Here is a 57,671-nt window from a genome sequence, read left to right as displayed (position 1 = left end):
CGTCGTCGTCGGGGCCAAGGGACGCCTCGCCGTTGAGTGCGACGGCGACTACTGGCACGGCCCCGACCAGTACATCCGCGACCTGGCCCGCGAACGCGACCTACGCCGTTGCGGCTGGCAGTTCTTCCGGATCAAGGAATCCGCGTTCTACGTCGACGAGCACGCCGTCCTCTCGAAGCTCTGGGCGACCCTCGACGAACTCGAAATCAAGCCCGCGGGTTGGTCAGACGCGGTCGAGGGCAGCGACGAGGAGGTGGACTCGCACGCCGCGGATGACCACGACGGCGAAGGGGCGCTCGACGAGGACCTGGACATCGTGTCGTGGTCGACCATCGAGGACGGCGTCGCCGAGGTCGTGCCGCTGGCCGCCTTGTCGCCGTCAGCAGCGGCACCCGCCGTGGTTGGCTCGCCGGAGGAGGGGGTGTTGCTTCCCTACGAGAAGTACACCGGGTCGGCGCCACCGGCAGCTGAAGCGGCTCGACGGGATCTCGAGCAGATCCTCATCGATATCGTCGCGGTGGAGGGCCCGGTGATGGGGTTCCGGATCCACTCCGCCTACGTCGCGGCGTCCGGTGGGCAGCGGGTTGGGCCAGCAATAGCGCAGACGTTGAACAGCGCCCTGACCCGGCTGCTGCGCCGAGGGGCGCTGGTCGCCTCCGACCCGCTCGGCCGGGCCGGCATGCGACCCCGGACGTTCCGTCTCCCCGAGCAGCCTCTCGTGGTGCAGCGCGAGCTCGGCCCGCGAGACCTGGCCCACGTGCCGCCCCACGAACTCGCCGCGCTTCTGCGCGACGCCGCGGAGGTCACCGCATGGAGCAGCCCAGAGGCGCTCTATCGTGAAGCGCTGCGTCGACTCGGCCGGGTGCGACTGACTCCAGGCGTCCTGGACACGATGGCCTCGGTGGTCGACCTTGCTCGGACCTTCGACGAGGGTGCCGGCGGTGAGGGCGCCGACGCACGACTTGCATAGATGGTGCGAGCTGATCGAGACCCGCCTGCGGCGAGTCGATCAAGAGGCTAGTCCCAACCGTTCGCCGCCGCCGGGCTATCGAGATTCGACCGCCCACACCATGACCGTCGCGCACTCGTTACCGGAAGGCGACGGTCCGCAGGCGGTCATCGCCCATGATCTGCACGGCGGGACGACGTTGCCTGCGCCAAGTCGGGACACAGCACCGCGGCCTCGGCTGCGAGCTGCCCCGGCTAACACGGATCGAAATTCGTACTGTCGCTTGCCAGCGGAGACTGTGGGCGCAACGGTGTAACCGGCGGTTGGTGTTTTAGAGGCTAGCAGGGGTGGGCATGCGGTCGGCGAAAACGACCGCCAGGACGTTCAGGACGGGTTTCCAGCGGGTGATCCATCGTTTCTGTCCGGTTCCTTTCGGGTCGAGGCTACGGGTGGTCAAGTACAGGGTTTTCATGGCTGCCTGCTCGGTGGGGAAATGACCTTTCGCGTCCACGGACCGCCGATACCGGGCATTCATCGATTCAATCGCGTTCGTCGAGCAGAGCAGTCTGCGGATCTCGATGTCGTAGTCCAAGAATGGGATGAAGTTCTCCCAGGCATTCCGCCACAGGTTACTGATCGCGGGATACTGCTTCCCCATTTCTCCTCCAACGATTCGAACGCCGCCCACGCCGCCGTGGCGTCCACCGCCGTATAGATCGCTTTCACGTCCCGGGCGAGCTCACCCCAATACCTCTTCGAGGAATACCGGAACGTGTTCCGGATCAGATGCACGACACAGGTCTGCACGATCGTGTCGGGATAGATCGTGTTCACTGAATCGGGCATGCCTTTCAAGCCGTCACAGACCAGGTAGAAGATGTCGATCACCCCACGATTCTTCAACTCGGTTAAGATAGAGATCCAATACTTGGACGACTCACCCATCCCGGCGGTGCCGGCCCACAGGCCCAGCACGTCCCTGCGGCCCTGCAGGTCCACGCCGATGGCCGCGTAGAAGGGCCGGTTGGCGACCTGCCCGTCCCGACCTTCACAGCACCGCGTCGACGAACACGGCCACGTAGTGCGAGGCCAACGGCCGGGTCGACCATTCCGTCATTTCCTCGATCACCTGATCGGTGATCGCCGAGACCACATTCTTCGACACACTCGCGCCGTAGACCTCCGCGAAATGTGCGCTGATCTCACCGGTGGTCAACCCGCGCGCATACAGCGACAAGACGATCGCATCGACATCACCCATCCGGCGCTGACGTTTCTTCACAATGACCGGATCGAAACTTCCATCCCGGTCCGCGGGACATCGATCTCGATCGGCCCGACCGAATCAGTCAACACCGTCTTCGACCGGATCCCGTTACGGGAATTCCCGCCGTCGCGGCCTTCCACGGCGTGCTTCTCATAACCGAGGTGACCGGTCATTTCTCATCCAGCGCTGTTTCCAGCACCGTCTTGGTGAGGATCTTCAACAAGCCATCCGGCCCGGTCAAGCAAGACCACGATCCTGGCAGATTTCACCATCTCCCGGATCGCGGCCCGCTCAGCATCACCAGGCTTGAGCTCAGACATCTCGATTCTCTTAGCCAGAGCATTCATGCCCTGCATCTTGTCGGCCATCACTGGACCTTCCTGGCAGACACGCTGGTCTACCCGTCAGGCCGGTTACACCGTTGGCCCTACAGACCCTGCCAGCGTGATGGGACCACTCGTTCTGCCACGAGGATGGGACCGTCGCGGGCGCGATGACGGCTTGGATGCCGAGGTGGCTGACGCTGGCAACGCGTGGTCGTGGATTGTGGCGGTGATATTCGCGCTGTGAAATGACGTGGTCAGGCGACGCGGTCGGTGTCTTTCTGGCGGGCGGCTTCGCCGGTGGTGCCGACCAGGGTGCCGATGGTGGTCCAGGTCATGCCGGCTTCGCGGGCGGCGCGGACGGCGTCCAGTAGGTGTCGTTCGGCTTCGGAGCGTTCGCGGACGGCTTCACGGAGCAGCGTGACGGCGCTGGGGTCGAGTTCGTCGGTGGGGGTGGGTTCGTAGTCCTCGAATCGGGCGCTGAGGTCGTCGGCGTCCTGCAGGATCTCTTCGACGGATCGGGGCATCGTCATGACTCCTCCCTCGCTGATGTGCCTGAGCAGCAGCGGCCGGGATCGGCTGATCCGACCTCCACACGGTACTTGTGTCAGCTCGTGGTGTAGGAGGGCGGTCGCTCGGGTTGATGTTCGAAGGCCTATGGGCCGAGTCAGTTCGCCTCGCTGGTGAATGCCTTCTTGGCGGCCTTGCCGATGACGCCTGTGAGTGCGGCGTCGACGCTTCCGCCGATGAGGCCGCCCGCTACCGGGATGGCGCGAGCGAGGGTGAGGGCTGATCGCTGGGTGCCGTACTTGGCGATCAGGTAGAAGCCTGCGCGGGCGTTGACCTGGCGTATGACTGCGTGGGGGATGGCTTTGATGGACTGCTTGGCGACCTGTTCGCCGATGGTGATGCCCAACCCGGATGTCGCTGCCTGGAGGCTGCTGCCGGCCACGGTGAGCAGGATGACCGTCCGCGTACGTGGATCATCGAGTGGATAGCCACGCAGATGGGCGATGGCGCCGACCATCCGGGCGTTGATCGCCAGGTTGTCTGCCATGTTGGCGGGAAGTGTCACTGGCAATGCCAGAAGGCCGCCGAGGCCGGTGACGAATCCGGTGGTCCCGGCGGCAGCGACGGACTCGCGGATGATCACCCTGATCGCCGAGTCGACCGCGTCGGCCTGCTCAGGTTGCCGGTTCGGTGGGGCAGTCGCCCCGGGTCCATGGACAGATTGTCCAGTCGTACGGCAGGGCCGCGAGTATGTCCTTCAGAAAGGCCTTGTTGGGGTCCCAGTGGGGGGACAGGACCCGTGCGAGGCTGAGGATCGAGACCTGCGCGACGCCGGCCTGCTTCAGCGTGACGGCGAGGGACTGCGAGCTGGCTCCGGAAACCCAGGCGTCGTCGATGACCACGACGTGCTGGGGCAAGGTTGCAGATCCCGCAATCGTCCATGAGTCGGGGTGCAGGGCACGGTCGGGCGCTGGAGGCGTGAAGTCGATGGGGATCTCGGACGCCGGCGAGGTGGTGAGGCCACGCACCAGGTCGACGAGGACGGTGCGGGCCTTGGTTGATGGGACGACGGCCCACCCGTGGTCTTCGGTTCCAGCGAGCGTGGTTGCGCACCGGAAGTGACCACGAAGTCCTACGGCGAGGAGGGCCTGGATGATCGGCTCGAAGGCTGCGCGGGTTCGGGTCTCCTTGTAGCTGCGCATGACCCGATAGGTCTGGGATGCCGGCTGGTCGGCGTACACGAGGAACCCGGCCCGATCGGCCACCGGCAGGCCGCTGTGTCGGTGGCCCTGACACTGAGCGCAGAGGCTGTAGCTCGCATCGATCGGGAGTGCGCACACCGCGCAGGCTGCCCAGTTGCCGCTGGTGACCGAGTGGAGGTAACTGCCAGCGACTCGGGTGAGGTCGCTGCCGACGTTGGAGACACGTTCTCCGAACGTACGGCTCACGCGGAGACCAGTTCGTCCAGGGCGCTCTGCAATCGCGCGGGCGCTTCACGAACGTCGTTCACGGCGGCCGCGAGGTCTCGCAGCGAGCTGACGACGTACACGTGCGGACGCCCGACCAGTGCGGCACCCCAGGACGTGCTGGCAGCCACCCGGTCGGTCAGGATCACGGGCCTGCCGTGCTCGCCGGCAACTCGTGCCTGGATCCGTGTGCCGGAGTGCTCGCCGGCTTCGATGACGATCGTCGCCAGCCCGTACCCCGACATCGTGGCGTTACGCATCGGGAACGTGTGCTTCGCCGGTGGGGCGTCGGGATAGAACTGCGAGAACAGCAATCCGTGATCGGCGATCTCACGCTGGAGTGCGCGGTTGGACGCCGGGTAGGCGTGTGTGATCCCGGTGCCGAGGAATGCCACCGTTCTGCCGCTGGACTCGAGGGCTGCCTGATGGGCTGCTGTGTCGATGCCGGCGGCGAGACCGGCGATGACTGTCAGGCCCTGCGAGACGAGCAGACGCGCGGCCTCGGTGGCCAGCTTCAGCCCCCAGGCGGACGCCGATCGCGATCCGACGACAGACATGCCGTCATCCGGCTCGTGGAGGGTGCCCTCATAGAACAGGAACGGTGGGATCTCTCGGATGCCGAGCAACCGCGAGGGATAGTCAGGATCGAGAACGGTGACCCACCGAAGCCCCGCCCGCGCCCACTGGCGGACGTCAGAGATGGCCCGCTCATGGTCGGGCTCGAGGTCGGGCGAGGCGAAGAGCGCGTCATCGGCTGGCTGACGTAGAAGGTCTGTTGCGCTCCCCGCAGCCACGGCGTCGGCGGCGATCTCGTTCCAGCCGGCGCCACCTGACTTTCGCCGCAGCAGAGTCAGCAACGCTGCGAGCTCCTGTTCGCGCGACTCCATGCAAGGCAGCCTAGCCGGGCACTCCGACAGTCTCCGGAAGACACCGTTGGCGAGTGGGAGGACTGTCGGGGGCGACGTGATCGATCTGCATGCCTACGGGGGCAGTCGCGCCAAGCTATCCGTGTGGGAGCGTGCCAGGGAGAACATGGGTTGATCTCCGGAAAGTGCGTGGGCTGATCTTCAACCCTCGTCGACCCCTTGTCCGACACGGTCTGCCAGTGGCGGATAGAGTGCCGCACAAGGGACGTCCGCGAGGGTGTTCCTGCAGGTCAGGGGCTTGTTCGGCGGGCTTCTGGGGGTCAAGGGGTCGTGGGTTCGAATCCCGCCGTCCCGACCATATAACCGCAGGTCAGAGGCATGATCAAATCATATACCCCCTCGGGGTATGAAGATCATGGGCTGTACGTGGGCTACTTGGAGTCGCGAGGCTGGTGGGGCAGTGCCCTCCCATGGTGCCCGCATTCGCGCAGGTGGATGGCTTGATCAACAGGCGCGCCCACCAAGCGCATGAAGATCACGGCCTGTGCATGGGGCTGTCTTGGGTTAAGGGGTCATGGGTCTAGTCTCGTTGCCCGCCGAATGCCTGGTCATCGTTGCGGGCGCCATGGCGCCGCGTGCAACAGCGCACTGTGGTGATCTCCAAGGCGGCGGCGGGTGCGATGGACCTCAGGTGAGAGCATCGAGTGCTTCGGTCGTCGATTGCCTTACCTCAGCCCGGTTACACCGTTGGCCCTACAGACCCGACCGCCGTGCACCTCGGCAGCAACCGCGTCATCGCTTGGTGGCACATCCCCACCTGGACTTCACCCCCCCGGCGACTGGCAGCCGGGTTGGCAGCCGCGTTGGCAGCCGGGTTGGTGGTCGGGTTGGTGGTCGGGTTGGTTGTCGGGCTGGTGGCCGGGCTGGTGGCCGGGCTGACGGCCGGGCTGATGACCGGGCTGCAGATCGCGTCGGTTGTGGCCGGGATGATCGGGCTGGTGGCCAGGCCGGGAAGCCTGTCTGAGGGCGAGCCGCGTAGCTTGGTCTTACGGCCCGTGCGACGCCGGGACCTTCTCGCGCTGGTGGGTGGGCTGGGGGGCTTGCTGGTGGCCGGGCTGCTGGGCGAGCTGGAGGGCGACCTGGTGGCCGGGCTGCAGGCCGTGCTGATGATCGGGCTGGTGGCCGGGCTGGCGAACTTGATGCGGGCCTGGTCCAGCCCGGCGACCGATGCTGCTGCAGCCGCCCCCACTACCACCTACGCCGCTGACCGCCGCCACGGGCTGGTGTTCGAGCTGATGGTCGGGCTGATGGCCGGGCTCGCGTTTTGGGTGGTGGCCGGGCTGATGGTCGGGCTGGCGTTCGGGCTGGTGGCGATGGTGCTGGCGTTCGGGCAGGTGGCCGGGCCGGCGGGTGGGCTGTGGGTGAGCGAGCTGGTCCTGTGGGCGCAGTCGCGGGAGCGGGTCCGGTTCATGTCTCGGTCACGCCCTCGGCTGCGGTCACGTCACCGGGCTCGGCTGGGGTTGTTGCCGGACGCGGTGACGCGCCAGGTGTTGCGTCAGGTGGGGCCGGTGTACCAGTTCCGGCACGCCGAACTGCAGGACCGCCTGGCCACGCAGGGCGCTACAGCGATCAGGAATTGACCGCTGACAATATCCATTATCGGCGGCTGGTGAACCTGAACCGGAAGTGACTACCACCTGAGTCCCCGATCTCACCCACGATCTGCCCGCCGCCGCAGACCTCAGGCCAGCCGACGTCTGCTGCCCACCCGGCCCCCATCCACGCCGGAGTCGGGGTGGGCGAACGTCCTCCGAGGACTGCCTCGCGTGTGCTCGCTCCCCAAGCGATCGCCGAGGATCCTCAGCGTGGGGACTTACCTTCCTCGATCCGGCGGGCATCCTTCGCCCGGCCCACCTCCCGGTAGCCGTCTGCGAGGTTGCTTCGGGAGGTCAGGGTGTCGGGGTGTTCGGGTCCCAGGACGCGTTCCCTGGTGGTCAGGGTCTGCTCGTGCAGGGTGATCGCGTCCTGGTGGCGGCCCACCGCCTGGTAGCCGTTGGCGAGGTTGTTGCGGGAGTGCAGGGTGTCGGGGTGTTCGGGTCCCAGGACGCGTTCCCTGGTGGTCAGGGTCTGTTCGTGCAGGGTGATCGCGTCCTGGTGGCGGCCCACCGCCTGGTAGCCGTTGGCGAGGTTGTTGCGGGAGTTCAGGGTGGCGGGGTGTTCGGGTCCCAGGACGCGTTCGCGGGTGGCCAGGGTCTGCTCGTGCAGGGTGATCGCGTCCTGGTGGCGGCCTACCGCCTGGTAGCCGTTGGCGAGGTTGTTGCGGGAGGTCAGGGTGTCGGGGTGTTCGGGTCCCAGGACACGTTCGCGGGTGGTCAGGGTCTGCTCGTGCAGGGTGATCGCGTCCTGGTGGCGGCCCACCGCCCGGTAGTCGAGGGCGAGGTTGTTGCGGGAGTGCAGGGTGTCGGGGTGTTCGGGTCCCAGGACGCGTTCGCGGGTGGTCAGGGTCTGCTCGTGCAGGGTGATCGCGTCCTGGTGGCGGCCCACCTCCCGGTAGCCGTTGGCGAGGTTGTTGCGGGAGTTCAGGGTAGCGGGGTGTTCGGGTCCCAGGACGCGTTCCCGGGTGGCCAGGGTCTGCTCGTTCAGGGTGATCGCGTCCTGGTGGCGGCCCACCGCCCAGTAGCCGCCGGCGAGGTTGTTGCGGGAGTTCAGGGTGGCGGGGTGTTCGGGTCCCAGGACACGTTCCCGGGTGGCCAGGGTCTGCTCGTTGATGGTGACCATGGCGGTGTAGGCGCCGACTCGGTACAGCCAGATCCCGACGGTGGTGGCGGCCTGCGTGACGTCTGCGCTGGTGTCGGGATGGGTGGGGTGGCCGAGCAGGGTCAGGGTCTGCGCGGCGATGTCGTCGACCAGGCCGGCCGGTGGGGGTGGCGCGTCAGCTCCGGGGAGGGCGTGCTGCAGGGCCTGGGCGGCGGTGGTGAGGATCTCGTCCGGGTCGGGGTGGGTCTCGCGCAGGGTCCGGCCGATGAGGCGGTGCATCACCACTGCGGTGTTGTCGGCGGTGAAGGTGATCAGTGAGGCCCGCGCGAGGATCCCGATCACCTCGTCGGCGTCGTCCACCGTGAGATGGTCCTCGACCACGGTGTCGAGCAGGTCGGTCAGCAGGGTCCGGGTGATGCCGGTGGGGTCCAGGACGCTGAGCAGGCCCAGGGCAGCGCGGGCGTGGGGATGGGCGAGGGCAGCGGTCTGCACGGACAGCAGCACGGCTTCGGGCAGCCGCCGCGGGTACCCGGGTGTGGGGGGTAGGGCCGCGGTCAGGGTGGTGTCGGTGAGCTTGTCCAGGTATCGGTGGTAGGTCAGGTGCTGCGCGGTGATCACGCCGGCGGCCTGCGCCAGGGCCAACGGCAGATCCCCGAGAGCGTCGGCGACCTGCCGTGCGCCGCCGGGATCGTCCAGCCCGGTCCGTTCGGCCAGGTAGGCCAGGGACTGTTCACGGGTGTAGTCCCCGAGATGCACTGGCTGTCGGTCCTCGACCCGGGCGGCATCAGCCGCGACACCCTGACCCGGCTGCTGCTCCATGACCCCGGCGGCCGCCGCCGCTGGTGGCACCGCAGACGGCCCCGGCAGGCGCTGCGGTCTGCCGCCGAGGTCGAGGACGTGGTCGCTGCCTTGGTGGCGGCCTCGCTGATCACCCGCACGGTCGAGGGGACCGCTGTGGTGATGCACCGCCTCATCGGCCGGGTGGTCCGCGAATCCGGCCCCCCAGGAGTCCTCGACACCGTCCTGACCGGCCTCGCCCCCGCCGTGGTGGGCCTGCTCCCGGCGCCGGGGGCACCACCCCCACCGGAGGTCGTCGCCGAGATCGCTGCCCAGACCGTGGCCCTGCTCGACCACGGCGCCCACCCGATCCGACCCACCCCGACCGTAGTCGCCATCACCGCCACCGCCACCACCATCGGGCTCTGGCTGTACCAGGTGGGCGCCTACACCCCCATGGTCACCATCAGCGAACTGGTCTTGGCCGCCAGTGAACGTGTCCTGGGACCCGAACACCCCGACACCCTGGCCTCCCGCAACAACCTCGCCGCCGGCTACCGGGCGGTGGGCCGCCACCAGGACGCGATCACCCTGGACGAGCAGACCCTGGCCACCCGGGAACGTGTCCTGGGACCCGACCACCCCGACACCCTGCAATCCCGCAGCAACCTCGCCAACGGCTACCAGGCGGTGGGCCGCCATGATGATGCGGATCGGCTCGACGCACCGCCCAGTTGATCGCTGGGGTCGGGATCGGCCGCCCCGTGACGGGTGTCGCCGATGAGAACGGCACGCTGAGGCGCCTTCGACCCACCTGCCGTGGGCCGCGACAACTGGTCGTGCCCGCTGCCGAGCAAGTGAGCGATCTTCCAGGCCCGTCAGCGACTGGGCTCGCAGCCGTTGGTGGATCTGTTCGAGCGTGTGGCCAATCCGCTGGGAGCTGTTGGGATGCCTGGGGTCTGGGTCGCCGGTCGCCGGTTGGTCACGGTCGACGGGACCTGTCTGGATGTGGCGGACACCCCGGCGAACGACGAGCACTTCGGCCGCCCGGGGGTCAACAAGGGCGAGCAGGCGGCGTTCCCGATGGCCCGGGTCCTGGCGGTCGCCGAGTGCTGCGGATGAGGCGATCCCGCTGACGGCGCCAATAGACCCTGAGGCCCGCACCGAGTGACCTAGCCGCTGGCGAGTGACGCACAGCACGGATCGGGACGACCCTGCCTCCTGCAGCGATCAGCGCGAGCACGGGTGGTTCAAGGATGTGGATCCTGGACTTGCGCTGGATGCAGGGACCGAAGGGAACCCGACGGGTAGCTTCGCGTCCTCGAGGCTGGCCCCCGCCACGACGATGTCGTCCACGTGCGCGGCGATCAGGTTCGCCTGGTCCAAGCAGGCGCCTGAGAGATCGGCTCCACTCAGGTCGGCACCCTGCAAGTCCGCTCCTGTGAGATCTGCCCCGCGCAGTGTTGCGCCCCGCAAGGATGCTCCTGTGAGTCTCACGCGCGCGAGCTTGGCGCCATTGAGATTCGCCAAATCGAGGTGCCTGCCAGAAAGATCGGCTGCGGTCGAGACCGGGGCAGTCGCAGACGGTGTGCGGGAAGGCGAAGCCACGGAGGCTGTATTCGTTGCGGTCCCCTGTGCCGCACCGAGCGCCAACGAGCGCCCTGTGACAATCTCATCGACGTCGGGTCGGGCAAGAAGCCAGATCAGCAGGATGGGCAGGATCAGCCCCGTTGCGAGCAGCGCTAGGTGGGCGCGCGTGGCAGATCGGAACAGGGTTGCCGCGTAGATCAGTAGCCCCGCAAGAGCAAGGACGAGTACCCGTAAGACCCAGGTGGGGCCGGCTAGTTCCCCGATCACCGCCGCGATGGAGATCGTGGCGGCCGGCACTACGACAAGTGGGTTGGGGTGATCTCCAGACTTTGGGTGCGCCGGCACGCCCGAGGAATGGGCGGGTGCGGGCTGGGTCACGTGCGAACCTTCTCACCCTTCGGGCCTCAAGTTTGGGTTGCTCGACCCCAGAGGTGGTCGGTGTGTCGACTGGACATGCTGTTCCGGGTAACTTGGATCGGAGGTGATCGAATGTCTCATCAGCGCGTCGCGTGGGTGGTGCTAGGTCTCACTCACTTCTTGTTCACGCAAACCACGACCCCGGGGGGACGCGTGCCGGGGCCTCAGCCGTCCCAGGGCGGGCGAAAGCCATCGAAGCCGGCGTCGACATGTGGAGGCTGCGGTGCGTCTGGCCGTCTCGCTGGTGGCCTGTGCCGTAAGTGTCGCAAGTAGCGAATTGTGTCCCAGTCTCCCCTCGTGGACGCGGTGAAGGGACCCGCCGAGAGCATCGGACGCTACTTCTCAGTTCTCACAGTCGTGCCTTCCGCTGTCACTATCCTATATATTCAGGTGTTGATTGGCGCCCAGCCTTGGTCAGGGCGCCCAGATTGGCGAGCGGGCTATCGGTTTGCAACTGGCGGCGGACTTTCGCAAGCTCTTCAACTCCTCGTGGGAAGCCTATTGCTCGGCTTGGTGCTCCATCCTCTTCAGTATGCTCTTGTTCAGGCGTGCGAAGGGTATTGGGGGACCTCTCAGCTTGCCCAACACTTGATGTCTCAGAGAATCAGATCCCATAGGCGCCGCCGGGCCAAGTTGGTCACGATGGCCGATGAGTCGCTGACGAGGTTGCAGGAATTGCAGCAATCCCCGCTCGACCCAGGGGATCCTCCTGTCGAGGATGACCATGTCAAGTTGCTTGTCCGATACGAAGAAGCTGAGCGTGTTGTCCTCGGCTACCCGGACGGAGTAAACAATGTGAGACCAACGCGACTGGGAAACGTTCTACGCAGATACGAGGCGCGCGCAGGGAGTCAGTATGGGTTGTCACTCGTCACCGTGGCTCCTCACCTAGTCCTTACTGCGAGTGAGCAGCGCGTGGCGTATCTAAATGATCAACGAACTGCTCTGGATCTTGCCATACGCATGGTCGTTCTCAATCTCCTAGGCGCGGCTGCAACTGTGGCTCTTCTCTGGCGCAGCGGAGGATGGCTGGCCGTTGGATTGATACCTTATGCCTTGGCGTACATCTTCTACCGTGGGAGTATTGTCGTCGCGGCAGAGTACGGAACGGCATTGACGACCGTCTTGGAGCTCAGCCGCTTCGACCTGTACAGGAGCTTCAACGTGCCCCGACCTCACGGCCTTGCCGCAGAGGTTGAGCAGAATGAGCGGCTGATGGAACTTCTGGATCGAGACCGACAGTCGGCGGATGATCTCCAGATCGAATTCGATGTAGACGATGCAACTGAGAAGAAGTCCTGAGTGTCGCCTCGAACATGATGGCATTCTCACTCAGTCTCGGCCTCAATTGTCGTTGCCAGTGCGATGGACCACCCGTTCGGACATGCAGCTGTTGCGGGTGAGAAGATCTCCGGACAGATGCTGTATCCGGGTTGTTGCCTTGCTGCATCGCCTGGACATGGTTCCGTTCCGCGTCGACGCGTTGGGGGCAGCAGCAGCCTCGGCTCGAGAGCTTGGGGACCCGGCTCGGGCAATCGGCTACGCCAGCGCCGCACGGCCGCGCTCAGAACCAGCGGACGAGGCCATGCGGTTAGGCGCAGCGGCGGTCTCCGACGCATGGCGTGTCTCGCAGGCCTCACTGGTGCGGACCTGCGCAAAGATGGCCAGCTGTAATAGGGCCTGAGGGTTGATCTTGAACAAGCGCGTGGGTAACCCCCGGCCGCGGGCAGCGACGTGCTCTCACCACCCTTACCCGACATCTTGCCACGCCTGACTGACAACGCCACCTGCCCGTTGAGGGCGGTCAGCTGTCGCTTGCCAGCGTGATGGGACCACTCGTTCTGCCACGAGGATGGGACCGTCGAGGGTCGCGCCGACGGCTTGTATGCCGAGGCGACTGACGTCGGCGGGCGCGGGTTGTGGCTTAGCAGGGCCGGTTGCGTTGCGAGACGTTGTGGTCAGGCGACGCGGTCGGTGTATTTCTGGCGGGCGGCTTCGCCGGTGGTGCCGACCAGGGTGCCGATGGCGGTCCAGGTCATGCCGGCTTCGCGGGCGGCGCGGACGGCGTCCAAGAGGTGTCGTTCGGCTTCGTAGCGTTCGCGGACGGCTTCGCGGAGCAGGGTGACGGCGCCACGGTCGTGTTCGTCGGCGGGGTCGGGTTCGTAGTTCTCGAAGCGGGTGGCGAGGTCGTCGGCGTGCTGCAGGATCTCTTCGACAGATCGGGGCATGGTCATCACCTGAGGTACTTCTCTCGGGCGCGCATGGCGTGGACGATGACGACGGCGGTGTCGCCGTCGATGGAGCCGACCTCGAGGATGATGGCGGCGGCGTTGGGGCCGATCATCATGGTGAAGCCGTCCCGGAGGTCCCACATGCGCAGCGGGTTGCGGTAGGCGTGGAGGATCTCCTCCAGATGCGTGCAGGTGGCGGCGTGTCGCTGGGCGCGTTCGCGGATGGGCTTCGCATAAGAGGGTGACGGCGCCGGGGATGAGTCGCGTAGGGGTTCGCCGGTGCGGTGTGGGTCACGCGGACGTGGAAGTCCTGGGCGAGCAGAATGACGGGTCGGCGACCAGGGCGCTCACGTCGACCCAGAAACAGCTCGAGGCGATCCGTCGTCCGCGGAACCCGGTTTCTCTGGCCGCTTGTCCCCGCGCGCCGGGGCCATCCTCGAGGCCGCGCGCCGCTTCCGGCTCCGGCCGGTGGCCGACCGGGAGACGCGTCCTTCCAGGTCGTTGAGCATGAGGTCGAGGGCCAGCTCGAAGGCGTCATCGTCGACGGTGGCCCGGTCGGTTGCGGCGAGGGCCGACGCGAGGTCGGGGTATCGGGTCCGGTACTCCTCGGGAGCCGCTGCGAAACCGCCGATGAAGGTCTCGACGGTTGAGCCGAGCACGAGATAGTCCAGGATCGCGATCACTGGCATGACGTCGGCGGGTGGGAGTCCCGCTCGACCGAGTGCTGCGGCCGCTGAGTCGTAGAGGTTCAAGGTGGCGTGGTTGAGGATCGGCCTGCGGGCGACAAGGGCGATGGCGTGGGGATGGCGTAGGAAAGCTTGTCGGTATGAGCGCGCGAAGGCGTCGAGTCCCTGTCTCCAATCAGGGTTGGCCAGGGTCGCGGTGTCGATCTCGCGGTCGATGAGGTCGTGGACCAGGTCGATGATCTCGTCCTGGCCGGAAACGTGGTTGTACAGCGAGGGCGCGCGCACCCCTAGCTGTTCAGCGATTCGGCGCATGCCGAGGCCGTCGGGACCCTCGGCGTCGAGCAGCTCTAGGGCGGCCCGGGCGATGGCCTCCCGGGAAAGCAGCGGCTGCGGTGGCCGTCCCAATCTTGACCTCCAGCAGTACCCACGTAGGGCTTGTCCACGGTAACTACCTGCGTTAGTTTAGCGCACTAACGCCGTTAGTTTGAGGAGAGGTGCTGCGTCGCTGAGGGCACCCGCAAGGCACGTGTCGGAGGGAGTGCGGTCGTGGCTTCGAGTTGCCCTATTGGTCGATCTTGGAGGTTGTGATGCGGCTGACACCGCAGGAACGGGACCGCCTGCTGATCTTCACCGCGGCGCAGCTGGCCCGGACGCGCTTTGCCCGAGGGCTTCAGCTGAACGTTCCGGAGACGATCGCTCTGGTCTGCGACGCCGTGCTCGAGGCGGCGCGCGACGGCGCCAGGCTTGCCGCTGCGGTGGAGGCCGGACGCGCTGTCCTTGGCCCGGACGACGTGTTGCCCGGGGTGGCTGACATTGTCAGGGAGGTGCGGGTGGAGGCGGTCTTCGATGACGGGACGCGGTTGGCGGTGGTGCCAGATCCGGTCGGGGGTGGCTCGTTGGGCGCGTCGGCGCCGGGTGCGGTGGTCACCGCTTCGGTGGTGGAGCAGCTGCCCGCAGATCTCGTGACGGTGGTCGTGCACAACACTGCGGACGTCGCAGTGAGTATCACGTCGCACTGGCATTTCTTCGAGTCGAACCCGCGGCTGCGGTTCGACCGGGCGGCGGCCTACGGCCGGCACCTGCATGTGCCGGCTGGGTCGTCGGTGCGCTTCGACCCGGGCGTCGACGTCGAGGTGGGTCTGGTCCCGATCGGCGGCAGGCGCGTCGCCGTCGGGTTCGCCGGGCTCGTGGACGGTCCGCTGGACGCTCCGGGGGGCCTGGATCGGGCGCTGGATCGCGCCCGGTCGATGGGTTACCTGGGTTCTGAGGTGGCGTCGTGAACGAGGACGAGTACGCGGCAGTGCACGGGCCGACGGTGGGCGACCGGGTCGCGCTGGGCGACACCGGGCTCGTGGTCCGGGTGGAGGCTGACTCCCAATTGCGCGGGGAGGAGTTCCTGCTCGGGTTCGGCAAGTCGGCCCGTGACGGGATGCATCTGGCGGCGCTCAGCCTGCGGGAGACGTGCGACCTGGTGGTCTCGAACGTGGTCATCCTCGACCCCCTGCTGGGCGTTCGGAAGGCCTCGATCGGCATCCGGGAAGGACGGATCGTCGCGATCGGCCGCGCCGGCAACCCGGACACCCTGGACGGGGTCGAGGTGGTGGTCGGGACCGGGACGGCCGTGGTCAGCGGTGAGGGCCTGATCGCAACCGCAGGGGCGATCGACACCCATGTGCATCTGATGTCGCCTCGGATCATGGAGGCGGCGCTGTCGTCGGGGGTGACGACGATCCTCGGGCAGGAGTATGCCTCCGTGTGGGGGGTCGGGGTGAACGACCGGTACGGGTTACACCGCGGCTGGGCCGCCTTCGACGCGTGGCCGGTCAATATCGGGTTCCTGGGCCGCGGCTCGTCCTCGCGGCCGGAACCGATGATCGAAGCACTCCGGCACGGCGGGGTCTGCGGCTTCAAGGTGCACGAGGACATCGGTGCCCATCCGCGGGCCCTGGACACCGCGCTGCGGGTCGCCGAGGAGCACGACGTGCAGGTCGCCGTGCACACCGACGGGCTGAACGAGTCCATGTTCGCCCGGGACACCCTGGCGGTGCTCGACGGTCGGACCATCCACGCCTTTCACGTCGAGGGGTGCGGCGGCGGTCACTCGCCGGACGTGCTCACCCTGGCCGGGGTGCCGAATGTGATCGGGTCCTCGACCAATCCGACCATGCCGTACGGGCGGGACGCCGTCGACGAGCACCTCGCGATGATCGTGTCGGTGCACGCGTTGAAGACCGACCTGCCCAGCGACCTGGCGATGGCGCACGAGCGGATCCGGTCCTCGACGATGGCGGCCGAGGATGTTCTTCACGACCTGGGCGTCATCCCGATCATGTCCTCGGATGCGCAGGGGATGGGCCGCGCCGGGGAGACGGTCGCCCGCACGTTCGCCACCGCCGGCCTGATGAAGCAGCGCCGGCGAGGCGATGATGAGGCCGACGAGCTGGTCTCGCCGGTCGGCGACGACAACGCCCGGGTGCTGCGCTACCTCGCCAAGCTGACGGTGAACCCGGCGATCGCCCACGGTCTGTCGCACGAGGTCGGCAGCATCGCCCCCGGCCTGCTGGCGGACATCGTGCTGTGGGACCCGGCGCAGTTCGGGGTCAAGCCGGTGCTGGTGCTCAAGGCCGGCTTCCCCGCCTGGGGTCTGACGGGTGACCCCAACGCCAGCATCGACTCCGCCGAGCCGATGGTCTACGGCCCACAGTTCGGCGGACATGGCGCGGCGCCCGCCGACCTCAGCGTCGCGTTCGTCAGCGGCACATGTGTGGATGCGGGGGAGGACCGGCTGCCGACCCGGCGTCGTCGTGTCCCGGTCCGCGGCTGCCGCGGGATCGGCCTGGCCGACATGGTCCACAACAACCGGACCGGCAGCGTCGCGGTCGACCACCGAACCGCCGCAGTCACCCTGGACGGGCGACTCCTCGACGTGGAGGCCGCCGCGAGGTCACCGCTGACCCGGCTCTACCTGCTGTGATGGGGGATCGGCGCGCGTGCGGCTTCACCGGCCGGGACCGGTCAGGTCTGCCGGCGTGAATGGTGCTCCGTGCCCGGGCACGACCAGTGAGGCAATCTCGAGCACGCGCTCACGGCCGGCGTGAAGGGCGTCGAGGTCCTCGGCGAGGGGATCGGACAGCGAGGTCGCATCCCACCACAGGTGGGTCAGGGCCACCGTGCCGAGGTCCGTGTCGACCAGTGTGGTGAGGTCCTGGGCGGTGTGCCCTGGGGTGGCGAGCAGCCGGACGGCGGGTGAGAGGTGAGCGCCGTCCGCCGGTCGCTCGATCCAGGTGTCGCGCTGGTAGATCGCCCAGATGTCGTGGACACGAGCGTTCTCGAACAGCGCGACGTTCATGGTGTGGTCGGGGTGGTGGTGGCTGAGGATGACGTCGGTGACCTGTTCGGGCTCCAGACCCAGCGCCTGAAGGGGATCCAGGATCGCCGACCGATGCGGAACCATCCCCGGGTCCACGATCGCAACCATGTCCCCGTCACGGACGCAGCTGACGGTGCCGGCCACTCGGTCTGAGGCGTAGCCGACGAACAGGACGTTCACGGTTGCCACGGGCGCTTCCTCCCTGTTGCGCAAATCTTGGTTGCCAGCCAAGATACGTGCGCGTGGACAACGAGTGCAAGAGGAGGCAAGGTCGTGATGGACGACGAGATCACGCCTACCGCGGCAGGGTTCTCGATGCCGGCCGAGTGGTCCGAGCACGCCGGGTGCCTGATGGCCTGGCCGACCCGACGCGAGTTGTGGCGGGACAGGTTCGATGCGGCCAAACGCGATTACGCGGCCGTCGCACGAGCGATCGGGGACTTCGAGCCGGTGCTGATGGTCTGCACGCCGGGCTCGGCGGCCGAGGTCAAAGACGTATGTGGCGCCGCGGTCGAGGCGATCGAGCTGCCGATCGACGATTCCTGGGCGCGAGACAGTGGCCCGGTCTTCGTCACGGACGCCGCGGGTCAGGTCGCTGCCGTACGGTTCGGGTTCAACGCCTGGGGCGGTCGGTGGCACCCACACGGGGACGACGCGCTGCTGCCGGTGCGGATCGCCGCCCATCTCGGGATGCGGCTGTTCTCCGCACCGTTCGTCCTGGAGGGCGGCGCGTTCCTCGTCGACGGCGAGGGGACGCTGGCCACGACCGAACAGTGCCTGCTCAACCCGAACCGGAACCCGGGCCTGACTCGCGAGCAGGTCGAGCAGGGGCTTCGTGACTATCTGGGGGTCACGACCATCGTGTGGCTCCCGGTCGGGCACAGCCTCGACGTGGGCCCGGCGGGCACCGACGGGCACATCGACGGAGTGGCCCAGTACGTTGCCCCGGGGCAGCTCTTGCTCGAAGCGCCGACCGACCCAGCGTCGCCGGACTACGCCGGAGGGCAGCGCAACCTCGCCGTCCTGGGCAAGGCCCTCGACGCTCAGGGGCGAGCCATCACGGTCCGCCACCTCGACCCAGGCCCCGAGGCGGCCGTCTCCTATGCCAACCACTACCTGGCCAACGGTGCAGTTGTCGTCCCCATCGGTGGGGCGGCCACCGACGAGCCCGTCCTGGAGTTCCTGCGCGGCGTCTACCCTGGCCGGCAGGTGGTCGGGGTGCCGGGGAACACGTTGGCCTATGGAGGCGGAGGGCCGCATTGCGTCACCCAGCAGATCCCCGCGGGCGCGATCGTTCCCGCCTGACGGACGGCACTGACGTCTCGACGTCGAGGTGGCACAGACGTCGAGACGGCTGGCGTCCCCGGCTATGGTGAGCGAACCGGTGATCGTGAAAGGGGTCGGTGCAGTGACCAGGCGCCGCGCCAAGGGCCAGTCCCGTGAGGACCTGGTTGTCGGGGCCGCGGCACAGGCCATCGCCGAGCTCGGCCTGAGCAAGGTGCGGCTCTCCGATGTCGCCGCACGGGCGGGGATGACCCCCGGACATGTGACCTACTACTTCCCGTCCAAGAACGACCTGTTGATGCGGGCCATCCGGTTGAGCGAGGAGAGCCTGACCGCGCAGGTGATCCAGGAGATCGGCACCATCCGTGACCCGTGGAAGCGGCTCGACCGACTGATCAGTCTGTCGGCGGCCAACGGCCCGAGGGACCCCGGCTGGATCCTGTGGTTCCAGGTCTGGTTGACCGCCGCCAATGACCCCGACATCGCCCGGGTGCACGACGAACTGGACGCCGTCTGGCGCGCCATCCTGGCCGATGTCATCCGCTACGGCTGCGACAGCGGGGCCTTCGAGGCCGATGACCCCGAAGCCGTCGCCCTCACGCTGTCGGCCGTCATCGACGGTCTCTCGATCCAGCTCACCCTCGGATCGCCGAGCCTGACCCGGACCCAGCTGCTGCGGACCTGCCGCGCCGCGGCTCGGCTCCATCTGCAGCCGAGCGTTGACGCCGGTGATCGGTCCTGACCGCCCGAGGACCTCGAGGGATCGGGCGGCGGAGTGTGCTCCTCGGCCTTCCCGCCACGGCATTGGGCGTGTCGGCCTGCGTCCCATCGCCGGAGAGAGAAGGGCAGGGCACCGGGCAGGCGACACCGGGGCCGACCGCAACCTCTGGCCGCAAGCCGACGACGGATGGCTCGCCAACAGGGGGGTGGTGGATGCCGGCTGAGGAGACCGAACACGAACGCACGTGGATGTGCTGGCCGTCCAACCGCCGGATCTGGGGGCCAGACCTGGTCGACGTGCAGGACGCCATCGTCTCGATCGCACGGGTCATCGGGGACTTCGAGCCGGTGACGATGCTGGCCCGGCCCGAGGAGACCGACCGGCTGCGCGGTCTCCTCGAGGGCGTCACGCTCGTGCCGGCGCCGGTCGACGACCTCTGGGCGCGAGACACTCTGCCCAACTTCTTGATCCGCACGTCCGCCGACGGTTCATGGCGCCTGGGCGCCGGTCGGGTCAGGTTCAACGGATGGGGCAAGAAACAGATTCACAACGGTGATGTTGCCCTCGCCGGCATCGTTGCCGACCACCTGGGCGTCGAGCTGATCGAATCGGGACTCGTCGGGGAAGGCGGAGGTCTGGAGGTCGACGGGCATGGGACGGTGATGGCGGCGGAGTCCTCGTGGGTCAACCCCAACCGAAACCCCGGGCGCAGCCGGGAGGACATCGAAGCAGCGTTGCTCTCGCTGCTGGGTGCGGACCGGATGATCTGGGTCGAGGGTCTGGCGGGCCAGGACATCACCGATGGACATATCGACACCCTCGCCCGGTTCGCGGCGGAGTCGACCATTGTGATCGATGCGCCGGCGTCCGCCGTCGACCCGGGGGACCCGTGGGCCGCGGTCGCCGCGCGGACCCGGGAGCAGGTCGGACGCGCCCGCACGAGCGCCGGGCAGCCTTACACCTTGGTGGAGATGACACCGCCGACGGCCGGGCGCCGCCACGACGAGGACTTCCTTGCCACGTACATGAACTACTACGTGTGCAACGGCGCCGTGATCGCCCCCCAGTTCGGGGACCGGGCAGCCGATGCACGGGCCCGCGACGTGCTCGAACGGCTCTTCCGTGGGCGCGAGGTCGTGCAACTCGACATCGACCCGATCGCTGCCGGTGGTGGCGGCATCCACTGCGCTACCCAACAACAGCCGGTCACTGGGAACCAGTAGCAGGACGAGCAGCCCGGAACGCGGAAGGGTGGTCGGGGTTCCCCGACCACCCCTTCCGGCCGCGCGAGGACCGCCCCGGACGACGGCCGACACACACGCGCCTCAGTGCGCGGCAGGCAGGATCCCCTCCTCGTCAACCAGCCGCTGCTCGGTCGCCAGGTCGAGGCTGCGGCAGAAGTACAGGTAGGCGAAGCCGGCCACGGGTAGCCCGACGAACATCGTGATGTCGATCTCGTTCAGGAAGTGAGCGGCGAAGCCGGTGTAGGGCGCGGAGACCATGAACGGCAACATCGACAACAGCGCGAGCCCGTAGGCGGCCTGGCCGCGCCAACCCCAACGGCCGTAGATCCCCTGGGGATTGAAGATCTCCCTGATCACGTAGCCGCCCTTGCGAACGAAGAAGTAGTCGACCAGGTTGATCGACGTCCACGGTGTCAGCAGATAGGCCAGCAGGATCAATCCGTTGTTGAAGAAGGCGTTGAACCGCTCCACCCCGACGAACTGGGCGGTCGCCCACACGATCACGAACATGATCCCGATCCCGATCGCCCGGATCCGCCGGCCAGGCGTCACCGGCTTGAACGAGTCACGGATCGAGATCATCGTCATCATCCCGCCGTACTGGTTGATCGCCATCACCGACAGCAACCCCAGCAGCAGAGCAAGGACCGCGACCGAGCCGAAGCTTCCGAACAGCCGCTCCCCGGCCCCCTTGAACGCCTGCACGGGGGTGGCGTCCGGCCCGCCGGCCGTCGACATCACCGAACCCAGCGAGAACACCCAGAACGCCGACACGCCGCTGGGCAGGTAGGTCCACCAGAAAGTCGACTTGACGCCGACGTTTGCGGGCAAGTACCGGGAGTAGTCCGAGACGTAGGGCGCCCAGCCGATCTGGAATCCGGCCACGATCACGAACACCGTCATGAACGCTGCTGTCGGGAACGCACCCAGCGAGAATGCTCCCGGCGGCAGCTGCGGATCGCGCACCGCGGCGACCGTGAGCACCACCATGACCGCGAGTAGCGGCCACGTCAGCCAGCGGTTGATCTTGTGGATCCAGTGGTAGCCGTACAGCGCGACCAGCGCCGCCAGGCCGGCGGAGAGGAAGTAGCCCACCTCGGTCTTGATGCCGAACAGAGTGTTGGCCGCGTCGCCGGACAGGATCGCATCGGAGGTGTTCACCATGACGTAGCTGATCAACGCGAAGATCCACACCGTCACGGCCGAGCCGACGTAGCCGAACTGCGGACGGGACTGCACGAGTTGAGGAAGCCCCAACTGCGGGCCCTGCGCCGAGTGGAAGGCCATGAAGAAGGTCCCGAACAGCGAGCCGATCAGGGTGGCGATCACCGTCCACATCAGCCCGGCGCCGACGCTGAGCGCAGCAACCCCCAGGGCCATCGCCGTGAGATTGATGTTCCCGACGAACCAGATCGCCCCCAGGTGGGACACCTTGCCGTGCCGCTCACCGCTCGGCACCCAGTCGATCGAGTGCAGCTCGATCCCCGGCGGCTGCCGCGGCTCGGCATGCGGGGCTTCATCCACTCTGTGCTCGGACAATACGCTCACCTCTCCCCTAAAACGAACGACGTTAGGCATGAAACTAACGTCAGTAGTTAAGGATGGCAATGCTCCCGGCAGAAATCTTTGACGAGAACCAAAAAAGTTGGGAGACGGTGGGTGTGCGAGTGGACCGAAGGGCGCAGGCTTCGATGGCGTGACCGGTGCCGCGTACTCCCGGCGCCGGGTATGGCGGGGTGGTCGAGCAATGATCGAGATCTGCTGGATCACGGTTCGGGCACCCGCTGATCCCGTCGGCAGGCGCGTGTGGACGTGGGCTACGTGGGGGCCTGGGAGCCGTGGGGCAAAGGTCCTGTCATCGCGGCCATGTCCGTGCAGGTGGAAACCATGATCAACAGGGTGACCTGCGAAGCGTGAGAAGGTCATGCGATGTGCCTGGCCTGTCTTGGCTAAGGGCTCGTGGGTCTAAGCCGCTCGCTGACCGTAGGATCTGGGGATCAGAGAGTCCTGCCTGCGCAACGGCTGCCCGTGAGGGTTGTCGTCCACGACCTGCTCGTCGCCGGAGGGTGCGTCATGGCCGTCATCAGCGACCGTTCGGCCGTGATCGTGGCGGGTGCTCGGACAGCGGTGGGTCGCGTGACGGGGGCACTGAAGGAGCTGTCGGGGGCCGATCTTGGCGGGGTGGCGATCGCCGGGGCGCTGGCCAGGGCCGGGGTGGCGCCGGCCGACGTCCAATATGTGATCATGGGACAGGTGCTGACCGCCGGGGCAGGGCAGAACCCAGCGCGTCAGGCGGCGTTGGGCGCGGGTGTCCCGCTCGACGTCCCGGCGCTGACGATCAACAAGGTGTGCCTGTCCGGCATCGATGCGATTGTTCTGGCCGACCAGCTGATCCGGGCCGGGGCGTTCGACGTCATGGTGGCCGGCGGCCAGGAGTCGATGAGCCGAGCGCCGCGCCTGCTCGTGACGTCGCGCGACGGGGCCAAGCCAGGGGCGGTCACGATGCGGGACCACCTGGTTCGTGACGGGCTCTGGGACTTCCTCACGGACCAGGGCATGGGCAGCCTCACCGAGGCGTCCAATACGGGCGATCGCTTCTTCAGCCGCGCCGAGCAGGACGCCTTCTCGGCGCGATCCCACGTGTTGGCGACGCAGGCCTCGAAGAACGGGCTCTTCGATGCGGAGATCGTCCCAGTGAGCCTTCGCGACGGTTCAGGCGAGCCGGTGGTGATCTCGGCAGACGAGGGCCCTCGCGGCGACATCACCGTGGAGTCGCTGGCGCTGCTACACCCGGCGTACCGCAAGGACGGCACGATCACGTCGGGTTCGGCTTCCCAGAGCGGCGACGGGGCCTGTGCGGTCGTCGTCATGGAGCGGGACGAGGCACGGCGGCGCGGGCTGACCTGGATCGCTGAGATCGGAGCGCACGGTGTGGTCGCCGGACCGGATTCCTCGCTGCAGCACCAACCGGCCAACGCCATCGCGGCCGCCTGCGCCAAGGAAGGGATCACCCCGACCGACCTCGACCTGGTCGAGATCAACGAGGCATTCGCAGTCGTCGCGCTGGCGTCCACCCGCAAGCTCGGTCTCGATCCGGACAAGGTCAACGTCAATGGTGGTGCGATCGCGATCGGGCATCCGATCGGGGTCTCCGGTGCCCGGATCAGCCTCCATCTGGCGCTCGAGCTCGCCCGGCGCGGCGGTGGCGTGGGCGCGGCGGCACTCTGCGGCGGCGGTGGGCAGGGCGAGGCACTGATCATCCGGGTCCCCGTGCGCTGACACGTCTCCGCCGGGGCTCGCGCTCGCGCCGGCTGGCCGGGTGGCGTCAGCCGATGTCGTGGAGGACGTCGACCTTGACGGCTGTGACGGCCAGGTCGACGTGCCAGGGACCCGTGGTGCTTCCGCAGACGCATTGCACGGTCGTCGTGACGCTCAGTTCCGCGTGAGCCGTGGCAGCCAACCGGATGCAGCGAGACTGGACGAGCCGGGTACGCGACGGTGGCGTCGAAACCTCGGACGACGTGCGAATCTGCCCGCTCTGTGGCGGCGGAAAAGAAGCACTACCAGACTGTTCGGAACTTGGCGCTGCTCGCGGTGAGGTCTGGTCTTGTCCAGTGGCCCGCTCTAGCATTGCGCAAGCCGATCTTCGGGGGTGCCATGGCGCTGACGCGACCGTTTGACGAATGGCCCCTGCTGATCTGCGGCCCGATTCTTCGGCGAGTCACCTCGACTGAGGTGGCTGTCTTCGCCGTGACGAAGGAGCCGTGCGATGTCCAGCTCGTGGTGCGGTTGCGGACGCCGCCCGGCCGCGACCTCACGTCTACCCCGGTGCGGACCAGGAGCCTGGGCAAGGCCTTGCACGTGGTCCTGTGTCATCTGACGACCTCGGCCGCGCCCCTCAGCGCTGACACCCTCTACGAGTACGACCTACGGATGACCCGGGTGGCCACCGGGATCACCGAGACCCTGGCCGGACAGGCCGACCTGCTCACCGGCAGCACGCCACTCGGGTTCGAGACCGACCGACTGCCCGCTTTCATGCTTCCGCCGCCTGTCGCAGCACTGAATCTGGTGCACAGCTCGTGCCGTAAGCCGCACGGCGGTGGCCCGGATGCGCTGACGATGATCGACCGTCTCCTGGTGCTCGCTCACAATGGCCCGACGGAGGCCGACCGACGGCGAGCGAGGCCGCACCAGCTCCTGTTGACCGGTGACCAGATCTACGCTGACGATGTCGCGCTCACCATGCTCGCCACCCTGCAGGAGGCCGGCGGTGCGTTCTGCGCGGCCGCCTCGCAGGAGCAGTTCCCCCGTGGATCCGGTGCCTCCACCGTGGTCATGACCGCGGCCGAGGTAGCCCCGGGGACACGGCGAAAGGGGTTTCTGGACACCGAGTCCAAACTCTCCAGCGACGAAGGCATGAATCACCTGATGTTCTTCGCCGAGTTCGCCGCCATGTACATCATGTGCTGGTCGGACGAGGTGTGGCCCCGGGCAGCGAATGGCAGCGCCACCGTCGGGACCGCACCGGTCGAGTTCTGGTTGGCACACGAGGAGCGCAAGCAGCGCAAGGAGCTGCTCTCGTTCGTGGGAACACTGCGACGAGTGCGCCGCGTGCTCGCCAACGTCCCCACGATGATGATGTTCGACGATCATGAGATCAGCGACGACTGGAACCTCGACGGGCTCTGGGCAGAGGACTCCCGCTCCAACCCTCCGCTCAAGCGGATCGTGCGCAATGGGTTGCTGGCCTTCGCCGTGTTCCAGGCCTGGGGCAACGATCCCGCTCGCTTCCAGTCCGGCACTCCGCTGGCGCTGCTGGACGCCGTGACCCTCCCGGTGCCCGCGGGCGACCCACCCATTCACAGAGACCCGACCGTGGTCGACGTGGAACTCGGGCTGTCCGCGGACCATGGGCTGCCCGCCAACGTCGCGAGGCGAATGAAGTGGGACTGGACGCTCCCGGCCGTGGGGCACCTGGTGATCGCGTTGGACAGCCGCACCTGGCGGGACTATGCCTCGGTGGGCCCCCTGTCGGCAGGTCTGATCACCGAGGCCGAGCTCGATCGGCAGTTGTCCGCGTACCGGCCCAACGTGCCCACGGACACCATTCTGCGCATCGTGGTCGCTCCGGCCCCGGTCCTGGGTCATCCGTTCGTCGAGAGGGAACTCCAGCCGCGGCTGCAGATGTACAAGTCGGTCAAGGCGGTCGACCCGATCCGTGGCGGCCGGGCGGCGGACAACGAATCCTGGGGCGTCAACCGCTTCACCTACCAATCGATCCTGCGGCGGCTGGCGGAGTTCGGTCGGGTCGTGGTGCTCTCCGGCGATGTGCACTACGGCTACACCAACCAGACGGAGTACTTCGGGGCGAGCGGACTGGCGCCGGCCCGGATCGTGCAACTGTGTTCCAGCGCAGCGAAGAACGCCGAGATGAAGACCAGGGCCATCCAGGGGCGGGTCTGGTTCGTCGCCGTGGCGAGAGTTGGCTCGGGATCGGCACCCCGTTGCCGACTGATACCCGTAGGGAGCTTCTGAGTGCCTTGGGAGCGGCGGTCAGGACACCGCTCAACCCGATCGAGCGCAATCTGCTGGATCGGGCGGTGCTCTTCGAACTGCTGGAGACACCCGCGATCATCCCGCTGCACACCTGGCGGCTGCCCACGGCGAGCCGGCGGGTCGTCGCCCTGGCCGACCGCAACGACACCCGAGACTGGCGCTATCGCACCACCTTCGCCTTCGACGAACGCTCGCCGGAGAAGCGCCTGACCGACGCAATCGCCCTCGATCCTCGAGCCCGCCCGATCGGTCTCTTGCACGTGACGAAGCAGGCGCACAAGGTGGTCGTCGGTGAACCCAACGTCGGGCTGGTGACGATTCGGACGTCGGCGGCGGGGGTCACCGAAGTGATTCACCGACTCCACTACGTGACCGATGTCGGCCCTGACGGGGCGTTGGCCTACACGGAGCACAAGGTCCGCCTGGATCCGCCGACGCTCGCCGACCGCCCGGAGCCGGTGCGATGACCGAGTCCAACGCCCTCGAGCGAGTTGTCGACGTCGCCGTGGACGTGCTGTCGCCGCTGTCGGGCGCCACCCGGGACCATCGCACACTCGTGGCGTTGCTGAACCAGATGGGCTGGTCGGCGCCCGGGATCGATCTCGAGGAGCTGGCCACCGCGGTTCAGGCTTTGACGGCCGCCGTCGAGGCGTTGCGGGATGAGATCTCCTTCGAGTCCCTGGAGTCCCTCGTCGCCACTGTCGGTGCGCTCGCGGCCGGCGCCGACGCCCTGTTCGACTTCGCGGAGCAGTTCTCGGCCGCCGCCGGAGCAGCGGACCCGCAGGCGATCGCGGACGTCGTCGAGACACTGTCGGTGGACCTGCTCCAGCATCTCAGCCTGCTGTACCTCGGCCGCTGGCCTGTGGTGTACGAGATTCTCAGCCTTCTCGGCCTGATCGACGATCGCCCGCTCGAGGTCGTGACCACCGGCGGAGACCTTCCTCTGCTCGCCCGGGCACCGGTTCTGCAGCCCCGCTTGGCGTTCGAGGCGATCGGCGACCTGCTCGCCGACCCGGTGGCCCACCTGCGCACCCGTCTGGGCGCCCAACGCCTCGTCGATCAGGCCACCGCGGAGCAGGTCACCCGAGACGTGTTCGACCCGTTGCTCCGCCTGGTGACGATGGCCGGCGGAAGCGGGGTGGTCGGCACCGGCGCCGTCGAGCCAGTGGCCCCGACCGCGGACGACATCGAGGCCCGGCGCCGGGCGACGCTGCTGTTGTCCCTGCCGTCCTTCCCGGCCGGTGGGGAGCCGGTCACCAGCCTGCTGGCCCTCGTCGTCGACCTGGTGCACCAGGGCGGCACCAGCCGTACCGGCGACGCCGGGCCCGGGTTCCTGCTCTCTCCGGAGGGCAGCCTGAGCGCGACCGCCGAACTGCCCGGGTCACGCTTCGAGTTCGCGCTGTCCGGTGGCGCCTTCAGCGCGTTCTTCCCGGCGACCGGCCCGCCGGTGGTTCACGGTCCGGCGGGCGGCGTCACCCTCGAACTCACCTACCGCAAGCTGCCACCGCAGGCCGGTGCGCCGGCGATCTCCTTCGGCGCCGACACGGCCAAGCTCACGGTCGAGGGCCTGACCGCCACCATCCGGGGACGGTTCGGGCGCAGCGACGCACCCGAGCTGCATCTGGAGATCGAGGGGGCGGTCGAGAAGGCGCGGTTCGTGCTCGCCCCGGGGGAGGGGGACGGCTTCCTCGCCGCCGTGCTGCCGCCCGACGGGATCCGGTTCGAGTTCGATCTCGGGCTCGGCTGGTCGAACCGGCGCGGTGTCTACTTCTCCGGCGCCGCCTCCCTCGAGGCGGACTTCCCGCTGCACGTCAGTCTGTTGGGCCTGCTCACGATCGACGTGGTCAGCCTCGCTCTCTCCGCTGGCCCCGACGGACTCCTGCTGGACGCCGGCGCGACGCTCACCCTCACGCTCGGCCCGCTGACCGCCACCGTCGAGCGGCTCGGCCTCACCGCGCGGACCACCTTCCCCGAGGCAGGCGGCAACCTGGGCCCGCTGGACGTCGTCCCAGGCTTCCTGCCGCCACGTGGCGTCGGCCTGGTGATCGACGCGGGTCCGGTCACCGGCGGTGGGTTCGTGCGAAACGACCCTGCTCGCGGCCGCTACGCCGGCATCCTCGAACTCGACATCGCCGGGGTCGTCCGGGTCACTGCCATCGGCCTGATCGACACCCGGATGCCCGACGGCTCAGAGGGTTTCAGTCTGGTGGTGATCCTCACCGCCGAGTTCCCGCCGATCCAGCTCGGGTTCGGCTTCACCCTGTCCGGGCTGGGCGGTGTGCTGGGCCTCAACCGCACCATGAACCTGCCGGCGCTGCGTGACGGTGCCCGCACCGGGGTGCTCGACTCGATCCTTTTCCCGGTCGACCCGGTCGCCCGCGCGGACAAGGTGATCAGCGACGTCCAGAGCGTCTTCCCGGTGGCGCCGGGCCGATTCACGGTCGGGCTGATGGCCCGGATCGGCTGGGGCAGCCCGCAGATCGTGGTGGTCGATCTCGGCATCATCGTGGAGCTGCCCGCACCGGTGCGCATCGTGCTGCTCGGGCGGCTCGGGGTCGTGCTGCCGACGCCGGAGGCGGCGGTCGTCGAACTCCACCTCGACGTCGTCGGCATTCTCGACCTGGGCCGCGGTGAGCTGTCCATCGACGCCACCTTGCACGACTCGAGGATCGCGGTCTTCGAGGTCTACGGCGACATGGCGATCCGGATCGGATGGGGCGCCACCCCGGCCTTCGCCATCTCGGTGGGTGGATTCAACCCCCGCTTCACGCCGCCACCCGACTTCCCCGCGCTACGCCGCATGACGATCGCTCTCGCCGCCGGGGACAACCCACGGATCCGGTTGGAGAGCTACCTCGCCACCACGGCGAACAGCATCCAGACCGGTGCCCGGTTGGACGCCCACGCCGAGCTCGACGCCGGCCTGCTCGGGCTGTTCAGCGCCGACGCCTACCTGGGGTTCGATGCGCTGATCGTGCTGCACCCCTTCCGATTCATCGTCGACCTCGGCGGCGGCATCGTCATCAAGCGCAACGGCACCCCGTTCATCGGGGCACAGCTGCTGCTCACCTTGTACGGCCCGCAGCCCTTGCGCGCCAGCGGATACGCCGAGATCGAGTTCTTCGGCAAGCACCGGATCCCGATCGACATCACCTTGGGCGAGGACCCGGTCGAGGCCGCGCTCGCGGTGCTCGATCCGCTGGGCGCGCTGCTGCGCGCCCTGCTCGAGCCCGAGGCGTGGACGGCGCTGCCGCCCGACCGCGACCCGTTGGTCAGCATCGCCGACCAGCCGCCGGCCGCGGTCCCACCCGGCGCCGCCACCCCTCCACCCGTGCTCGCCCACCCGCGCGGGCGGCTTGCAACCCGCCAGCGGGTGCTCCCACTGGGCCTGGCGATCGAGCGCTTCGGCGGCACCGAGCTGGCGGGTGGCCCGCGCAGCTACACGGCTACCTACCGAATGGGCGGCGTCCCGGTGACCGGCACCCCGGTCCGGGACTCCTGGGCGCCGGGGGACCTGTTCCGGCTGACCGACGACGAGAAGCTGTCCCGGCCGGCGTTCGAGCAGCTGGTCAGCGGGTCCGACGGGCTCGGCACGCCGATGCCTTCCCACGGCACGGCGGTGCCCGGCGCGTCGGCGGTGTACGAAACCAGCATCATCGACGCGACCGACCCAGTGCCGCGCACGGCGGTCACGCACACCGTTCCGGCGCGGATCGGGGTCATCCTGCGGGCGGGCTCGGCGGCAGCCGCAGCGCAGCGGGCCTCGGGGTACCAGGCGCCGGCCGCTCCGGTCACCGTCAACCCCGCCGCGTATGTGGTCGCCTCCACCACCACCCTGCAGGCATCCGACGGGGTGCACGGCAGCTGGGTCGAGGCGCATGCCGCGGCCGGGACGCCCGGCGTCCAGGTCCTCGAACAGCACCAGGCGGTCCCGGCATGAGTCTCTATCTGCCCTGGGTGCGTACCGGCCTGGCCGGCGCGGTCACCGGCGCCGACCCGTTGTCCGGCCCGCTGCCCTCCCGGGCGAGCCTTCCCGTGGGCGTCACCGTGGGTACGGCGCCCGAAGACTCCGGATCAGTGACCGTCGACGTCCATGGCCCGGGCGACGTCACCGCGCTGGACGCCCGAGCCATCGTGCGCACCGAGCCCGCCGACGGTGCGCAGGAGGCCGAGCCGCACCTGTTCTGCAGCATCGAGTTCGCCGTCCCCGATCTGCCCTGGCTGTTCACGCCGGCGGCGCCCAACGGCGATCGGTTGCGCCCCTGGATCGTGCTCGTGGTGGTGGCGGAGGACGCAGCCGACCTCGAGCCCGGCGACGGCACCCGCCCCGCCGTCCTGCAGGTCAGCGACGCCCGGGCCGAGCTGCCCGATCTGGCCCAATCCCACGCCTGGGCGCATGCGCAGGTCGAGGCGCTGAGCGACCTGACCACGCCGGCTGAACGACCGATCTCACGGCTGGTCTGCCCGCGTCTGCTGCGCTCGCACACCCGCTACATCGCGGCGGTGGTGCCGGCCTTCGAGGCCGGACGCCGGGCCGGCCTCGGGCTGGCGGTCCCCGCATCTGCCACCACAGCGGCCGCCTGGGACAGCGCACTGGCCGAACCCGCGACCCTGCCCGCGTTCCACGCGTGGCGGTTTCGCACCGGCGCGGACGGCGACTTCGAATCGTTGGCCACCCGATTGCATCGGGCGCCGCTCGGCCCGGACGCCGCCTCCGGCCGGGCCGTGACGGTCGCGGGGTTGCCCGGTGGCCTGCCGAACCTGCCCGGCTGGCGATTCCCCGGAGCCCTGGGCAGCTGCCCGGACCCCTTGCCGGACAGCACGTTCCGTACGCGGATGACCGAGATCGTGGACGGGGTGCGCACCCTGCTGGGGGTGCCGGTCCCGCCCCCGTTCTACGGCCGCTGGCACGCTCTCGAACGCCGGCTGGACGCGACCACCCGGCCCTGGCTGTCGCGGCTGAACCTGGATCCTCGCTACCGGGCAGCGGCGGCAGTCGGGGCCAGGCTCGTGCGCGAGCACCAGGAGCCGTTGATGGCGGCGGCGTGGCAGCAGATCGGTGAGGTGGAGGCGGCGAACGCGCTGCTGCGCCAGGGCCAGGTGGCGAGGCGAGCGGGCACCGTACTGCACGAGACGCTGGCACGGCTCGACGACGAGACCTACCTGCAGGCCACCGGCCCGCTGCACGCGCGAGTGCTCGACCCGGATACCGGGCGCACCGTCGCCGCAGACGTCGGCGGCACCCGGGTGCCTGCTGCGCTGCTGTCGCCGGCGCTGCGCCGCGCCATCCGCCCCCGCGGCCCCCTCGGCCGGCGCAGCGGCACCTCCGCCGCCGAGCTGCTGCGCCAGGTGAACGACGGCCTGCCCGTGGTGGCACCTCGGCCCGCGCCCGACGGCATGGTGACCATCGACGCCGAAGCGGAGCCTGGCGACCCCACGTGGTGCGCCCTCACCCCACCCGTCGTGGCCCAGCTCGCCCGCGCCCGACCCCCGGGGATGCCGGCCAAGGAATGGGACGCCGTCCTCACCGCCGCTCTCGCTCAGCAGAAGGGCATGCCGCCCTGCCCGCCCCGCGAGGCGCCCCGGCCCCGGCCGAGACTCCCCGTGGCGCACCTGCGTGAGGTGCTGAGCGCGGCCACCCGGCCCGAGGTGACAGTGACCGCCCGGATGGCTGCCCGGATCGGCGCACCACCCGGCTGGGCGCCGGCGGACCCGCTCACCCCGATCCTGGCGGCGCCCCGGATCGACACCCCGTTGAGCCGCGACCTGCTGGCGCTCGCACCGGATCTGGTCCTGCCCGGCCTGGACGGGCTGCCCGCCGAGGGGGTGGCTGCGGTGCCGGCCAACCAGCGCTTCGTGGAGAGCCTGATGATCGGCGCGAACCACGAGTTCGGCCGGGAGCTGCTCTGGCGCGGCTATCCGACCGACCAGAGGGGCACCAGCTTGCGCCGGTTCTGGGACCGTGCGGCGACCCTGTCCGGGGCGCGGGACGACCTGCCGGCCATCGACCAGACGTGGACGGGGGAGTTGGGCACCCACCTGCTCGGCGGCCGGGGGCCCGTCGTCCTGGTGATCCGCGGCGAGCTCTTGCGCCGTTACCCTCGCGTCGTCGTCTACGCCACCCGGGCCACCTGGTCCGGCACGGCCAGGGTGCCGGTCGATCCGCTCGCCGGGGCCGACCCGACCGCCACCGCCTACCCGCAGCGCCACCCCGCCTTCAGCGGGCTGATCCCGCCCGACCTCCGGTACGTGGGCTTCGACCTGCCCGACGACGTCCTGGGTGACCCCGACCCGGCGGCCGGGCGTGCGGGCTGGTTCTTCGTGCTCCAGCAGCCGTGGGCCGAGGTACGCCTCGGGCTGGACGCGACCGCCGCCGACCCGCCCGTCGGGGGCGCGGCAGACCTGTCCTGGCCCGCGGTCGGACGCACTCCGTCCGGGCACGTCGACCTCGGCCTTCCCCTGACCGGGGTCACGCTGCCCGGATGGGGGCGCGGCGCCAGCAGCGCCCAGCTCGCAGCCTGGTGCGAGCAGCGCCCCTTCCGGGTCTGCATCCACGCCAGCGACCTGATGCACCCGGAGGACCTGGCATGACCGCGGCACGACCCAGCTACGACGGACTGCTCGCCCTGCGCACCCGGGCGATCCGCGCCCGCGCGCTGGCCGACCGGACCGGGATCCCGGCGCTGATCGCCGCCGCCGAGCTGGCCGAGGCCGCCTTCGACGCCGCGGTCGACGGGGCCGTCGGCACGCTCGACGCCCGCGTGCCGCTGGTGCTGCTGCCCGTGCGGATCGAAACCCGCTACCGCCGGTCCGGCGGCGGCCCGGAACTGCTGGTGCGGGTCTACCCCGAGGTGGACGTCGAGGAGCACGAGGCGCCGCTGACCCCGACCGAGATCGACGCCGGCCGAACCTACTGGGCCGCGACGTGGACGGCCGCCGACGGCGCCACGGGGGACGGCGACCGGCTCGCCGCGTGGACGGCGCTGACCACCCGAGTGGGGCGGCTGCGCGCCACCTGGGTACGCCGCGTGCTGACCCCGACGAATCCCCGGACGCCCGGTGCCACCCCGACGTTCCCCGCCGTGCTCACCCAGCCCGCGCGCTGGTCGCGACCACGCCGAGCCGTGCTCCAGCCCGATCGCTGGGTGGTGCACGCTCTCCGCGGCGGCAGCGTGCTCGCCCGGGCGAACGGACCCCTCGTCGTCCGACCATTGCCCGCCGGACCGGACCCTGCCGCACAGCCCCGGCCCGGGGAGCCCACCGACGACGGCATGCTCTGGATGGTCGACTTCGACGCCGCCGTGCGTGCCGGCACCGGCATCGTGCTGGCTCTGCCCGACGAGGACCCGATCGACCTGCTGGTGGTCACCGGCGTCCGGGCCACCGAGGACCCTGCCGCCTCGGCCGCCGCCCTCGAGGCCGTGCTCACCGGCCACCGTCACCACGCCGGGCTCGACCTGGTAGCCCCCGGCACCCCGACGAACAACACCGACGAGAACCGCTCGGGGCACGGCAGCACCGACCCGCTCGACGTCGCCGAGCTGCGCCTGGCCGAGGCCGGCCCCCGGGTGGTCGCCGGTGACGGGTCGGACGCCGACGTGCTCGCCGCGGCGCTCGGAATCCCGCTCACACCCCTGTCCGACCTGGGCGGCTCGCCCCGGCGCGGAGTGGCCGGACAGGCAGACCTCGCCGCGGCGCTGTGGCCAGGCAGTTGGGGGTACTACCTGACCCGGATGCTGCGGTTCAACGAGGTCGACGACCAGCTCGAGCCGTGGCGGCGATGGACGGTGGACACCGTGCGCCCAGGCGGCCCGCTGCCGGCGTTGCGGGTGGGGGACCAGCCATACGGCGTGCTGCCGGTCACCGCGATGACCCGCTGGCGCCCCCACCAGGATCGCGGCAACGTCGTCGTCGCCACCCTGGTGGGAACCCGACGTCGCCGGACCGACCTGACCGTGCTCGGCCAGCTGGACTCCCGGGGGGCCTATTCGTTCAGCGCGTCGCTCGGCGCCGTGGACACCCCGGCGAATGCGACGGCGGTGTCGCTGGCCTACCGGGACCGGGACGGCGATCGCCACGTGCAGCTGATCGTGGCCCACGCGGGTACCGCGGTGCTGGACGGCAATCGGACGCCGGTCCTCGACTGCCCGCTGTTCGATGTGGTCGACGACGGGAGGAAGGGTCCGTCCCTGGTGAAGGCCGGCGCCGTGGCCGTGCCGATGCCCGACGCGTCCAAGGCGGTGGGCGCACCGCTGTCGGTGGGGATCGCCTGCGGCACCCTCACCGGTGCGCGCGTGCACGGGCCCGACGGGCCCGGGGGCACCGATGTCGTCGTCGTCGCCGCCCTGCCGGGACGAGGGGGGCCGCAACAGGTCAGCCTCTACCTCGGCCGGGGAGTGGGCCGCGACGGTCACGTGAGCGGGGGCTGGGCGCCGCCCGTGGACGTCACCGCCTCCTTCGATCCGGCGGAGCGGATCCTCGGGGCCGAGCTGATCACCAATCCGCGCAGCGGAGGGGTCGACCTGATCGTGGTCAGCACGACCGTGCCCGCCGACCAGCCCGCAGCGGCCGGGTCGACACCGCTGGTCTACCGGGTGGCTCGAGGACTGACCCCCGACGGCGGCCTGGTCGAGGGGTTCTCCGCCCCGGAGCCGTTCGGCCCCAAGGCCGATGACGCCATCCTGTTCGGCGCCGGGGTGGGCGTGAGCCAGGAGGCGAGTGACGATGTCCAGCTGATCCTGGGCTCCTACTCAGGTCTCGCGGGCGGCGGGTGGCTGGGGACTTACCAGAGCGGCGTCTTCACCGACGCCGGCACCCTGGACCGATGGCGAGAGGCGGCCATCCACTCCGGAGACTCGGCGCCGCAGGTCCTGCGCGGCGTGGCGATGGCCTTCGCCCGGTGGTTGCCGGTGTCGTCCCCTCAGCTGGGCCTGCACGGTGCGGCAGCGCGCATCAACCTCCTCCGGGCACTGATGGAGACCTGGCGGTCGGCGCTGCCAAGGGTCGCCTTCGTGCACCCCGCAGACGGAACCCCGGGCCGTACCCTGCTCGACATCCTGACCGCCGGAGACGTGTCGATCGCCTACCAAGCCCGCCCGTTCGTCGGCCCGCTGGTGCGTGACGCGTTGCGCACCCTCACGGGGGGGCATACCGGTGGAGCCCCCGCCTGGGCGGCGATCCAGCCACTCCTGCAGAGATGGGGCCTGAACGCCCCCCGGCTGCCGATGCTCGGGGCCGGCGGCTTCGCCACCGCCGCGGTCGACCTGCCGATCCCGCTGGTGGCTTCGGAAACACACCAGCCGGATCACACGGTGCCCTGGATGGCCGAGCTTGCCGAGGCCACACCCGCAGACCTGCACCGTGGCTGGGGCGAGCCGGACACCCCGATCCTGGCTCGCCTGGTGCGGCACAGCCTGTTGCAGGCCTACGCGGACGCCGCCCTGGCCCTGGTGCCGGTGCCGGCAGACCCGCCGCCGCTGCCGGAACCGGAACTGGTCGATCTGGCGGATCTCACCCAACGCGATCCGGTGACCCCGCACACCCTCACCTCGTGGCGGCACCTGATGGAGGCCAGCCTGCGGGGAGTACCGCTGGCCGACGTCGTCTACAAGGCCTCTCGCACGCTGCCTGCGCCTCCCGAGGTTCGTGCTGCGGCTGAGGCGGTGGCCGCTGTCCGGCGGCTGGCGGCTCTGACGGCGGCCGAGCTCACCCGGTTGACGGCGGTGACCCTCGACGCGGCCGGGCACCGGCTCGACGCCTGGGTGACCGCGGTGGCCACCGATCGGCTGCGCGCACTTCGAGCGCAGGCGCCGTCGGGGGTGCACGTGGGGGGGTACGGTTACGTCCGCGACCTGAGGCCCGCAGCGGCGGCCTCGCCGACCACCGGATACGTCCACGCGCCGTCCGCTGCACATGCCGTCACCGCCGGGGTCCTACGGTCGGGATACCTCACGCATGACGGGCAAGCCCTCGGCATCGACCTGTCGTCCGGCCGGGTCCGGTTGGGGCTCGAGGTGTTGGACGCCGTGCGTGAGGGCCAGAGTCTGGCGGCCGTGCTCGGCTACCGTTTCGAGAGCGAGCTGCAGCGGGCCGGCCTGGCTCAGTACCTGCCGGCGTTCCGCCACCTGGTGCCCGAGGCCGTCGGGGTCCTCACGCCCCACCCCGCCGGCACTCCCGCCAGCGCCGCCGCGGGCCTGTTGACGGTGGATGGCCTGGAGCTGCTGAAACTGGCCGATGCTGACCAGATCACCTGGGGTGCAACACCGTCCGGGCAGTCACAGGCCCTGCCTCAACGCGGTACCCGCGAACACGCTGCGACCGTGGCGGTGCTCGCCCGGCTTCGTGACGGAGCCGACGCGGTCGCCGATCTCGGCCTGGCCGAGGCCGTGCACCAGACCGTGCAGCGCAACCACCTGCGCGCCGGCGGCAGCCTGGACGCGCTGGCCCGAGGCGAGCTGCCGCCACCGGAACCAGAGGTGGTCCGATCGCCTCGGACCGGGACCGGGGTGACCCATCGGGTGCTGATGGTGGCCCCCGACCCGGGCGAGCCTCTCGCCGCGGCGGCACTGGGCGTCTGGATCGCCACCGCAGCACAGCGGGCCCGGCACGTCAGGGCGGTCGCCGAACCCCGGCTGAACGCCTGGGCCGCGCTCGCGCTGGGCGACCCGAGCCGGGTGCACTGGCGCGTCGGCTACCGGGATCCGTCCACTGGCGCGTCCACCGGCTACCAGGAGGAGTTCACGCTGGCTGCCCTCGGCCTGTGCCCGCTCGACGTCCTGGCCACGTCCCCGGCCAACGTCGCCGACCTCGCCCAGACGGACCTGGGTGCGCGGCTGCGCCGTCACGTCGCTCTCCTGCCGCCCAAGGCCGGCCGGACGGCGGTGCCCGAGTTTCTTCTCGACCGTGACCCGACCTGGCCCGCATCGGTGCTGACGCTCCCCGACCTGCTGACCCTTGCCGAGGCGCTGCGGGCCGTGGTCGCCGCCGGCCGCGAGGGCACGGCGGCTGACCTGGGCCCTTCCGGCACCCGTGCCGATCCCGCTGTGGACACCGGTGAACTCGACGGCCGGGCAGCCGCGGCCACAGCGAGCCTGACTGCTGCGCTGGCCGCACTCCGGGACACCGTGTCCCTCGACGACGCCGGACGCGCAGCGGTCGCGGCGCTGTTCCCCACCACCTACGCCGCCGTGCCGGAGAAGGAGGAGTTGCCGTCACTGGCCGATCTGCCGGCCACGTGCGACCTGTCCGTTGCCGTTGCCGCGTTGGGCCTGCCCGAGGCAGCCGAGCTCGAGACGGTGCGCGATGCACTCGAACTGTTGGCCGCTCACGGCCTGCCCGGGGTTTGCCCGGCAGATGTGGCCGGCTCGAGCATCGAATCCGCGACGGTGTTGGCGGGGCAGGCTCGAGAGGCCGTCACGCTGGGCCGAGCACGGCTTGCTCAGGCCGCCGCGGCCACGGACCCGATTGCAGCGCTGGCGGCGATCTTCGGCGCGGGCTTCCGGGCGCTGCCCCTGTTCACCGTCGACCCGAGCGGGAGTGCCGCGCCCGCGGTGGCCGACGGCACGGACGACGACGTCGTCAGCGATTGGTTCGAGGACGTGGCGCGAGCGCGCGAGCCGAGCGGGCGACTGTCGGATGCGCTGTTGCTGGCGGAGGCGGCCGGCGGGGCAGGCGGTCACTGGACCGTCGTCCAACACCCGGACGATGGCTGGGGCTGGTTGGGCCTACCCGCGTCGGCGATCGGGCCGGCGGGGATTCGTGCGGGGGGCGTGGCGATCGAGATCGCCGGGCTGGGGGCGCCACCACGACACACCGTGCCACCCGACAAGCCCATGCGGCTGACGCCTGGGCCGTGGGCGATGCTCGCGGTCGATACCTGGGTCGAGGTGGTGCCGGACGACGCGGAGGACACAGCGATCGCGCTGCACCTCGACGTCCCCTCGAACGAGGCGCCGCAGGCGCTGCTGCTGGCGGTGCATCCTGACCCGGACGTGCCGTGGGACGACCCGACGGTACTCGACGTGGTCCTCGAGACGGCCGACCTGGCGCGGATACGGATGGTCGATCCGGATCTGGTGCCGGTCGTCGGCCATCTTCTGCCGGCTCTGCTGCTGGCTCACAACGTCGGCGGCGATCCGGCCGGCGACACCGTCTCGACGGACCTGGGGAGCTGATCCGATGGGATCACTGACCACATGGAACCGGCTCGAGCCGCGCACGCGCAGCGAGTCGCTGCCGGGTCTGGCCGCGCGGGTCGGTGATCCGCTCTGGCTGTTGGGTCGCCAGGACCAGGTCGGTGAGCTGACCGGATCGGACACCGCCTCGATCGTGTCGGCCACCATCGCCTACGAGGTCGCGCCGATCACCCGATGGGCAGCCGGAACACCGGCCGCCGGTGACAACGGGACGCCTCTGCCGCACGGAGTGCCGTTGGAGTCGCTGGTGGACGCAGTGACCGATCCTGTCGGTCGACGCGAGCGCGCGGCCGCCGGGTCACGGTTCCTGCGGTTCCTCGGTGACGATCTGGTCCGCGAACACGGGGAGGCGTTGCGGCGCGAGTTCGCCGTGTCGGTGCTGTCGGGCGACGAGAGCTCCCGGTCGGATGATCTGGGCGTCCGGAGGGCGGCGTTGCTGGGTGGGCGCGCCATCGACGGGCTGGCCCTGCGGCTGGCACCTGCCTTCCCCGACCCTTCCTCGGTGCGTGAGCGGATCGGTGTCCGCCCCATCACCGCCGATGCCTTCGACCGTGCTCTCGATGCCTTCGGTGACTGGTGGGATGCCCGCCACCCGCTACCGACCGGGGCGTGGCAGGCGGACAGGCTCGCTGCGCCGTTCGCCCTGGGCGCCCGCACGGCGTCCGGGGCCGTCACGCTGCACGCGCCCGATCACCGGGGTGGCCGCGTCGACTGGCACACCTTTGACGTCGGCTCCGGGACGCTCGGGGCCGGAGACCCGGCTCCGGTCCCCACCGGGCCGCTCACGGTGCTGCCGGGGCGGCTTGCCTTCCCCGGAATGCCGTCCTCGCGCTGGTGGGAGTTCGAGAACCGCGCGGTCGATCTCGGCCGTCTCGAGGCCGCGCCCGACGACCTCGGCCGGCTGCTGCTCGCCGAGTTCGCCCTGGTGTACGGCAACGACTTCTTCGTGGTGCCGCTCACGGTGCCTGCCGGCAGCCTCACCCGGATCACTCGGCTGGAGGTGCTCACCACGTATGGCGAGCGGGTGACGATCCCTCGCGCGGGCACGCTGCCTGGGCGCAGACCGTGGCGCATGTTCGAGATCGACGGCGACACCGAGGGTCGGCTGCTGATCGCGCCGTGCGCGGTGGACGTCCTCGACGGTCCGGTCGCCGAGGAGGTGCTGTTCACCCGGGACGAGGCGGCGAACCTGGCCTGGGGCATCGAGATGCGCGTTCCCGGCCCGGCCGGCGGGGCGGTCGAACGCCGTCAGGTCGAGGCAGAGCAGGCGCCCGCTCCCGTGCGGACGTCCACCCTGCGATATCGACTGGCCAGCACGGTCCCGGACTCCTGGCTGCCTCTCGTGCCCGTCGAGGGTGGGGAGTCCCTCGAGCAGAAGGGCGGCGGCCCGGTGGGGACGCTGCTGACACAGGGCTCGCCGTTCCGGCTGGTCACCAGTGAGCTGCCGCGGGTGGGGCGTCGGGTGACCCGGCGCAGTCACCTCGCTCGGGCGACGGATGGGACGAGACGGGTATGGAGTAGTTGGGCGGCGCGCAGTGGCCGTGCCGAGAGCAGTAGCGGCCTGAGCTACGACGAACTCACCGATGTGGCGGAGTAGGCACCCCGTCGTGCTCCCTGATCGTTCCACTCGTTTCGGACTGCCCGCTGGGCGGGTCCTACTGGTGATCGTCGTCATGCTCTTGGCAAGGGTAATCCGTAGCATTCACCACCATCCCGGGAGGCACCGATGACGACGCCCAAGCCCTCCTCGGCGCCTGACAGCTTCCTGGCTGCCGAGCTGGAGAGGGAATACAAGAACTGGCGAACAGCGACGAGGGCCTATGGGTTCACGTACTACTTCTCGCGTGTGTCGCTCATCATCCTGACAGCCGTTGTGGCAGCGAAGGAGTCCCTCGCGGACAGTTTCGCGGGGGGACTCACGTCATCGGTGCCGGTGCTCGCAGTCGCCGCCGCGATCCTCACTGCTTTCGACACCTGGCTCAAGCCGCAACAGAAATGGCGTGGATTCATGCAATCCAGGGACCGGATTGCCGACCTGAGAATGAAGTTCGAAGGTGGCTTGGATCGAGACCAGGTGAGGCGACAGTTCGACTCGATTCGGAGGGCTCACAAGGAGAGCAACGTCTTCTGACATCCGGTCGCTCGTCGGCCGTCTCCGCGGCGATCGGCGTTGTTCAGCCGTGATGCTTGCTCTGATCGCCTCACCGACGGGATCGTCGCGAACGAGCCCAGCGAGGCGCCTTCGGTCCTTCGTCCAACAGTGCTCGCCTGACGGCGGGCTGTACGAGTTCGAACCGTGGCCACACGACGATTCCCAGGATGCGAATCGAGGCGTCCCTGATCACGCCGGAGGAGACCGCGCGGGCACGGATCCGGGGTGGTGCCACGTCCTTCCACATGTTGATCCACGTCGTGATCTGTGCCTTCTTGCGCGCGACGGCGGCCTGGAGAGCGTCGTGGGGGCGCTCCGCCAGTGGAGCGGAATCGAGGACCACCACGACGTCCGGACGGGGCGGGGGACCTCATGGATTGTCGGGGCCGTCGGGGCGGTCGGGGTGGGCTGCGAGCTGGGTGATCCTGCCTGCCACGTCCTCCCGGCCGGTGCCGCGCGCCTCCTCGATCGCGCGCTGGGTGACGGCGTCCGGGACGGCGACACCCACCGGCCCCCGCAAGGTGGCGATCACGGCGTCCCAGTCGTGCTGCAACGCGAGCGTCAGCATCAGCATCGCCGCAACGTTGCCGTCCCCGGGCCGCCGGGCGATCTCCTGGGCGAGCAGGGCATGGCCCTGCTCCGGGTCGCCGGTCAGGGCGAGGACGGCGCCGTGCACCGCAGGGTCGACGACCACATCGGAGGGTCGTGAGGCGAGCACCTCCCGCGCGCGCTGCGGCTCATTGACCCACAGCAGCCCGACGACCGCCTGTTCCGGCGTCTGCGCGTCTGCGGCGGACGGCGTCGCCGAGCGGCGCAACGTGAGCCCGTTGGTCACCGCGAAGAACACCATGAAGAGGGCCAGGAACGCCTGCCGCAGAACGACATAGGCGAGGACTGCAGCCAGCCCGGCGACCACGACGGAGACGCCGGCTGCGCGGCGTGCGCGGACGGCGGGCGCCCCCGGAAGCAGTTCGCGCATCGCCTGCCCGCCGTCGAGGGGCAGCACGGGCAGCAGGTTGAGCACACTCCAGCCGATGCAGGTCCAGATCCCGGTCCGCAGCGCCGAGTTCTGCCACCCGGCCGGGTCCAACCCGGCGCCGAACGACCGGTCCACCAGCACCAGGACGGCGCCGATGGCCAATCCGACGAAGGGCCCGGCCAACGAGATCCCGAGCGAGCGTGCCCGCGACAACGGACCGGGCGTCGCGAACGTGGTGACGCCGCCGAATCCGGCGAGCGCGATCTGGGGCTGGGCACCTGCCGCGCGCGCCGTCACCGCGTGACCGAGCTCGTGCACCAGGACGGCGACGGGCGTGATCAGCAACCACAGTGCCATGTCGGTCAGCGTGACGCCCGGGTAGTACCCGAGCACGGCCATGATCAGGACAAAGGACAGGTCCAGATGCACCGGGAAGCCGAGCACCCGCCCTCGAAGGAGCGGGCGACCACCCTCCATGGACGTGCTCACGGTGCTGCCTCCCGGCGATCGCCCTGACGAGGCCGGCTCGGCCTCGTGACCATGTTCCACCGCCAAGCTGCAGATCCGCTGAGCGGGGCGCCGTCACAGGAACAACTGTCCTTCCGCCACGAGCACCCCTGATCCCGACAGCTCAACCCGCTCTCCGTCGACCAGCACGTCGAGCACACTCGGCCGACCGATGGCTCGCCCCTGCTCGATCCGCACCGTCACACCGTCGTCAGTGACACCGTGGCGGACGAGGAACGCGGCCAGCGGTCCGGCCGCGGTTCCCGTCGCCGGGTCCTCCGCGAGGAACATCCTCAGGTCCGCGGAGACCGGTGAGGCGCTGTCGACACCGGCAGGACGTCGTCCCCGATCTGCTGCGTGAACTGCGTCCGGTCCTCGGGCAGTCGCCCGGCGGCGGCCAGCCAGATCCAGGCACCCATGGCGTTGTGACCCGCCCCCAGTACCTCTACGCCACCGGGGGTGAAGGAGCGCAACCGGTGGTCGGCGTCCTGACGAGTCGGCGAGACGAGGAACGTCGTCTCCGACTGGTTGAACTCCTTGGCGATCGCTGTCATCTGCGAGTCCGTCAAGCCGTCGGCATCCGGAACCAGGGCCAGCGGATTCCCGGTCAACGGCTCCTCGGCGAAGACGTCCACCCACACGAACGGAACACGGGGCACGGTGCTCTCCCTCAATTGGCGAAGAAGGCCGCGAGATCGGCCGCGACGAGTTCGGGCACCTCGAGGACCGCGAAGTGCCCACCGCGGGGGTGGCGGGTCCAGGTGGTGATGTGGTCGTTGTCGCGTTCGGCGAAGACCTTGATCGTCTGGAAGTCGTCGGCGAACACGCTGACCCCGGTACGGGCGTGGTTGACCTGCGGCTCCGCCTCGCTGCGGGCGTCGGCGTAGTAGGTGCGGGCCATGCCGGCGGCGGCGTTTGCGAACCAGGCGACGCTGACCTCGAGCAGGATCGTCTCCAGCGGAACCAAGGAGGTGCCGTTGCCGAAGTTCTCGAACAGTTCGCTGTAGGCCAGCAGGCCCACCGGGGAGTCGCTCAGCGCGGCGCCGATCGTCTGCGGGCGGGCGGCGTTCATCGCGTTGTAGCCACCGACCGACTGGAACCACGCCATGTGTTCCAGGCCGGCGTAGTCGCCCGGTTCGAGGCGCTCGAACTCGCTCGGGTCCCCGGAGGGGAACGAGAACAGCTGCAGCACGTGCAGGCCGAGGAAGCCCTCGGGCTCGATCAGGCCGAGTTCGCGGGCGACGAGCGCGCCGTGGTCCGAGCCGTGCACCCCGTAGCTCGGGTAGCCGAGGGCGCGCATCAGCACGTCGTACGCGCGAGCGACCCGTGCGGTCGTCCAGCCGGGATCGGGCACCGGGTTGGACCAGCCGAACCCCGGGGCGTCGGGCACGACGACGTCGAACGCGTCCTCGGCCCGTCCGCCGTGGGCCACCGGGTCGACCAGCCGGTCGATGACGTCCAGGTAGTCGACGCTCGAGCCGGGGTAGGTGTGCGCCAGCAGGAGCGGGGTCGCGCCGGGGTGCGGGGACTTCACGTGGATGAAGTGGAACTGCTGACCGTCGATCTCGGTGATGAAGTGCGGGACGGTGTTGATCCGGCGTTCGGCGGCCCGCCAGTCCAACTGCCGCCAGGCTCGGACGGCGTTGCGCAAGTATGCGACGGGGGTGCCGTACCGCCAGTCGTCGTCCGGGGCGGGCGGTGCGTAACGGGTGCGGTCCAGCCGGGCGTGCAGGTCGGCGAGCTCGGCGTCACTCACGGCCACCGTGAACGGCCGGACGACGAGCCCCGGGGTGGCGGGCTGTTGGGTGGGCGAGGTGGCGGCGAAGGCCTTCGGGTCTGTGGTCATGAAGGAAACGCTAGGAGGGCAATAGGAACGGATGGTTCCTGTTGAACCCGGGATCCGTGACAGGATCGCCGGATGGCGGAGGCGGCTGAGCGACTCCTGGAGTTGCTGACCCTGCTGGGAACCCGACCGTCGTGGTCGGCCCCCGAACTGGCCGACCGGTCGGGCGTGACGACACGGACCGTCCGCGCCGATGTCGCCCGGCTGCGCCGACTCGGCTATCCGATCGAGGGCCAACGCGGCGGCCACGGTGGCTACCGGCTGGGTCAGGGAGGGAAGCTGCCGCCGTTGCTCCTGGACGACGACGAAGCGGTCGCGGTCGCGGTGGGGCTGCGGACCGGAACCGGCATCGTCGGTCTGGCCGAGAGCAGCAGCAGCGCGCTGACCAAGCTCGAGCAGGTGCTGCCGTCCAGGCTGCGGGGCAGCGTCGATGCGCTCGGCTCGACGATCGACCGCGCGCCGGAGAACACGAATACTGACGCACCGGACCCCGAGGTGCCCGCGGACCGCCTGCGCGCGATCGCGGCGGCCATCGCCGATCACGAACTCCTCCGCTTCGACTATCACCTTCCCGAGCCCGTCGATGTCGAGCCCGCAGGCCTCGCCGCGCCGCCGGTGTTGGTCGAACCGTGCCGCCTCGTCCACTGGCATCGTCGCTGGTACCTCGTCGCCCGCGACGTCGACCACGATCACTGGGACGCCTACCGGGTCGACCACCTCGACCTGCGGATGCGCACCGGCTCTCGGGTGGCTTCCCCCTCGCGCGTGCCTGGCGGTGACGTCGTCGCCTTCCTGATGCGGAGGGTCGCGATCACCGGGTGGACCGTCCGGGCACGCCTGCTCGTCCACGCACCGGCCGCCCAGGTCCTGGCGCGCATCCATCACGCCGTCGGCGTCGTCGAGCCCCTCGACCGTGACACCTGCGTGCTCTTCACCGGGGCCGACAGCCTCGACACCGTCGCGGCGTACATCGGCATGCTGAGGTACGACTTCACCGTCGAGTCGCCACCCGAGCTCGTGCCCCTGCTCCAGGCCGTCGCCGACCGGTATCAGCGCGCGGTGACCGCGTCCGGCGCTGTCGCCGCAGGGCCGCGCTCTCCCAGGGTCCGCTGAGCTCGTCCGTGGGGTTGGGTTCGTCGTTCTCGAACCGAGCGACGAGGTCGTCGGCGTGCTGCAGGATCTCTTCGACGGCTCGGGGCATGGTCATCACCTGTGTATCACGCCGGTGCTGTTTGCTCTCGATCAGTGCATGGGCACCCGGTCGATGACCTTCGCGTTTCTCGTGCCGTTGTTCGCGACCGTCCTGACTGCGCCCTCGGCGCCTGCTCTGCTTCGGGTCTTTCGGTCCCGGGTCTCGCACTCGATGGCGCGAGCCGCTCGCGGGCGGAACCTCACCGGGGCGCTGCCCGCGCCCAACCCATCGCTGATCGCGCGTCCCGATCTCGTCCTGCCTCATGGTGTTCCGCCGATCCCGAGGGTTTCGCCGGGCATCTCTCTGACCAGCGGGTCTGGATTGGCCGATCCGCTGGAACGCTCGCGACAGGTGCGGCGCCGGATCGCGGCCGCCTACGGCGCGGGAGCCGCCGTCCAAGCTGTCTGGACCACCTCGGTCGTGGTCCTCTCGGGCGGGTACTCGGCAGTCTCGATCTGGCTGATCGTGCTGGGGGTCATGGCGTTGCCCATGGTTCCCACCCTCGCCATCGTGCTGTCCGCTCGTCCTGGGACGAGGTTCGGCTGGACGATCGGTGCAGTCCTCGCCGTGTGGGCTCTGGCGTCCTGGTTCTCGGTCGCCGAGGTGGTCGGTGTGCTGATCGCGCTCTACGCCGCTCCGCCGATCGGCATCTACCTGCTGATGAACGCTCGGTTCTGGCGAGCTGCGGCGCCGCTGGTCATGGTGGTCGCGCTGGCCATGGCCACGGGGTGGTTGGCGGGGTTGGAGGTGGCGCGCCATCTTGCTGCCACCGGCAGCGCGGTGTGGGCATGGCGACTGATCGGCGCAGCCGTGGGCGCTTCTTCCGGGCTGGTGGCTCTCGGGGCGGCGGTGCGGGGCTACCGACGTGGGCTCCTCAGCGACCAGATGGTCTTCATCGGCGTGTGGTGGCTGTTGGTGACCGTCGTCCAGGTCGCGGTGCTGAGTACCGTCGAAGGGGCGGCCGCTCTGCTCCTGGCCTCAGGACTCGCCCTCGGTCTGCTGGTGAGCCGGCTGTTGCTCAACGGGACGGGGTCGGGTCAGCCTCCCGTGCCGGTTCGCCTGCTGCTCCTGCGCGTCTTCGGTCACGACCGCCGCAGCGAACGGCTGATGGACGAGCTGGCTCAACGATGGCAGCCGATCGGCACCATCGACCTGATCGCGGGCACCGATCTGGCCGTACGCAGTGTCGAGCCAGACGAGTTCTATGCCTTCCTCACGGGCAGGCTGTCGCGCGAGTTCGTAGCCGGGGACGACGAGATCCCTTGGCGTCTTGCGCAGCGCAGCGAACGCCGCGGGCCAGACGGGCGGTTCCGGATGAACCAGTTCTTCTGCCACCAGGACGTCTGGCAGGCGATGCTCGGGGCGCTCGTACACACCTGCGACGCCGTCCTGATGGACCTGCGCGACTTCGACTCCTCGCGACAAGGCTGTCTCTATGAGGTCCAGCGACTCGGCTCCTTCATCGGGCGAAAGCCCATCGTCCTGTTGACGAATGATCGGACGGATCTGGGTGTGGTCGAGTGGGTTTTCGCGGGGGCGCAGGCACAACTCCCACCGCAGGCGCGGGCGATGGGTGCGACCTTGTGGGCATTGGATGCCCGAGGGCACGAGTCCGCCATCGTGGACTCTGCGGTGGCACTCCTCCACGGCGCGCGACCGGCGTGAGAACTCGGTTCGGTGGGTCGCAGAGGGCCACGTCTCAGTAGAGCTTCGCCGACGTCGTCTGCTTCACCCCGGGCTTCAGGTCGATCGACGTCAGCGTGACGACGTGCCCGGCGACGTCGGTGAGGCGGACCCGGAACGGCCCCGAGCCGGGGTTGTCGTCCAGTACCCAGAACGCGTTCTGGCTGCGGGTCATCGACCGGAACGCACCGCTGGGGCCGGCTACGGCCACCGACTGCAGGGCGTTGCCGATGTTGTCGAGCTGCAACGCCAGCCAGTACGGGTTCGAGCCGTCCTTGACCTGCACGACGATGTTCCCGGACACCGCGGGGTTCCGCACGGTGCGATAGCTGATCGGGACGACGCCCTTGACGGGGTCGTCGAGCGCGGCGAACGCCTCGGTGCTCAGATCGATGTGCCCCGTGGCGCATTCGGGGCAGAGGTTGTCGACCTTGACCAGGATCGTGCCGCGGGCTCCGGTGACGGACAGGTAGCTGCCGCAGGCCTTCGAGCCGGCGAACTCGGCGGGTCCGACAGCGGCCGTATAGCGGGAAGCGGGGATGGACAACGTCATACAGGCGCCACCGGGTGCGGCGGGAGCGTAGTAGGTCGCCTGACCGCGGGTGCCCGACGTGGCGCTCCTGGACGTCGTCGGGGGCTTGGGTTTCGCGCTGGTGGTCGTGGCTGCTCTGGACGGCGCGGCGCGAGACGTCGCCGGCCTCGTCGCCGGCGTGGGTGATCCCGTCCGCCTGACGTTCGGCGTCGGGGTGGCGGTGAGTCGCGGTGTCGCCCCGGTGGTCGGCGGCTGTTCCTCGATCGCGGTGCGCGATGCCGCGCTGTCCGGAGACACCACCTGCGTGGGGACGGACGTGGCGCTGGTCGCTGTCGTCTCGGACGGCCTGAACAGGCCCGCGACGGCGATCGCGAGAACCAGCGCGATGCCGCCGATGATCACCACGCCCAGCGCGAGGACGTGGGTCGGGAATCGCCGCCTGCTCATGGGCGCCGACGGTAGGCGCCCGGAGATCGTGGAGGGATCAAAGCACTGCTAAACGTCACCGTTGGGTGCCGGCCTCAGGCCGGCAGGACCATCGAGCGCCGACGACCATCTACTCGCCGACCACCTACTGCTCACGGACCCCGATGGCGCCGAGGTCCACGTACATGCTGGTGGCCGGGCCTTCGAGGTAGCCCGTGATCTTCGAGCCGTGGAGGCGATGGAACATCGGGATGTCGAGCGGAATGTAAGCGAATTCCCGGCCCAGGTGCTCATCGAGCTCGGCGTAGGCCTCGGCCCGCTGCCGTGGGTCGCCGAGCGCCATGGCCTCGTCGATCATCGTGTCGACGACCGTGCTGGTGTAGTGGCGGTAGCTCGGCCCGTACTTCGTCGCGTCGTCGTCGACGATGCGGGAGTCGAACGCCGGCGGGATCACCGCCGAGACCGTCGGCCACCACACCATCTGACCGGTCACCACGACGTCCGACTCGGGGTCGACCCCGAACGAGGCCATGGTGCCGAGCGGATCGATGGTGGTGAGGAATCCCGCCGCGTCCCAACCCTTCTTCAACGCCACCAGGGCGTTGTCCATTTCCGGAGTGCCACCGCACGGGCAGAACACCGTGATCGGGTAGGGCAACCGGAGGCCGGCCCGCTGCAGCAACGTCTTGGCGCGTTGGGGGTCACCGGCGTCGGGAGCGGTGAATCGTGGATTGGCCCGATAGCCCGGCACGAGCGGGTTGATGATCGACCGGGCGGGGGTGGACACCCGGTCGCCGCCCAGGGCCGCGCTGTACGCCGCCTTGTTGGTGGCCATCGCGAAAGCCTGACGGACTGTACGGCTCCTCATCCGCGTGACGTTGGGCATCAAGAAGGACGTGAACGATGACCGGACGAGAGTCGACCGTTCGGCCACCGATCCGGTGACCTGCCCGAAGAAGGCCGGCGGGATCGTGCGGTCGGTCACCGCCGTTTGGTCGTCGCCGCTGTCCTCGATGAGGCGCCGGGCAATGTCCTCGGCGGGCAGAGCGAGCTGGAACACGATCGTGTCCGGCAGGGCCTTGCGAACCCCGTCGGTCCTCGGGTCGTAGTTCGGGTTGCGCACGAAGGTGGCCGACATCGACATCGGCCCCCAGGCCCCCTCCAGCCGGTAGGGACCGTTGGAGAAGATCTCGAGGTTCGAGCGGACACCGCGGTCTCGATCCGCGCGGTAGGGGTCGAAGATCCGCAGTGCGGCGATCGCCAGCGGGAAGTCCGGCCACGGCCGGTTGAACCGATAGGTGATGGTCCTGCCACGGCAACTGACCGCCCGATCGACATCGGCCTGGCCCTGCGTCGTGCCCGGACCCTGGTAGGTCGCAACCCCCTGACGACGAGGCACGTCGAGGTAGCCGAGCGCGTACGCCGGTGCACCGGTGAGCTCCTTGGCCGCGAACGCGCGCGACAGACCGTACTTCACGTCCTGGCACGTGATGGCCTTGCCGTCCTGCCAGGCGACGCCGTCCTTCAGCGTGAACGACCACTGCCTGCCGCCGTGCTCGGAGGTGCCGGTGTCGGTGGCCAGGTCGGGCACGGGAGTGGTGGCCCGGTCGGGGTCATCGGTCACCGGGAATTGCACCAGGCTGCGGTAGACGAGGCGACCGAGGTTGGCCAGGTCGCGGGCGGTGGAGGTCCGTTGCGGATCCAGATGCTCAGGCGGCCTCTTCGTCAGGTAGTAGAGCGTCCCACCGGGGCGCGCGCTCTCCCCGCCCGACCTGATCGCTGTTCCTGCCGAAGGGGTTCCAGCCGCCGCGGACCCCGATCGTGGGGCGTTCGGCTCGTTCCCGGACGTCAGGGCGCAGGCGCCGAGCAGGATCACACTGCCGAGTGAGATCCACGTGGCGGCAAGGAATGTGACAGGAGACCTGCCGGTCATGCGGCCCACGACCACCTTCCCCCCCGATCGATGCGTCTGATCTCGCGACTCACCCGACCCTCGGCGAGATCTGGATCAACGACAGGGGAATGCTAGTCCGCGATTCAGCGGGTACCCGCTCCGACGAGCATCTCGCACGGGCCGACGAACCCGGCGTCGGTCTCGAAGCGCTGCAGGGCCGTCGCGATCTCGTCCCAGACGGCCGGACGACGCGCGGCGGGCACACCGGCGAGCATCTGGTGCAGGGCGCCGAAGGACTCCCGTTCGAAGCGCGCGCACTCGGCGGCCGATGCCAGCCGCAGCGGCGCGGGCACGGTCTCGACCCTCACGTCGTGGAACCCGGCGTCGATCAGGGCCTTCTCCATCGCTCCGGGCGCACCCAGGCTGAACGGCCCCGGCTGACCCGGTTGTGGCGGGGGGAGCTCGGCCCGTGCCCGGATGATCGAGACCGGCAGCGAGAAGAACTCGTTGCGCTCGGGGGTCGAGTACACCACCGCGGCGAGCCGGCCGCCGTCCCGCAACGCTCGTCGCATCCCGGCAAGGGCTCTCTGCTGGTCCGGGAAGTAGATCAACCCAACTCGTGAGATGACGGCGTCGAACGACTCCGCGGGCACGGAGTCGAGCGCCTCGCCGTCCGCTTCGAGTGTGTCCACGGTGGTGAGCCCGGCCGCGGCGGCCGACTTCGCCGCGTGGGTGAGGATCGTGGGCGAGATGTCGGTGGCCAACACCCGGCCGGCTGCTCCGACGCGTCGGGCTGCCGCCAGGCTCTGCCCGCCGGCGCCCGCAGCCACGTCGAGCACCCGGCTGCCGAGGTGCACTCCGGCGGCGTCGAGCATGGTCTCGGTGGCCTGGCCCAACCACTGCTCCAGAACCGGACCCCAGCGGTGCCAGGCGTCTGCGGCGTCCTCCCACTGCTGCCGAGTGGTGACCTTGTACTGGATCGGGTCGAATCCCATGAGCTGCTCCGTTCGTCAGGGCACGCGTGATGCGCCGAAGTGGGCCGCGATCGGCCGTCAGCGGCAGCGTGTCCGGCTGCCAGGTGGCCCGGCAGGTGAGGCTTGGGCAGTCGGCGCTGGACGGCGCACACGGATTCGCACACGCTGGACAGGTCGAGTTGTCCTGAAACGAGTGCAGGTCCGGCTCGCAAGCCCGTCGTGAGGTGCGCGATCGTGTCCGGGATGGTCCACCTGAAGCTCATCGGCAAGCCGAGGATCGAGGACTCGGCCGGCCGGATCCGACCGCTGGGCGGGCAGAAGTCGTGGGCCGTGTTGGCCCGGGTGCTGCTGTCCGAGGTGCCGGTCAGCCGACACGAGCTGAGCGCCGAGCTCTTCCCCCAGGCCGCGGACCCGCTGGGGGCGCTGCGCTGGTGCCTGGCCCGGATTCGCCAGGCGATCGGTTCGTCCGAGGTCTTCCTCGGCGACCCGGTCACGACGGATCTGCCGATGGGGGTCACGGTCGATGTGCAGGCTCTGCGGGACGGCCGTCTCGACACCGGCTCGGTCGGTGAGCTCGTGGAGGGTATCGATCCGCGGTGTACGCCGGAGTTCTCGACGTGGCTGTTGGTGGCGCGTCAGCAGGTGTCGGCCCGGATCGCCGCCCTTCTGCGCGAAGAGACCATCACGGCGATCTCGCGCGGGCAGCTCGATCGAGCCATCGAGCTGGCCGGGATCGCGGCTCGCCGCGCCCCCTACGACGAAGGGGCGCAGGTGCTCCTCGTCCGCAGCCTGGTCGCCGCCGGCCACGCTGACGCGGCTCTCCGGCACGTAGCCGACGTGGAATCGCTGTTCCGCGCCGAGCTCGGTTGTGACCCCTCGGCGGCCCTGCGCAGCGCCGCCCGATCCAGTGTCTCGGCTGATCCGCCCGGAGTGTCGACCGGGGCGATCGCCAGGGGTCTGGTGGATGCCGGCCGGGCTGCCATCACGGCGGGCGCCGTCGAGGCGGGACTGGAATGCCTGCGGCGGGCAGGCGCCCAGGCCGAGGCGATGGGCGACGACCGACTGCTCGGTGAATGCCTGCTCGAGTTGGGTACCGCGCTCGTGCACACGGTCAGGGGGTTCGACGACGAAGGCAGTGTGCTGCTCGAGCAGGCCGTTCAGCGCGCGCGTGCCTCGGGTGATCGACGCACTGCGGTCGCAGCCCTGCGCGAACGGGGCTACGTCAACTCGTTGGCCGGACGGCGGCCGGAGGCCCAGCACCAACTCGACCTCGCCCTCGAGCTGGCCGATGGTCTCCCGGAACTGCTCGTCGGCGTCCACGCCATCTCGGCTGTGAACCTGTCCGACTGGGGCCGGTACGACCCGAGCATCGAGCGGTTCGAGCTGGCCATCGACCTCGCCCGATCCGTCGGGGACCGACGCTGGCAGGCGTGGGCACTCGGGCTCGGCGGGTGGACAGCCTTACTGTCCCAACGGATCCCGACCGCGGTCGCGTGGCTCACGGAGAGCCTCGAGGTCGTTCGTGGCCAGCAGTGGGTCTCGTTCGAGCCGTTCCCCATGGTCGTCCTGGCGGAGGCTGGCCTGGCCCGAGGCGCTGCTCCGGCGATCTCCGAGGTGGAGCGCTGCTTCGCCATGAGCTGCCATCTCGCCGACCCCTGCTGGGAAGGTGCCAGCAGTCGCATGCTCGCTCTGCATCGCGCCCGCGACGGCGATACCGACGGGGCACTGCGCTGGCTGGCCGTGGCCAGAACCCGAGCCATGAGCAAGTCCGACACCTGGGCCGCCATGATCGGGGCGATTCTGCTCTCGGAGGCAGAGATTCGCCTCGAGGCGGGTGATGCCGCCGGAGCGGAAACGGCCTCGAGAGAACTGGTCGCGCACGCTGCCCGGACCAACCTGGACGAACACCTACGGCGAGGGCTCGAATTCCTACCGCGCGTCGGCTGAACGGTCGTCACCCCCAGCCGCGGCTGCACTCCGGACCACCGACAGCCCTGCCGGGGAACGGCCCCGAGCTGCGAGGTCCCTGTCCACGCCTCGGCCGTCAGGCCCGGTCGGCCAGACTGTTCAGCTGTGACATGAGTCTCTGGGTGCTCTCGGCGTCCAGAATCTGGGCAACCTCCGCGGTGAATGCCTCGGTGCCCATGATCTGCAACAGCCCCACCAACGCGTCACCATCGATGGCCGCCTGGGGTACCTCGATCGCGATCCGCACCGCGAGCGCCCGAACATGCAGCTGAACCGCATCAGCGTGCAGTCCCTGCTCGGTGCGCAGGATGCCCAGTTGGCTCCACGTCGTGGCCAGGTTGGTCGGATCGTCGAGCTGTTCCAGGATCGTCAGGGCTCGCAGGTAGCCGGTTTCGGCCGCTTGGAGGTCGCCGCGGGCTTGCGCCAGCATCGCGAGTTGGTGATGGGCGGCGGCGATGCCGGCGCGATGGCCGAGCCGCTCTTCGAGGGCCAGCGCCCGTCGGAGTACCTCTTCGGCGGTCCGGTGGTCACCTCGGTCTTGCGCCAGGATCCCGAGCAGACCGAGGCAGTTCGCCAGGCGGGCCTCGTCGCCGAGCCGTTCGAAGATCGTCACGGCACGCCGGAAGGACGTTTCGGCGGTTTCGATGCGGCCCTGGTCCTGCGCCACGACCCCGAGCTTGGCGTGAATGCCGGCAACACCGGCTTGATCGTCGTCCCGCTCGAAGAGGCTCAGGGCGTGTCGGAGGGAGTCTTCGGCCGTCCGGTAGTCGCCGTGCGACAGCGCGAGCAACCCGCGCTGCTCGTGGTCGGCGGCAGTGGCGCTCGGCTCGGGTCGGCGAAACCCCGGAACACGCATGTCGCACCCCCGTTTCGCGGCCCGCGCACACCCTGGCAGATCACAGGCCTGCTCGGGTAGGGCGGATCGGCCCGATCCAGAGTCGGCTCAGCGACCGGCGAACAGATTGAGCTGGTGGGCGTGCCGCACCGCCGCCCGGCGGTTGGCCACACCGAGCTTGGTGAAGATGTGCTGGGTGTGGGTGCGCACGGTACTCAGCGACACCCCGAGCTCGCGGGCGATGGCGGGTCCGTCGAGATCGGAGCGCAGATAGCGCAGGACGTCGAGCTCGCGCGAGCTGAGCGGCTCGACCAGGGACTGCCCGCTCGGCGTCTCGCCCCCGGACCCCCGGGGAGCGCCCGCTGCTCGTGCCGGAGCAGCGGTGATGAGCGTTCGGAGGAACAGCCAGCTGCGGTGTCGGCTCTGCAGCGATCGCAGCAACTTCGCCATCGGCGCGCCCTCGCCGGTGAACACCCGAACCCAGCCCTCGGGCTCTGCCAGCCGGACGGCGCGTTCGAGCGATTCCAGCGCCGCCGCCTGATGTCCGGCCGCGGCCCGGGCGAGCGACTGCAGCGCCAGCACCTCCAGCACGACTCGGGTGCGACCTCCACCCTCGGCCGCCTCCAGCAGCCGGTCGAGCAGGCCGGTCGCCTCGAGCAGCGCTGCCTCGTGACCCGAGGTGGCGTGGTCGGCGAGCAGGATCCGCGCCAGGGTGACGTGCTCGTACTCGCGCAGGTAGGTCAGCGGGTCGGTGGCGGAGACACCTCGGCGGCGAGCCCAGGCCAGCGCTGGGGCGACCTCACCACCGCCGGCGAGCATGCGCGCGCGGACGGCGGCGATCGGCCGCACCTCCGGCGAGAAGTCGCCGACGTAGGCCCGCTCGGCCTCCTCGAGGAGGCCGACCCCGGTCGCCGCGTCACCCTGCGCTTCGCGTAGCCACGCCAGGGCGACGCGCCACCGGTAGGGGTTCTGGGGCAGGCCGCCGGCCTCACCCAGTACATCGGCCCTGCTCAGGTGTTCGGCCGCGCAGCCGACGTCGCCGGATTCCAGGGCGATGACGCTCAGCGCGACGTGCATGTCGGCGGTGCCACGCGGTGGTGAGGCCTCCCGTTCGGCCAAAGCCATTGCGCGCTCACAGGTTCGGCGTGCGTCCAGCAGCCGTCCCTGGGCCACCTCGAGGTCCGCGATCGTGATCGTGCAGCCGAGCACGTCGGCGACATGTCCGGTCTGCTCCAGGCCGTCCGCCGCCGCTCGGTAGGCCTGGTGCGCGCCGTCCAGGTCACCCTCGGTCCAGCAGGCGAGCCCGACGAGCGCAGCGGCCGAGGCGGGAGTGAGCAGGTCGTCGTCACCGGCCAGGTCCAGGGCGATCCGGGCATGCCGCACCGTCTCGGCCGGGTCGCCGCCGACCAGGGCCAGCGCGGCCCGGTAGGTCGCCAGCAGGGCCGGCAGGCGAGTCCATTCGGCCTGGTCGACGATGACGGGCTGCTGGTCGGGAGCACCCAGGAGCTGCTCGACGTCCCGAAGTCGTTGCGCCAGACCGTCGAACCGGTTGCTGGCCGCGAGGGCACCGAGGAGGCCGACGGCGAGCACCGGCCGATTTCTCACGACCGCTGCCGGCAGCTGGTCGACCCAGCGGCGAATGACGTCCTCCCGCCGCGCGCGGCGCAGCGTGGGGATCGCCAGCTCGACCCGGTCGGCGGCCGAGTCGAGGTCACCCGCGGCCAGCGCATGCCGGACGGCGGCCTCCGGCTGGCCGGCCTCGTCGAACCAGGCGCCGGCGCGACGGTGCAGCCGCGCCACGTCGTCCGGCCGTTCGTCGAGCAGCCGGGCCTGCAGGACGTCGCGGAACAGGTGGTGGTAGCGGTACCAGCCACGGTGGTCGTCGAGCGGGACGAGGAACAGGTTCGACCGTTCGAGGCCCTCCAGCATCGCCGCACCGTCGCAGCGTCCCGTGACCGCCCCGCACACGGGGGCCGACAGCCGCTCGAGCACCGAGGTGTCCAGCAGGAAGCAGCGAACCTCCGGTGGCTGCCGGTCGAGCACCTCGTCGGCGAGATAGTCCACGACGAAGCGATCGTCCCCCGCGAACCCGGCGATGAACCTCGACCGGTCGCGGCGACCCTGCAGCGACAGCGCCGCGAGCTGCAACGCCGCGGCCCAGCCCTCGGTGCGGCCCTCCAGTGCGGCGACGTCCTCCGCCGCCAGGTCGAGGGCGTTGACCTCGTTGAGGTAGGTGGCGGTTTCGTCGAGGGTGAAGCGCAGGTCGCTCGCCCGAATCTCGAGTAGTTGCCCGCGGGCGCGCAGCCGCGACAGCGGCAGTGCAGGGTCGGCACGAGAGCTGATGACCACGTGCACCTGTGGCGGCAGGTGGTCCAGCAGGAAGACCATGCCCGGCTGCAGGTCCGGTCCCTCGGCGAGGTGGTAGTCGTCCAGGACCAGCGTGAGCTCGGTCGGCAACACGCTCAGCTCGTTGAGCAGCATCGTGAGCATCGCGTCGAGGGGTGCACGGCCGGACTGCAGGTGCGCCAGCGCCTCCGCCGCCGTCCCGGGTGCGGCCCGGTCGACCGCGAGCAGGACGTAGGACCAGAACGTCGTCGGGTCCCGGTCTCGCTCGTCGAGCGAGACCCAGGCCGTCGGACCGCCTCGGCCCGCGACCAGCCAGCTGCCGAGCAGGGTCGTCTTGCCGAACCCGGCCGGCGCCGAGATCAGGGTGAGGGCTGTGGTCGAGCCGAGCAGGAGCCGATCGTCGAGCCTGGGCCGGGACACCGTCCGCCCACGCGGACGCGGCCGAATCAGCTTGGTCCTCACCAGCGTGTCGGGCATCGGTCACTCCAGAGGGAAGATCGCCGCGGCACCAGTTCACCGTGATTCCTGCGCCTGGCAACTCGCGTTGCCCGTCGGCCGGACCGTTGCGACTCTCCCTCCATGAACGATGACGATGTCGTGATCATCGGTGGGGGCGCTGCGGGTCTCTCGGCGGCTCTGGTTCTCGCCCGAGCCCGCAGACGGGTGACCGTGGTCGACGCCGGCCGGCCGCGCAACGCTCCGGCAGCCCACATGCAGGGCTTCCTGGGCTCCGACGGCATGCCGCCGTCGCAGCTGCTGGCCGCCGCACGAGCGGAGGTCGCCGGGTACGGCGGCCGGTTCGTCGCCGGCACCGTGGGCGGCGTCGCGGCCCGTGATCCATCGTGCACGACCTTCGAGATCGTGCTGGACGACGGGTCGACCCTGCGCGCCCGCCGCATCCTGGTGGCCACCGGCCTGCGCGACGAGATCCCGCCGGTCCCCGGAACGCGCGAGCGCTGGGGCCGCGACCTGCTGCACTGCCCCTACTGCCACGGGTACGAGGTTCGTGACCAGCCCCTCGGCGTGCTCGGTGCCACTGCCGAGGCGGTCGCCCACGCCCAGCTGGTACGTCAGTGGTCCGACGACGTGGTGCTCTTCACCGACGGCGACCTGGACGACGAGGGCCAGCGCCGGCGGCTGGCTGCTCGGGGCATCGGCGTCCGGGACGGCCGGGTGGCCCGCCTGGTCGTCGAGGACGACCGGCTGACGGGCGTGGAGTTGGCAACGGGGGAGAGGGTCGCCCGGTCGGCGGTCTTCGTGCGGCCCCGCTTCGTACCCCACGACAGCCTGCTGACTCACCTCGGGTGTGCCACCGCCGACAGCGGCTGGGTGGTGGTCGATCCCAGGGGTCGGACCAGCGTGGCCGGGGTCTGGGCCGCCGGGAACGTGGTCAACCCCCGAGCCCAGGTGATCACCGCTGCAGGTGAGGGGTCGGCCGCGGCCATCGACATCAACAACGACCTCGTCGAGGACGACATCTCGACCGCCGTTACCGCCACCGCCGCCACCGCAGCCACGACCGTCGCCCGGTAGCCCCGCGGAACCGCGCATGACCACGTCCCAGGTGCCGCTCGTCCCGCTGCGCGTGAACCGGACCTTCGTGACGCTCTACACGCTGTCGTACACCGGCGGATCGCTGCTGTTCCTCGCGCCCCTGCTGGTGTCGCTGGCGCTGAAGGTCAACCAGCTGGTCGGCATCGACGACGCGCCCCGGAGTCTGGCTCTCGTGACCGGGGTGGGATCGCTGCTCGCCATCGTGAGCAACCCGCTGTTCGGGCGGCTGAGCGACCGCACCACCTCACCGCTGGGCATGCGGCGTCCGTGGATGCTCGTGGGCCTGGCCGGCGGCACCGTCGGCGTCCTGACCGTCGCGGTCGCGCAGAGCATCATGGTGGTGCTCATCGGCTGGTGCGTGGCCCAGGTGTTCCTCAACGCCCTGCTCGCCGCGCTGGCCTCGGTGCTGCCCGACCAGGTACCCGCCGTCCAGCGTGGCGTCGTCTCGGGACTGCTCGGAATCTGCGTGCCGGCCGCCTCCGTGGCCGGCACGTACCTGGTGCAGGCGTTCGACGGCAGCGCACTGACGATGTTCCTGGCGCCCTGTGTCGTGGGTGGCGCGCTCGTCCTCGTCT

General features: G+C 69.7%; 40 protein-coding genes and 3 pseudogenes (2 of these 43 only partly in view). 23 read left to right on the top strand and 20 right to left on the bottom strand.

What is annotated here, in order from left to right:
* Positions 1 to 970 carry the final stretch of an AAA family ATPase gene (locus IPK24_15520; protein MBK8076935.1) on the top strand. 4,271 nt of this gene lie to the left of the window's left edge, so only the last 970 of its 5,241 coding nucleotides appear in the window; its start codon lies off the left edge, out of view; its stop codon occupies positions 968 to 970.
* Positions 971 to 1,280: 310 nt separating this feature from the next.
* Here IPK24_15520 and IPK24_15515 read toward each other — a convergent pair.
* The 5 genes and pseudogenes from IPK24_15515 to IPK24_15495 form a co-directional block, all read right to left on the bottom strand.
* A pseudogene (locus IPK24_15515) lies at positions 1,281 to 2,536 on the bottom strand (IS256 family transposase).
* Between the two features lie 260 nt (positions 2,537 to 2,796).
* Positions 2,797 to 3,072, bottom strand: a complete 276-nt coding sequence (locus tag IPK24_15510) for a hypothetical protein (GenBank protein MBK8076934.1) — start codon at positions 3,070 to 3,072, stop codon at positions 2,797 to 2,799.
* Positions 3,073 to 3,206: 134 nt separating this feature from the next.
* Positions 3,207 to 3,692 (bottom strand): EcsC family protein, encoded by a 486-nt coding sequence (locus IPK24_15505; GenBank protein ID MBK8076933.1) that lies wholly within the window; start codon positions 3,690 to 3,692, stop codon positions 3,207 to 3,209.
* Positions 3,693 to 3,723: 31 nt separating this feature from the next.
* Positions 3,724 to 4,497, bottom strand: coding sequence for a hypothetical protein (locus IPK24_15500; GenBank protein MBK8076932.1), 774 nt, complete (start codon positions 4,495 to 4,497; stop codon positions 3,724 to 3,726).
* Complete coding sequence (locus tag IPK24_15495) at positions 4,494 to 5,402, bottom strand: DNA-protecting protein DprA (protein ID MBK8076931.1); 909 nt, start codon at positions 5,400 to 5,402, stop codon at positions 4,494 to 4,496. Before IPK24_15495 ends, IPK24_15500 begins: the two co-directional genes overlap by 4 nt.
* A gap of 749 nt (positions 5,403 to 6,151) precedes the next feature.
* On the opposite strand from IPK24_15495, the gene IPK24_15490 reads away from it, so the two are divergent.
* The gene (locus IPK24_15490) at positions 6,152 to 7,021 is read left to right on the top strand and encodes a hypothetical protein (GenBank protein MBK8076930.1); all 870 of its coding nucleotides are present in this window, start codon (positions 6,152 to 6,154) and stop codon (positions 7,019 to 7,021) included.
* A gap of 220 nt (positions 7,022 to 7,241) precedes the next feature.
* On the opposite strand, the gene IPK24_15485 is transcribed toward IPK24_15490, so the two are convergent.
* Positions 7,242 to 8,894: a tetratricopeptide repeat protein gene (locus IPK24_15485; GenBank protein MBK8076929.1), complete on the bottom strand. Its 1,653-nt coding sequence runs from the start codon at positions 8,892 to 8,894 to the stop codon at positions 7,242 to 7,244.
* On the opposite strand from IPK24_15485, the gene IPK24_15480 reads away from it, so the two are divergent.
* Together IPK24_15480 and IPK24_15475 are read left to right on the top strand one after the other, a co-directional pair.
* Positions 8,889 to 9,653: a tetratricopeptide repeat protein gene (locus tag IPK24_15480; GenBank protein MBK8076928.1), complete on the top strand. Its 765-nt coding sequence runs from the start codon at positions 8,889 to 8,891 to the stop codon at positions 9,651 to 9,653. The genes IPK24_15485 and IPK24_15480 overlap by 6 nt on opposite strands.
* A gap of 108 nt (positions 9,654 to 9,761) precedes the next feature.
* A pseudogene (locus IPK24_15475) lies at positions 9,762 to 10,028 on the top strand (transposase domain-containing protein).
* Positions 10,029 to 10,145: 117 nt separating this feature from the next.
* On the opposite strand, the gene IPK24_15470 reads toward IPK24_15475, so the two are convergent.
* Entirely contained in the window at positions 10,146 to 10,655 is a 510-nt protein-coding gene (locus IPK24_15470; protein ID MBK8076927.1) for a pentapeptide repeat-containing protein, read from the bottom strand.
* Positions 10,656 to 11,564: 909 nt separating this feature from the next.
* Between IPK24_15470 and IPK24_15465 the strand changes: the two genes are divergently transcribed.
* Positions 11,565 to 12,224, top strand: coding sequence for a hypothetical protein (locus tag IPK24_15465; protein ID MBK8076926.1), 660 nt, complete (start codon positions 11,565 to 11,567; stop codon positions 12,222 to 12,224).
* Positions 12,225 to 12,880: 656 nt separating this feature from the next.
* Here IPK24_15465 and IPK24_15460 read toward each other — a convergent pair.
* From IPK24_15460 to IPK24_15450, 3 genes are all read right to left on the bottom strand, one after another.
* Positions 12,881 to 13,156 (bottom strand): hypothetical protein, encoded by a 276-nt coding sequence (locus IPK24_15460; GenBank protein ID MBK8076925.1) that lies wholly within the window; start codon positions 13,154 to 13,156, stop codon positions 12,881 to 12,883.
* Complete coding sequence (locus IPK24_15455) at positions 13,156 to 13,377, bottom strand: hypothetical protein (protein ID MBK8076924.1); 222 nt, start codon at positions 13,375 to 13,377, stop codon at positions 13,156 to 13,158. The genes IPK24_15460 and IPK24_15455 overlap by 1 nt, the downstream gene beginning before the upstream one ends.
* Positions 13,378 to 13,500: 123 nt before the next feature.
* Positions 13,501 to 14,244 (bottom strand): TetR/AcrR family transcriptional regulator C-terminal domain-containing protein, encoded by a 744-nt coding sequence (locus IPK24_15450; GenBank protein ID MBK8076923.1) that lies wholly within the window; start codon positions 14,242 to 14,244, stop codon positions 13,501 to 13,503.
* A gap of 182 nt (positions 14,245 to 14,426) precedes the next feature.
* Here IPK24_15450 and ureA point away from each other — a divergent pair, with 182 nt between their 5' ends.
* Both ureA and IPK24_15440 read left to right on the top strand, forming a co-directional pair.
* Complete coding sequence (gene ureA / locus IPK24_15445; GenBank protein ID MBK8076922.1) at positions 14,427 to 15,119, top strand: urease subunit gamma; 693 nt, start codon at positions 14,427 to 14,429, stop codon at positions 15,117 to 15,119.
* Positions 15,116 to 16,813, top strand: coding sequence for an urease subunit alpha (locus tag IPK24_15440; GenBank protein ID MBK8076921.1), 1,698 nt, complete (start codon positions 15,116 to 15,118; stop codon positions 16,811 to 16,813). Before ureA ends, IPK24_15440 begins: the two co-directional genes overlap by 4 nt.
* A 24-nt stretch (positions 16,814 to 16,837) precedes the next feature.
* Here IPK24_15440 and IPK24_15435 read toward each other — a convergent pair whose 3' ends face one another.
* Positions 16,838 to 17,317 carry an MBL fold metallo-hydrolase gene (locus IPK24_15435; protein MBK8076920.1) on the bottom strand — a complete coding sequence of 160 codons (480 nt, stop codon included), beginning with the start codon at positions 17,315 to 17,317 and terminating at the stop codon, positions 16,838 to 16,840.
* 168 nt (positions 17,318 to 17,485) lie between these two features.
* Here IPK24_15435 and IPK24_15430 point away from each other — a divergent pair, with 168 nt between their 5' ends.
* The 3 genes from IPK24_15430 (at position 17,486) to IPK24_15420 (ending at position 20,437) form a co-directional block, all read left to right on the top strand.
* Positions 17,486 to 18,514 carry an agmatine deiminase family protein gene (locus tag IPK24_15430; protein ID MBK8076919.1) on the top strand — a complete coding sequence of 343 codons (1,029 nt, stop codon included), beginning with the start codon at positions 17,486 to 17,488 and terminating at the stop codon, positions 18,512 to 18,514.
* A gap of 103 nt (positions 18,515 to 18,617) precedes the next feature.
* Positions 18,618 to 19,235, top strand: a complete 618-nt coding sequence (locus IPK24_15425) for a TetR family transcriptional regulator (GenBank protein MBK8076918.1) — start codon at positions 18,618 to 18,620, stop codon at positions 19,233 to 19,235.
* 191 nt (positions 19,236 to 19,426) lie between these two features.
* Positions 19,427 to 20,437, top strand: coding sequence for an agmatine deiminase family protein (locus tag IPK24_15420; GenBank protein ID MBK8076917.1), 1,011 nt, complete (start codon positions 19,427 to 19,429; stop codon positions 20,435 to 20,437).
* 102 nt (positions 20,438 to 20,539) lie between these two features.
* Here IPK24_15420 and IPK24_15415 read toward each other — a convergent pair whose 3' ends face one another.
* On the bottom strand, positions 20,540 to 22,036 hold the full coding sequence (locus IPK24_15415) for a cytosine permease (GenBank protein MBK8076916.1): 1,497 nt from the start codon (positions 22,034 to 22,036) through the stop codon (positions 20,540 to 20,542).
* A gap of 495 nt (positions 22,037 to 22,531) precedes the next feature.
* Between IPK24_15415 and IPK24_15410 the strand changes: the two genes are divergently transcribed.
* From IPK24_15410 to IPK24_15375, 8 genes are all read left to right on the top strand, one after another.
* Positions 22,532 to 23,737, top strand: coding sequence for an acetyl-CoA C-acyltransferase (locus tag IPK24_15410; protein ID MBK8076915.1), 1,206 nt, complete (start codon positions 22,532 to 22,534; stop codon positions 23,735 to 23,737).
* A gap of 471 nt (positions 23,738 to 24,208) precedes the next feature.
* A complete protein-coding gene (locus IPK24_15405) occupies positions 24,209 to 25,996 on the top strand; it encodes a hypothetical protein (GenBank protein ID MBK8076914.1) in 1,788 nt (595 codons plus the stop codon).
* Between the two features lie 5 nt (positions 25,997 to 26,001).
* On the top strand, positions 26,002 to 26,484 hold the full coding sequence (locus IPK24_15400; protein ID MBK8076913.1) for a hypothetical protein: 483 nt from the start codon (positions 26,002 to 26,004) through the stop codon (positions 26,482 to 26,484).
* A complete protein-coding gene (locus tag IPK24_15395; protein MBK8076912.1) occupies positions 26,481 to 29,957 on the top strand; it encodes a hypothetical protein in 3,477 nt (1,158 codons plus the stop codon). The genes IPK24_15400 and IPK24_15395 overlap by 4 nt, the downstream gene beginning before the upstream one ends.
* Positions 29,954 to 32,608: a hypothetical protein gene (locus tag IPK24_15390; GenBank protein ID MBK8076911.1), complete on the top strand. Its 2,655-nt coding sequence runs from the start codon at positions 29,954 to 29,956 to the stop codon at positions 32,606 to 32,608. The genes IPK24_15395 and IPK24_15390 overlap by 4 nt, the downstream gene beginning before the upstream one ends.
* Entirely contained in the window at positions 32,605 to 38,190 is a 5,586-nt protein-coding gene (locus IPK24_15385) for a hypothetical protein (protein ID MBK8076910.1), read from the top strand. The genes IPK24_15390 and IPK24_15385 overlap by 4 nt, the downstream gene beginning before the upstream one ends.
* 4 nt (positions 38,191 to 38,194) lie before the next feature.
* On the top strand, positions 38,195 to 39,808 hold the full coding sequence (locus tag IPK24_15380) for a hypothetical protein (GenBank protein MBK8076909.1): 1,614 nt from the start codon (positions 38,195 to 38,197) through the stop codon (positions 39,806 to 39,808).
* A 129-nt stretch (positions 39,809 to 39,937) separates the two neighbouring features.
* Complete coding sequence (locus tag IPK24_15375) at positions 39,938 to 40,342, top strand: hypothetical protein (protein MBK8076908.1); 405 nt, start codon at positions 39,938 to 39,940, stop codon at positions 40,340 to 40,342.
* Positions 40,343 to 40,733: 391 nt separating this feature from the next.
* On the opposite strand, the gene IPK24_15370 is transcribed toward IPK24_15375, so the two are convergent.
* The 3 genes and pseudogenes from IPK24_15370 to IPK24_15360 all read right to left on the bottom strand — a co-directional run bounded on the left by IPK24_15370 (position 40,734) and on the right by IPK24_15360 (position 43,695).
* On the bottom strand, positions 40,734 to 41,831 hold the full coding sequence (locus IPK24_15370; GenBank protein MBK8076907.1) for a hypothetical protein: 1,098 nt from the start codon (positions 41,829 to 41,831) through the stop codon (positions 40,734 to 40,736).
* 93 nt (positions 41,832 to 41,924) lie between these two features.
* A pseudogene (locus IPK24_15365) lies at positions 41,925 to 42,403 on the bottom strand (PhzF family phenazine biosynthesis protein).
* Positions 42,404 to 42,519: 116 nt separating this feature from the next.
* Complete coding sequence (locus IPK24_15360) at positions 42,520 to 43,695, bottom strand: epoxide hydrolase (GenBank protein MBK8076906.1); 1,176 nt, start codon at positions 43,693 to 43,695, stop codon at positions 42,520 to 42,522.
* 72 nt (positions 43,696 to 43,767) lie between these two features.
* On the opposite strand from IPK24_15360, the gene IPK24_15355 reads away from it, so the two are divergent.
* Entirely contained in the window at positions 43,768 to 44,805 is a 1,038-nt protein-coding gene (locus tag IPK24_15355) for a WYL domain-containing protein (GenBank protein ID MBK8076905.1), read from the top strand.
* Between the two features lie 55 nt (positions 44,806 to 44,860).
* Complete coding sequence (locus IPK24_15350) at positions 44,861 to 46,549, top strand: hypothetical protein (GenBank protein ID MBK8076904.1); 1,689 nt, start codon at positions 44,861 to 44,863, stop codon at positions 46,547 to 46,549.
* Between the two features lie 34 nt (positions 46,550 to 46,583).
* On the opposite strand, the gene IPK24_15345 is transcribed toward IPK24_15350, so the two are convergent.
* From IPK24_15345 to IPK24_15335, 3 genes are all read right to left on the bottom strand, one after another.
* A complete protein-coding gene (locus tag IPK24_15345; protein MBK8076903.1) occupies positions 46,584 to 47,546 on the bottom strand; it encodes a hypothetical protein in 963 nt (320 codons plus the stop codon).
* A gap of 124 nt (positions 47,547 to 47,670) precedes the next feature.
* Positions 47,671 to 49,458: an ABC transporter substrate-binding protein gene (locus IPK24_15340; protein ID MBK8076902.1), complete on the bottom strand. Its 1,788-nt coding sequence runs from the start codon at positions 49,456 to 49,458 to the stop codon at positions 47,671 to 47,673.
* Positions 49,459 to 49,562: 104 nt separating this feature from the next.
* Positions 49,563 to 50,414, bottom strand: coding sequence for a methyltransferase domain-containing protein (locus IPK24_15335; protein ID MBK8076901.1), 852 nt, complete (start codon positions 50,412 to 50,414; stop codon positions 49,563 to 49,565).
* A gap of 213 nt (positions 50,415 to 50,627) precedes the next feature.
* Between IPK24_15335 and IPK24_15330 the strand changes: the two genes are divergently transcribed.
* Entirely contained in the window at positions 50,628 to 52,340 is a 1,713-nt protein-coding gene (locus IPK24_15330) for a hypothetical protein (GenBank protein ID MBK8076900.1), read from the top strand.
* Between the two features lie 97 nt (positions 52,341 to 52,437).
* Here IPK24_15330 and IPK24_15325 read toward each other — a convergent pair whose 3' ends face one another.
* Both IPK24_15325 and IPK24_15320 read right to left on the bottom strand, forming a co-directional pair.
* On the bottom strand, positions 52,438 to 53,217 hold the full coding sequence (locus tag IPK24_15325) for a tetratricopeptide repeat protein (GenBank protein ID MBK8076899.1): 780 nt from the start codon (positions 53,215 to 53,217) through the stop codon (positions 52,438 to 52,440).
* Positions 53,218 to 53,304: 87 nt separating this feature from the next.
* The gene (locus IPK24_15320; GenBank protein MBK8076898.1) at positions 53,305 to 56,019 is read right to left on the bottom strand and encodes a helix-turn-helix transcriptional regulator; all 2,715 of its coding nucleotides are present in this window, start codon (positions 56,017 to 56,019) and stop codon (positions 53,305 to 53,307) included.
* A gap of 102 nt (positions 56,020 to 56,121) precedes the next feature.
* On the opposite strand from IPK24_15320, the gene IPK24_15315 reads away from it, so the two are divergent.
* On the top strand, positions 56,122 to 57,075 hold the full coding sequence (locus IPK24_15315; protein MBK8076897.1) for an NAD(P)/FAD-dependent oxidoreductase: 954 nt from the start codon (positions 56,122 to 56,124) through the stop codon (positions 57,073 to 57,075).
* Positions 57,076 to 57,091: 16 nt separating this feature from the next.
* Positions 57,092 to 57,671, top strand: partial view of an MFS transporter gene (locus IPK24_15310; GenBank protein ID MBK8076896.1) — the beginning only. The gene runs 668 nt beyond the window's last position; the window shows 580 of its 1,248 coding nt (coding positions 1-580); it begins with the start codon at positions 57,092 to 57,094; its stop codon lies beyond the right edge, outside the window.

Source organism: Kineosporiaceae bacterium (assembly GCA_016713225.1).
Classification (GTDB): Bacteria; Actinomycetota; Actinomycetes; order Actinomycetales; family Kineosporiaceae; genus JADJPO01.
This window is presented reverse-complemented; position numbering and strand designations above follow the sequence as displayed.

What these genes read in the sequence shown, in the direction of transcription:
- IPK24_15510 (MBK8076934.1), bottom strand. Translation starts at nt 3,072, where the DNA reads ATGACGATGCCCCGATCCGTCGAAGAGATCCTGCAGGACGCCGACGAC.
- IPK24_15495 (MBK8076931.1), bottom strand. Translation starts at nt 5,402, where the DNA reads ATGGAGTCGCGCGAACAGGAGCTCGCAGCGTTGCTGACTCTGCTGCGG.
- IPK24_15480 (MBK8076928.1), top strand. Translation starts at nt 8,889, where the DNA reads ATGCACTGGCTGTCGGTCCTCGACCCGGGCGGCATCAGCCGCGACACC.
- IPK24_15465 (MBK8076926.1), top strand. Translation starts at nt 11,565, where the DNA reads ATGGCCGATGAGTCGCTGACGAGGTTGCAGGAATTGCAGCAATCCCCG.
- IPK24_15460 (MBK8076925.1), bottom strand. Translation starts at nt 13,156, where the DNA reads ATGACCATGCCCCGATCTGTCGAAGAGATCCTGCAGCACGCCGACGAC.
- ureA (MBK8076922.1), top strand. Translation starts at nt 14,427, where the DNA reads ATGCGGCTGACACCGCAGGAACGGGACCGCCTGCTGATCTTCACCGCG.
- IPK24_15435 (MBK8076920.1), bottom strand. Translation starts at nt 17,317, where the DNA reads ATGGTTGCGATCGTGGACCCGGGGATGGTTCCGCATCGGTCGGCGATC.
- IPK24_15430 (MBK8076919.1), top strand. Translation starts at nt 17,486, where the DNA reads ATGGACGACGAGATCACGCCTACCGCGGCAGGGTTCTCGATGCCGGCC.
- IPK24_15420 (MBK8076917.1), top strand. Translation starts at nt 19,427, where the DNA reads ATGCCGGCTGAGGAGACCGAACACGAACGCACGTGGATGTGCTGGCCG.
- IPK24_15415 (MBK8076916.1), bottom strand. Translation starts at nt 22,036, where the DNA reads ATGCCTAACGTCGTTCGTTTTAGGGGAGAGGTGAGCGTATTGTCCGAG.
- IPK24_15410 (MBK8076915.1), top strand. Translation starts at nt 22,532, where the DNA reads ATGGCCGTCATCAGCGACCGTTCGGCCGTGATCGTGGCGGGTGCTCGG.
- IPK24_15395 (MBK8076912.1), top strand. Translation starts at nt 26,481, where the DNA reads ATGACCGAGTCCAACGCCCTCGAGCGAGTTGTCGACGTCGCCGTGGAC.
- IPK24_15390 (MBK8076911.1), top strand. Translation starts at nt 29,954, where the DNA reads ATGAGTCTCTATCTGCCCTGGGTGCGTACCGGCCTGGCCGGCGCGGTC.
- IPK24_15385 (MBK8076910.1), top strand. Translation starts at nt 32,605, where the DNA reads ATGACCGCGGCACGACCCAGCTACGACGGACTGCTCGCCCTGCGCACC.
- IPK24_15380 (MBK8076909.1), top strand. Translation starts at nt 38,195, where the DNA reads ATGGGATCACTGACCACATGGAACCGGCTCGAGCCGCGCACGCGCAGC.
- IPK24_15375 (MBK8076908.1), top strand. Translation starts at nt 39,938, where the DNA reads ATGACGACGCCCAAGCCCTCCTCGGCGCCTGACAGCTTCCTGGCTGCC.
- IPK24_15360 (MBK8076906.1), bottom strand. Translation starts at nt 43,695, where the DNA reads ATGACCACAGACCCGAAGGCCTTCGCCGCCACCTCGCCCACCCAACAG.
- IPK24_15355 (MBK8076905.1), top strand. Translation starts at nt 43,768, where the DNA reads ATGGCGGAGGCGGCTGAGCGACTCCTGGAGTTGCTGACCCTGCTGGGA.
- IPK24_15345 (MBK8076903.1), bottom strand. Translation starts at nt 47,546, where the DNA reads ATGAGCAGGCGGCGATTCCCGACCCACGTCCTCGCGCTGGGCGTGGTG.
- IPK24_15340 (MBK8076902.1), bottom strand. Translation starts at nt 49,458, where the DNA reads ATGACCGGCAGGTCTCCTGTCACATTCCTTGCCGCCACGTGGATCTCA.
- IPK24_15335 (MBK8076901.1), bottom strand. Translation starts at nt 50,414, where the DNA reads ATGGGATTCGACCCGATCCAGTACAAGGTCACCACTCGGCAGCAGTGG.
- IPK24_15325 (MBK8076899.1), bottom strand. Translation starts at nt 53,217, where the DNA reads ATGCGTGTTCCGGGGTTTCGCCGACCCGAGCCGAGCGCCACTGCCGCC.
- IPK24_15320 (MBK8076898.1), bottom strand. Translation starts at nt 56,019, where the DNA reads ATGCCCGACACGCTGGTGAGGACCAAGCTGATTCGGCCGCGTCCGCGT.
- IPK24_15315 (MBK8076897.1), top strand. Translation starts at nt 56,122, where the DNA reads ATGAACGATGACGATGTCGTGATCATCGGTGGGGGCGCTGCGGGTCTC.